The organism is Thomasclavelia sp. (genome assembly GCF_047249845.1).
In the GTDB taxonomy this organism is placed as follows: domain Bacteria; phylum Bacillota_I; class Bacilli_A; order Erysipelotrichales; family Coprobacillaceae; genus Thomasclavelia.
Genome location: NZ_JBKTWO010000001.1, coordinates 1 through 57,671, shown reverse-complemented (window position 1 = coordinate 57,671; position 57,671 = coordinate 1). Strand labels below are relative to the sequence as shown.

Genomic DNA, 57,671 nt, shown 5'->3' with positions numbered 1-57,671 from the left:
TTTAAATTCTCAACTAGCTCAAATCCATCCATTACTGGCATCATGACATCAATAATTCCCAAATCAACATATTCATTTTCAAAAATTTCTAACGCTTCTTCACCATTACTGGCTTCTAACATTTCAAAACCTTCTTTATTTAAATAAAATCCAATCAATTCCCTAATATCCTTTTCATCATCAACTACCAATACTCTTGGTTTCATATAAACACCTCAATTCATTGTAAGATTATAACATAATTTATATTGTAAATATAGTCAAACCCCAAGTAAAAAAGCAGAAAACTATAGTTTTCTGCTAGTTGAATTTAATTGAAGTAATTACCTCACTATCATCCTTACTATTAACAAACTCAATTGTTACATTGTCACCCACTTTAGCTAACGGGAAACGATTACTCAAACTAATATCACCAATAAATACGGTTTCATTACCTTCGATTTTAAAATAATAAGTACTATTTCCATCAATAACAGCTTCATTGATAGCCGTTATTGCGCCAGTTAATTTATGCGTCTTAAAATCACCAGCATCCGTCTTTTTACCATTTGATTCAAGCAAAGCATAATATGCTTGTTCAGCTTGGGCTACACTATCGCCAGTTGCAACTATTTGATAGTTCTCAACACTGACAAAAGCATATTTTTTAACAAGATTAGCATCATCTTTTAAAGATAAGAAATAAGTCGGTTGTCCTCCTGCATTAATCAAAATCGGGAAAGTTGCTTTATACTTGAGATTTTGAACCTGTCCTTCAGCAGAAGACATTGCAGAATACTCCTCAGCTCCTGAAATATTATAATATTTTCCTTCTTTAGTTCGTAAATTGATCATTGCAAACCCTACATTAGAAGCATCTTTAGAAACTGATGTTAAACCTGTATATAAATACACATCATCATTAATAGCAACATAGTTATAACCATCAGTTGGACGTAATACTCCCTTTTGAGAAAGTAACGTATTAATATAACCATTTGTAAATTTTCCATAATTTTCCAACTGGCCTAAAACCAATTCTGCCGGATATGCCCGATCCACCCATTCAGGAACTTTTTTAATATCATAATACTGATGATCACCATTAATTGCATTTACAAGCACTGCACCAGTTATATCTTTACCACCAAAAATTCCAATCTTATAATCATAAACAGGAGCAATCCAGTATGGTGTTCCTTTTTCATCAACCTCAAAAGCAAGGGTATCAAACATCAAAGCTGGATAATTAGCCCGTAAATGACGTTCAATCTTTCTTCCAAAATGTTCTGATTTAGAATATTTCATTCCTTCTTTCAATTTAACAACTTCTGATTCTTGAGTTACCATATTCACTCGAATATATGCAGGTAGTCCATCCCCACGATTAGTAAACCATTTAATCAAATCACTATATTCAAGAGGTGTTACTCGATAAGGATTATCATTATAATTGATTTGTTCATATGATTCATCAACCTCAAATTGAGAAACATAGTCAACCATTTGCCCCATCTTACGATCCCCTAGTTTAATTGCGCTGTCACGATCAACAACTGGAATAGACTGATATGAAATAGTTTTATTATCCTCAAAGAAATCAGCTTTTTTGTCTAATGTTAACTGTTTTTGATAACTTTTAGCATTAAATATTGTTGAACTAGCAAAAGTTCCTCCAACTACATAAATAACTAATCCACCTGTAATAATCAAACTGTATTTCATAACTTTATTAAAACCACGGCAAAAAGAAAAATATAACAAATTAAAAATAATTAATAAAAAACAAACATATATAATAAATTGCGGGGCTCTAATATTTAATGGTATCAATAATGCATATTCACTGATTAAAGCAATAACTAAAGTAATTACGAAAGCTTTGATAAAAGCTCCTTTCCCTGATTTATTAACTACATTGTTTTGATGACTGTGCGAGGCAAATCCTTCAATAAAATTTGCAAATATTTCATTAATTTTATTCATTTATAAGCTCCTTTAGATCTTCGATTAATTTTGGCAGCATCTCAATATCATCTAATTTTGCTCCACTTGCTAGAGCATGTCCGCCACCATTATACTTTTGTGCAAGCTTATTAACTTCTATATCACGTGATCGAATACTGATACGCCAATTATTATCAGCAGTATTTTCAGTTACTGCTAACCATATTTTATATTCTTCAATACCTGAAAGAATATTGACAAAATCAGATCCTCGTTCTCTACTTATTCCTAAACTTTTTAAATCTTTATCCTTTAAAACATAGTAAGCAATACCACCATCAAATTTATAATTATTTAAAATAAACTTATTAACTTCAAGATCCTTGGCTTTTTTTAGATAAATACGATTATATATTTCAACTATATCAATTCCTGTCTTTAACAAAACACTTGCAACTTCAAATGTTCTAGCATCCGTACTTTTAAACAAAAATCTAGAAGTATCACCAATAATTCCTAAATATAAAGCTGCCGCTCCATCCCTAGATATTTTTAAAACAGAATTATCTTTAAAAAGCTGAGCAACTAATTGACTTGCAGAACTAGCTGTACTATCTTCATAATTTAAATCCCCATAACTATCTACAACTATATGATGATCTATTTTAATAATTTCTTTACATTTTATATAGCTGTCATCATCAATTCTTTCTCTATTAGCGGTATCTAAAACTATCCCTAATATCTCATTGTTATAATCAACTGCATCATCATTAAAGTCTACTGTATATTTTTCTACTAATTCTGAGCTAAAATCACCACAAACATAAACTTTTTTATTAGGATATGTTGTTTTTATCATATCATAAATACCAAGCTGACTACCAAAAGCATCAAAATCAGGATTAACATGACGATAAATTGCAATATAGTCATATGATTCAATTTTTGCAATAATATTTTGATCCATTTTCTCACTCCTTATAATACAATCAACTATAACATATTTTATTGTAAATATAAATAAAAATGACATAAAGAAAAAGCTATTGAAATAAATATTCAATAACTTTTTAATTCTTTATAATCCTAGTACCCTTATTGTATCACGAGCAATCATAACCTCTTCATTAGTTGGAATGACATAAACATCAACCTTAGAATACTGATGTGAAATCAGCCGGTTTTCTTTACTTCTCATCTCATTAGCTTCTTCATTTAAGAAAACTCCTAATGCTCTAGAAACATTATCGATTATTAAACGACGTAGATAAGATGCATTTTCACCAACACCTGCAGTAAAGGCAATTGCATCAACCCCACCCATTTCAACAAAGTAACTTCCAATAAATTTAGACACGATCCGTGCATATAATAATCCAGTTAATAACGCTCGATCATCTCCAGTTTTAAATAAAGCATTTTCAATATCACGTGAATCTGAAGAAATACCAGAAATACCTAACATTCCAGATTTTTTATTGTAAATATCTAATATTTCATCAGGGCTTTTATTTAGCTTTTTACATAAATAAGGCATTATTGAAGGATCTACATCACCACAACGTGTTCCCATCATCACTCCTGCCAGTGGTGTAAAGCCCATTGAAGTATCAATACACACTCCATCTTGAACAGCTGAAATACTTGCTCCATTTCCTAAGTGACAAACAATGATTCTAGAATGTTTAGGGTTCCCTAACATTTCCCTTGCAACTTGTGAAACATATTTATGGCTTGTTCCATGAGCTCCGTATTTACGTACTTTTAAATCCGTATAATATTCTAATGGTAAAGGATATAAATATCTTTCTCGATCTAATGTTTGATGAAAAGCAGTATCAAAAACAAACACATGCTCTACCCCAGGTAATGCTTTTTTAAAAGCATTATAACCAATGATATGTGCAGGGTTATGTAGTGGTGCTAATTCTGATAACTCTTCAACTTTAGCAACAACTTCTTCATCTGCTTTAACCGAATCATTAAAATATTCTCCACCATGAACAATTCGATGTCCACAAGCTTCAATCTCGCTTAGACTGTTTACTACTTTATGATCGATCAAAGCATCTAATAACAACTGTACTGCTATACTATGGTCATTGATTGGACATTGTTTAGTAAACTTTTCACCATTATATTTCATTTCAAAGTTACCTTGTTCTAAACCAATTCTTTCTACTAGTCCAGAAGTAATAACTTCTTCACTTGGCATATTGATTAACTGGAATTTCAATGAAGAACTTCCTGCATTTATAGCCATTACTTTTACCATCTATAATTCCTCCTTAGTTCTGTCATATATTAATTGTACCTAAAATATTGATTAAACTCAACATTTTTTGAAAGCACTTCCAACTTTTATTGCTTTTTTTATGTTTTATCCTTTAAAATTTTTATTTATTGACAATTTAAAACCCTAGTCGAGCTAGGGTCTTAAAATAATTATTTTGATTGATTGTAATTAGATGAACTCATTTGAGATTGTCCCATAGCTACTAATCTTTTAGTGATTTCGCCACCTACAGAACCATTCGCACGAGATGTTGCATCAGGACCTAAATTAACGCCAAATTCATTTGCAATTTCGTATTTCATTTGATCAATTGCATTTTGAGCTCCAGGAACAACTAATTTGTTTCTGCTAGAGTTATTTTGTGACATATAGTTTCACCTCCTGACACATATATTTTGTGTTATAAATTTTAAATTATACATCTTAGTAAAAAATATTTAAAAAATTTTTTTGAATCACTCTTAATAATTAAAACCCTAGATTTTCTAGGGTTTTATCATCTATTTAGATTGATTATAACGACTTGATGAAGTCATTTGTTTTTGTCCCATCTCAACTAATCTTTTTGTAATTTCGCCACCGACAGAACCGTTTTCACGAGCAGTTGTATCAGGACCTAAATTAACGCCAAATTCGTTTGCAATTTCGTATTTCATTTGGTCAATTGCATTTTGAGCTCCAGGGACAACTAATTTGTTTCTACTAGAGTTATTTTGTGACATATAGTTTCACCTCCTGACACATATATCTTGTGTCAAAGTTAAAAACTTATACATCTTTTTTTAAAAAATTTCAATATTTTGCTTATAAGTATTATTTACTACAATTTCCTCATCATTTTCAATACATTCTTCAATCAATTTTTCAAAATCAAATTCTTTTTCAAAAGATTCAGCTTTATAACTTTTAGGTTTTGTCGCAGGTGCTTTAGGCGTGAAAATTGTACAACAGTCTTCATGAGGACGAATTGAAATCTCATAAGTATCAATTTTATTTGCAATATCAATAATTTCTAACTTATCTAAACATAAAACTGGTCTCAATACTGGAATTTTAACAACCTCATTAATTACCTGCATACTATTTAAAGTTTGTGAAGCAACTTGACCGATACTTTCACCATTAACTAAAGCTAAACAATTATTTTTATTAGCTATTTTTTCACTAATACGATACATCATTCGTCGCATTACTGTCATCGCATAACTTTCATCACAATGATCATAAACCGCCAATTGCAATTTAGTAAAATTAATAACGTGTACCTTAATTTGTCCATGCGTATAATGTCGTAATTTATCAACTAGATCAAAAACTTTTTCACGTGCTAATTCATTGGTATATGGTGGTGCAGCAAAATGAATACATTCAAGATCAACACCACGTTTTAAGGTCAAATAACCAGCTACTGGTGAATCAATTCCTCCTGACATCATTAATAAAGCTTTTCCTCCAACCCCAACAGGATAACCACCAGCTCCTTTAATAATATTATCCATAACATAAATTGCATCATATCGAATTTCAACAGTTGCTAAAATTGCAGGTTTATGAACATCAACCTTTAAATTTTTTGTTGTGTGATGAAAAACATATCCTGCAATTTCTCGATTTATATCTTGAGAAGAACCTGGAAAATTTTTATCTGATCGCTTAGTATTAATTTTAAAAGTATTTCCTTCATTGCTTTCAATTATTTGCAAAACTGCTTGTTTGACTAATTCAAGATCTTTTTCCAGCTTATAAGCTACCGAAAAAGAATAAATACCAAAAACTGTTTTTAATTTATCACTTACTTCTTGATGATTAGTACCATTCAAAATAATATACATCCGATCATGTTGTAAATCATAATTTAATTGTTTAAAATCACTTAAAATTTCTTTTGTGTTTTTTAAAAGACGATTTGTAAATAATTTACGATTTTTTCCCTTTGTTGTAAGCTCGCCAAAGCGAACTAATATATAATTTGCTTCCATTTTCTACCTCTGCTTTTTTAATTTTACCAAACTTTCTTCTAAATAGTAACAAAACTGATCAATATCCTCTTTACTAGTATGCTCGCCAAAGCTGATTCTAAGCGCACTTGATGCAATCGCATCATCTAAATGCAATTGTGCCATAACTCGTGAAATATTGCTTGTTTTAGAAGAGCAGGCACTACGCGTTGAAAGATAAATTTCTTTAGTTTCTAAATCATGTAAAATAACCTCTGGTTTATAACCGGGACACGAGAAATTTAAAATCGTTGCAATACAGCAAGTCTCATCACTATTGATTACTATTCCTGGAATTTGTTTTAAACAATTCCTTGTATACTCATTTATCTTCTTTATATGCTGTACTTTATCATCAAAATTTTCTAATGCCAAACGTAAAGTTTTTGCAAAAACAATATTAGTACAAGCATTTGACGTTCCTCCTCGTAACCCAAATTCTTGTTGACCTCCATTTATTAAAGGTACTAATGTAGTTGAGCGTCGCTTAAATAATAAGCCACTGCCCTTTAATCCATAAATTTTATGAGCTGAAAAAGATGCAAGATCAACATCATTTAAATCAATTGGCAATTTTCCCAAAGCTTGAACCATATCAAAATGTAACTTTATCTTATCATGCTTTTTAACAATCTTTTTAATATCTTCAATAGGATTAACAACACCAATTTCATTATTTACATACATGATAGATACTAAGATAGTATCATCCCTAATACTATCCTGCAGCTCTTGTAAAGATATACAACCTCTTTGATCAACTTTTAAATAAGTAACTTCAAAGCCAAATACTTTTTCTAATTCTTTACAACTTTCATGAACTGAGGAATGCTCAATTGCTGTAGTAATGATATGTTTACCTCGATTTTGATATTGAAAGGCAGTTCCTTTAATCGCTAAATTATTTGCTTCACTACCACAACTAGTAAAAACCAATTCATCTTCTTTAACTTTAAATGTTTCACTTAATAATTTTCGTGAATGCTCCATCAAGCGATTAACTTCAATACCTTTATCATATGCTGAATCAGCGTTATAAAAATAATTTTCTAATAAATTTCGGTATGTCGTTAAAACCTCTGAATTTAACGGCGTTGTTGCTACATAATCTAAATATATCATAATAACCCCCTATTTTACTATATGCAATTAAAACACAAAGTCCTACACTGACTTTGTGTTTTTATTAATCAACATCTCATATGAACCAGGATTTATTTTTTCAATAATATCAACAGCAGTAGAAAGTGCTTTAGTATATTCACCATTTCTAAACAATAATTCAGCTTTAGTCAATTCCGTATTAACTTCTAAAAAAGAACTACGAAAACGATTCCCATAAATAATTGCTTCTTCTACCATCTCTGCTGTGACAATTAAATTATGAACATTATCATACAATTTATATATCACATCACGTGCTGCATCAACTTGAACTGATAATCTTTCTAAATCAATTGGCCGACGACGAATAAATTTTAAGATTTCATCTGCTTTTTGATATGAATCATCAATATAATCTTTATACGATTCATTGATCATTGGTAAATGTTTGTTTTTTATCTCAGATTTTATTTCTAATAAAACAATATTTATATTATCTAATTCATCTAAAGCCCTTTTTTCTTGAAGGCGTAATGAATTTTCTAATTCATTATACTTGGTCAAAGCATCATCAAACGGTTGACAGCGAGTTACTAATTCACTAAACTGTTCAATTAAAACACTATATGAGAAATCCTTTGATTCTATAATAGTAGTTAATTTTGATAAATCATCCACAATTAACTTAAATTTTTTATAATCATCATTGATTGTAATATCATAATCAGTAAGTAAATAATTTTGTTGCAATTCATCAAAAGAACTAACAGTACGTTTTAACCCTTCATCTAAGCGTTCAATATGACGATAACAATTATTACGCGCTTCTTCATATTGATTATAAGCAGTCTGCTCTTTTTCCAAATCAGCTCCTAAAGTATTTAGATCTTCGGTCATTACTTCAATAGAAGCACCTACATTTTCTAACATTAAGTCTTTGATTGCTTGAATCGTATTTTCTAAATCAGTAGAAATTTTATTATAACGCACTGAAGCATTTAATTTTTCAATTGAAAAATCTTTTTCTTTCATCACTTCTAAAATCTCATATAATTCTTCTAAACGTTTAGGTATATATTTACGAACAATCGAAATATATGTAGGTAAATCCCGAAGATTAGCAGCTAATAAATCTACATCCTTTTCAATTTTAGAAGCAAATGCTTCAGCTTCATCAAAACGTTGATTATTCATCATATCTTCTAATGAAACGAAACGACTGTCAATATCATTAAAAATAGCAGGAATTGCTGGAACAAAATCCTCAATTTTAAATCGTACAGCAGCAAAATTATCACTAGCAGCTCGATATTTTTCTTTAATCTTAATAATTGCTACCCGCTGAACATTTTCAATTTCTGTAATAACCTCAATCTTCTTTAATAAATCTTGGGCTCTTTTTTCATAGTCACTAATCTCATCTCTTAATTTCACTAATTTACTATGAACCCCAGATAATTTCCGATAAAAAAGTTGTTCATCTATTTCATTGATCAATGGAGCAATATCATTATTTTGATATACATTTAATTCATTAAACTCAGCTTCATATATTTCATATTTTTCAAGTACTTCAGGCATGTTTTTACCAATTCCTTTTACTCTTCCTAAACGGTATTGGATTGGCAAAGTTTTTATCGCATTCATTTGATTTTCAAGCTCTACTATTTCTTTACGGTACATTTTTAATTTAACAACACGATAAACAATTATACATATAATAACTATTAGTACACTTACACATGCAATAATAACATTTTGACTACCAAACTTTTCTAATATATTATCTAAAAATTTCATTTGCACATCCCTCTTTATATACAGCTTACCTATAGTAGTATACCACAACATACTAGTCATGTCTAAATAGAATCTAATAATTTTTACAATACTTTACATTATTTTCATCTATCTTAATATATAGATATAAGGAGGAATTTATTAATGAATAAAAAAATATTAGCACCACTTCGTTCATACAATACCAGACGGGTTTTATATATTTATAATGAGTATCTCGAAATGTTCAAAAAAGCTCATCTGGATATAATCACGATTGGCTCAGTAAGTAAAGATACTCAACAATTTCTTGTTGATAATTGTGATGGTCTATTACTTACTGGGGGATTTGATGTTGATCCAATTTATTATCAAGAAAAAATACACCCTAAAACTAAAAAAGAACTATTTGAATTAGAAGAGTTAGAATTTTCTTTAATCAAAATGTTTAGCAAGCAAAACAAACCGATTCTAGGCATTTGTCGAGGCATACAAACAATTAATATAGCTTTTGGAGGAACACTAATACAAGATCTTGAATCAGATTTTCACATGCAAAAAGAAATGACTGGTTACCATCATCTAGTAAAAACCACAAATAATTCTTTATTAAAAAAATATTTAGGAACAGAATTTATGACTAATTCTTTTCATCATCAAGCAATCGATCAATTAGCTAATGATTTTATTATTAGTGCTAAAACTAAAGATAATGTTATTGAGGGGATTGAAAAAAATAATATTATTGCTGTACAGTGGCATCCAGAAAAAAATAATGATAAAATACAACAAAGGCTTTTAAATTTATTTAAAGATTTGTTGGAGGAAAGATAAATGAAAAGAATTGGATTTATTGGTGTTGGGGTAATGGGTAGAGGAATGGTTTTAAATCTAAGTAAAGCCAATTACGATATTTCTATTTATACCCGTAGTAAAGATAAGATTAGAGATCTTTTAAATGAAAAAATCAAATGGTGTGATAATATTGAACAATGTTGTAAAGATAAAGATATAATTATGACCATGGTAGGTTTTCCTAAGGATGTCGAAGAAGTTTATTTTGGTGAAAAAGGAATCATTAATAGTGCTCAACCAAATACAGTTTTAATTGATTTTACAACTTCAAACCCACTTTTAGCAAATAAGATCTATGAGCAAGCTAAAATAAAAAACTTATTTAGTTTAGATTGTCCGGTTTCTGGCGGAGATATTGGAGCTGCTAATGGAACTCTTTCAATCATGGCAGGTGGCGATAGAGAAATCTATGAGCAGGTAAAACCTATTTTAGAAATTTTAGGTACTAACATTAATTATGTTGGTTCATCAGGTTATGGACAACATACAAAAATGGCTAACCAAATTGCTTTGGCTGGAGCATTAGCAGGAGTATGTGAAGCTATCACTTATGCAAAAAGCGTTAACCTTGATCCTCAAACAATGCTTCAATGTATTTCTAGTGGCGCTGCTGGATCATGGCAAATGAACAATAATGGTCCTAAAATGTTATCTAATGATTTTGAACCAGGATTTTATATCAAACATTATATCAAAGACATGAAAATAGCCAAGGATGTAAATGATGCTAACAACCTTGACCTTGAAATCTTAAATACTGTTTTGAAAATGTTTGAAACTATACAATCTAATGGAGACGGTAACTTAGGAACTCAAGCAATAATTAAATATTACCAAAGATAGTTTTAGCTATCTTTTTGTTTATCTAAAAGATTATTTCTATTAGCAATAAACATTGCTCCAACCATTAAAACCATTGCCATCATCTTACTAAAGTCAAATGGTTCTTGCAATAATAATGAGCCTATATATGTAAACACAGGATTTAATCCTAATAAAAAACTAGTTTTAACACTTCCAATTTCATGTACAGCTCTAAAATAAATCAACTGAATTATTGCAAATCCAATTCCTGAAAATAGAATAAACAATATCCATAACATAATTGAAATATCTCCAAAATTATTTGATTGTGGAAATAAAATAGATATTATTAATAGTTGAATAAAACCATAACTTAAATATTCTAATGTAAAAGTTAAATTATCTTCTTTTTTACAATCATGTTGAATCAGCAGATTACCATAACTATAAAAGATTATCCCCCCAACTAACATCAAATGTCCTAAAGAAAGCTGTTGAACTTTAAAGTTTATCGAAATCAAAAAAGCTATACAAGCAACGCTCATTGCAATTAACTGATTTTTACTTACTTTATTTTTATATAAAACCCAAGCTAAAAGGATTGTAATTAATGGTGCTAATGAATTAATTATTGCATTAGAACTACCACTAATTAAATTTAATCCTTCAAATGTTAAAATAAAATTTATTGTTATAGAAAATATTGCTACTTTCAATCCCAGGAAATCACGTCTTCTTTTAAACTTTACTTTCTTATATCTCATCACAAATAAAATTGCTAATATTGAAAGAAAGACCTTTATTGTCGCTAAATAATATGTTGATACATATTCTAGCATATATCTCATAACTAATACATTACTCCCCCATAAAAAACTTGCGAAAATCAACCAGCCATACATCATATCACCAGTTTTATTATTACCAGTAAAATAACTTTAAAACTAAAAAAGCTGATACATATAATGAAGTGCACCCCATAATTTGTTTATCCAAATTATGGAGGTGCACTTCAAATTAGTTTTATCTGTTTTTTGATCATACTTGTCATATCCCATATGTTCATCAAATTTAGAGTTCAACACATCTTGTAATGTTTTACTTAATAAGTCTTTTAATGCATTAGTTATATCAGTAGATGATGTAACACTATACTCATCAATTTTATATTTAACTATATCTTTTTTACCCATAATAAAAATCCTCCTTTGGTAGTTAATTTAATTCTACCATTGGAGGTTTAGTTTACACAAAATTATTTACACTCTCCTTAATCAGTCAAGTATGTTAATACTTACTGTGTCCAACTTTATGGGTTCACTTCAAAACTATGTACTGCTTTTTTCATGAAAATAATTTATTTAAGACTCTATTACTCTTTTAATTATTAATTAACTGCTATATTAATAACAGCTTCAATAGCTGGTGGTGGTCCACACAAATATCTTTCCTCCATATTAACAACGATACGTATTTTAGCTGTAGTTGTACCTATACCTTTAGGAATAAAATTATCATCCTTGAATTCAACTATATTTTTATTTTCTATCTCTACTTTATACTTAACATCATTAAATAACTTGGAAAGACAATCATTTATTGTTTCTTCGTCATAATCTCCAGTTGATGTACTATCCTCTTTAGCTTCTACATTCCACACTAAATCTTTTATATTCATAGGATGATTTTTCTTTAATTCTAAATTCTCTATTTCTCCAATTATAGTATAATCATGAAGAATACATTGTCTACAATCTTCCTTTTCTTCTAAATCATTATATGCATCAAATTTATTAATAAAAATCATAGATATACCAACACAAATAAAAACACCTAATATTATAATCAATTTTTTATTTTTCAATTTCTTCACCTCCCTTTGTATTTTTTATAATCATAAAGAGATTCTTTTTAAATATTTAAAATTATTTAATATTATAAAAACAACCTATTTATATCAATTTGAGTCTTTATGATTCCTTTTAATTAACTGTTATATTAATAATCTCTTCAATAAATGGTGGCGGCCCACATTTATATCTTTCTTTCATATCAACAATAATACGTATTTTAGCTGCAGTTGCACCTTTATTTTTAGGAATAAAATTATTATTATTAAATTCAATTATATCTTGGTTTTCAATTTCCACTTCATATTTAACATCACTAAATAATTTAGAAAGACACTCATCTATTGTATCTTTATCATATTCACTATCTGATATACTATCTTCATTCACTTCTACATCCCAAACCAAACCTTTTACATTCATGGAATGTTTTTTCTTTAATTTTAGATTTTCTATTTTCCCAATAATTTTATAACGATTAAGGATACAATGCCTACAATTTTCTCTTTCCTCTAGATTATTAGATACTCCTGGTATATTTAAGGTATTAGAGCCATTAATTCTATCAAGAAAAACAATAGTTATACAAATACAAATAATAATCCCTAACATTATAACCATTTTTTTATTTTTCATTTTTTACCTCCCTTTGCATTTTTTATAATCATAAAGGGATTCATTTTAAATATTTCAGCAAACATTTAAAACTTCTTATTATTATATAATCAATCTCTTAAACCTAACAAATTAAAATCATCTTCTATTTAAATCATATCAAAAAACACTCATATAAACAACAAAAATTAAATTTTTTTATTATTATTCATTTTTATACAATTAATATTTTTACAACTAGAGAACTAAAATAACTTAACTATCATAGTACTAAATAAATTATAAAAAATTTCTTTCTATCCATCTTATGTTGTTATTAAACTTTCTGTTTAGGCTTTAAATAATGCTTTACCCCACTATTTCAATACATCTTATGTTGTTATTAAACACAAAACCAACTAAAACAAAAATAATTTTTTACACATTTCAATACATCTTATGTTGTTATTAAACGAAAAATATATTTTAATTATTATGTTAGCGAATATAAATTTCAATACATCTTATGTTGTTATTAAACGGAAACAAGTTCCCCGTTTTTAATTTTTTTACGTAACATTTCAATACATCTTATGTTGTTATTAAACTCAATTGGCGGTACTCGAATTCCTAATTCATATAAATTTCAATACATCTTATGTTGTTATTAAACCATATTTAAATCCATTTGATATGGATATAGGATATGAATTTCAATACATCTTATGTTGTTATTAAACGTACTCTTTGTCTAGCTTGTCCAATACTTATATCAATTTCAATACATCTTATGTTGTTATTAAACCATTGAAATGAGAAACAAGTATTTGAAATTTAAAGTATTTCAATACATCTTATGTTGTTATTAAACCATCACAATTAATATAAAAATTATTAGAATGATTAATTTCAATACATCTTATGTTGTTATTAAACTCTTTACGAAGAATTATGTAAACTTTTCAAAAAAGAATTTCAATACATCTTATGTTGTTATTAAACTTGAAGAAACTGCAAAAATTCCTTTTGGTTACTACGAATTTCAATACATCTTATGTTGTTATTAAACATCGAAGCTGGCAGGGTAACATTGACAGAGGATAATTTCAATACATCTTATGTTGTTATTAAACTGAATGAAAGAGATAAATTAAGAGATAATGCGATAAAATTTCAATACATCTTATGTTGTTATTAAACTGAATGAAAGAGATAAATTAAGAGATAATGCGATAAAATTTCAATACATCTTATGTTGTTATTAAACTAATCACTATCGCTCGTTATAGAGAACTCCAATTTTATTTCAATACATCTTATGTTGTTATTAAACTGCGAGTGTTGCAGATACAAGTGTACTTTTAGAACCATTTCAATACATCTTATGTTGTTATTAAACTGATAGTATTGGTATTTGTGCCGAGGGAAGCTATAATTTCAATACATCTTATGTTGTTATTAAACCCATTTTGCTTTGATGCTGGTGTAGGTTGAGGGGATTTCAATACATCTTATGTTGTTATTAAACTGAAAGTGATGAAGGAAATGAAGGCTCAGCTGAAGAATTTCAATACATCTTATGTTGTTATTAAACATTGTCGATTTAGGAATACCAGTCATTTTAGATAGTATTTCAATACATCTTATGTTGTTATTAAACCCTAGTAAATAAGCCACTTTTCATATTCTATTATACCTCAAAACCTTTATATATCAACACTTTTATGTTTTTTTACCAGGCGATTTTACTTTTTTATAATTACCAGTCAAAATCTTTTGAACCCTTACTCTCCCAATGGTTTTAAAGGTTTAATCATAAATTATGTCTGGTAAAAACTATATAATAATACTTTATTGCTATATAATTTTAAAAATTTATAATTATATATGTGTTATAATATGTTGCTTATCTTTATTTAACTGTTCAATCAATTTATTAACACTTTCAAATTTTCTTTCTTCTCTTATTTTCTTTATAAATGCAATAGTAATTATTTTACCATAAACATCCTCATCAAAATTAAATATATTGACTTCTAATGAAGCTTTAGATAAAGTTTTAAAAGTTGGATTAAAACCAAGATTTGCCATTCCTAAATAAACCTTATCATCAATATATACTTTTGCACCATAAACTCCGTTTTGAGGTAATACATAATCTTTAGCATCAATATTAGCTGTTGGAAATCCAATCTTATGACCGTTTTGGCGTCCATATATAACTTCACCACTTACACTATATGGACGATTTAATAATTTTGTAACAGTTTCTACATCTCCATTATTCAATAATTCCCTAAGATAACTAGATGATATTTTATGATGTTCATATTCTAATTTTTCAATCACTGTTACTTGGTAATCATCATTACTATTTGCAATTAAAATATTATTGTCACCTAATCCCCGATTTCCAAAATGAAAATCAAAACCACATACCACATGTTTGATTTTAGGTTCTATAATGTATTCTTCAATAAATTTTTTAGGTTCTAATTTCGCTAAAGTATTATTAAATCGCAACACGAAAAGATAATCAAAATCATATCTCTTTAATAATTTAATCTTATCCTCTAAACTCATCAAATACTTAAATGGTTGATGAGTTAAAAAAGATTTTGGTTGAACATCAAAAGTCAACAATCCCTTTTTTAAACTATTCTTTTCAGCAACACTTATAACTTCTCTAACCAATTTTAAATGTCCCAAATGAAAACCATCAAAAAATCCTAATGCTACACAACTTGGTTCCAAAACCAGATTATTTTGTTCATTTAAATATATGATTTCCATTACCATAATCCTCTTATATTCTTCAAGTACCCTTCACCATCAGGTCCATACATCGCTAAAACTTTTCTATTCTTATTTACGATAACAACTTGTTCATTAATATCAGCTTTGATCTTTTTCCCATGATAAACAATATTTTCATCTTCAACTTCTAACCACTGATAATCACTTAAAGCAGTTTCTAAATCTAAATATTTAAATTGTCCATCAGCTATTTGTTCCAATGTATAACACTCACTTAAAGAAAACTTACCTGATTTTGTTCTGACTAACTCCTGCATATGACCAGGATACCCCAATGTTGTAGCAATATCAAAACACAATGAGCGAATGTACGTTCCTTTAGAACATCCAACTTTAAACTTGATCAAATTATTTTTAATTTCTAAAACATCTATATAATTAATATTAACTGTTCTAGCTGGTATCTCCACAGTTTCTCCAGCTCGAGCATACTCATATAACTTTTTCCCATTAACTTTAATAGCTGAATACATCGGAGGTTTTTGAACCTGTACACCTATAAAGCTTTTTATACAATTAATTATTTTATCACTATCAATTGACTGATATTCTTTAACTTCTAAGACCATTCCACTAGCATCATATGTATCTGTACTAGTTCCTAAATTTAATGTTGCGATATACTCTTTATTCTCGCTTGTTAAAAATTGAAGAACTTTTGTTGCCTTATTAACACATACTACTAATACACCTGTGGCATCAGGATCTAACGTTCCACAATGACCAACTTTTTTTGTATGTAAGATTTTTCGTAATTTATTAACCACATCGTGGCTTGTCATTCCTTTAGGTTTATTTACCAATATAATTCCATCCATTTTTTATCACCGTTTACCATTTTACAGAGGATTTCAATAAAATGCAAATATCTTTGCATATATTGATAAATTTGATAAAATAGAATACGGTGATTAAAATGACAATGAAAAAAGTTTTAGGCTGTATTCGAAAAGCCGATGAAGAATTTGATTTAATTCAAGATGGTGATAAAGTCTGCGTTGGTGTCTCAGGTGGGAAAGACTCAACTTTGCTTTTATACTGCTTATCACTATATAAAAAATTTGCTCGAGTAAAGTTTGATGTAATTGGTGTTCATATTGAAATGGGATTTCCTAATATGGATTTTAGTGAAGTAGATGCTTTTTGTAAAAAGAATAATATTGAATTATATCATGAACCTAGTGATGTTTATGAAATTCTTAAGCTAAATAAAACAGATGATGGTAGATTACAATGTTCACTTTGTTCAAAATTTAAAAAAGCATTAGTAATTGATGGCGCAAAAAAATATGGTTGCAATAAAGTTGCTTTTGCTCATCATGGTGATGATGCTGTTGAAACATTATTTATGAATATGGTGTATGGTGGTAAAATTGCAACTTTTACTCCTAAAATGTATCTAACTAGAACAGAAATGAATTTTATCCGTCCCTTTGTTTATGCTTATGAATCAGATATAGTTTCAGCAGTAAAAGAGGCTAATGTTCCTATTGTAATCTCTACCTGTCCTGCTGATAAACATACTAAACGTGAAGAATTCAAACACTTATTAAATGATTTATATCAAAAATATCCACAAGCTAAAAGTAATCTTCTGACTAGTTTGACTAATGAAAAAAATACGATGCTCTGGAAAAAAACACCCAAAGAAAAATAAATTCACAAATGTGAATAAATTGTGAAAAAAGTGGACGTTTGTCCACTTTTAAACATGTTTAATAACAAAATAATTTTTCTTACCTCGACGAATTACTGTTGCTTCACTACCAAAAGCATTTGATTTACTTACTATAAACTCAACATCTTTAATTCGCTCCCCATTAATTAGAATAGAACCACCATTAACAAACTCTCTTGCTTCACGTTTACTTTTAGCACCACCACAAGTAATCAAAGCATCTAAAATATTTAAATCTTCTTTTACCTCTACACTAGGAACTCCTTCAAAGCAAACTTTAACCTGGTCTAATGTTAAAGATTGAATTTGTCCTGAAAATAACATTTTCGAAATATTCACAGCCTCATCATAAGCCTCTCTACCATGCAAGAATGTAATTACTTCACGAGCTAATGCCTGATGAGCTTCTCGTAAATGTGGCTGCGTTTTATTTTTTTCTTCTAATTCCATGATTTCTTCAGGAGTTAAGAAAGTTAAGAATTTTAAATAATCAATTACTTTATCATCTTCAGAATTAATAAAGAACTGATACATCTCATATGGAGATGTTTTTTCTTTATCTAGCCAAATAGCTTTACCATTAGTTTTACCAAATTTTGTACCGTCACTCTTTGTTAATAAAGGCATTGTAAATCCATAAGCTTCTTTACCATCTTTTTTACGAATCAATTCAATACCAGCAGTAATATTTCCCCATTGATCTTGACCTGCCACTTGCATTACACAATTTTTATTGTTATATAACCATTCAAAATCCATCGCCTGCATGATCATATAAGAAAATTCTGTATACGTAATTCCTGCATCTAAACGACGTTTAACAATATCTTTATTTAACATATAATTAATATTAAAATACTTACCATAATCTCTTAAAAAATCAATAAAGTTTAAATCTTTTGACCAATCATAGTTATTTACTACTTCAAACCCAAATAAATCTTGAGCTTGTTTTTTTAAACAAGCAAAGTTATGATCCACTGTTTCTTTAGTAATCATTGGTCGTTCTGTATCAGGCTTAGGATCTCCAATTAACCCTGTTGCACCACCAACCAATAAAATAGGATTATGACCTGCCTCCTTTAATCGTTTTGATATCAAAAACGATGAGAAATGTCCAATATGTAAACTATCACCAGTTGGGTCTGTACCAATATAAAAAGTCATCCCTCCATTATTTAACTTTTCTTCTAAATCAGGTGAACTAACATCCTTAATTAATCCACGCCATACTAATTCATCATAAATTTTCATCTCTTATCCTCCATCTATAAAATAAAAAGAGATTCCATCCTAAAAGGACGAAATCTCGCGGTACCACCTTTATTCATGCTCACACATGCGCTCAAAATCAATAACGGAATTACCCGTCTAGACTTTGCATCTAGAAACTCCAGAGTGTATTCATCAGTAGTACATCCTTGTTTTCACCAGCCACAAGGTCTCTTAAATGCCTATTTTGATTACTATTTTCTTTCAACGTCGTAATAGAATTATATGATATATTTTTTAATAAGTCAACATGCCAGCAATTAACTTTATCTTAATTGCCATAAAACTGCATTTCTCCAATTGTACGGGCATTATATTTTACTATTCTAATAGAACTTGTATACACTGCCTCATTTAAATCAAGATATATCCACTTTCCATTTCCAACTAATTCCTGATCTAACAAAAGTTCACCATTTTCATTATTGTACAATTCAATTTTGCCTGTTTTTTCTCCATACCCAAGATAAATTCCTACTGTCTTGAGTAAGGGACAGTTTTTGAATCTTAAAACAGCATCATAAGGAAATACGGTATCTGTATTCCATATATTACTAAAACTAGTCTTAAAAGAAGTTCCCTGTTTTAATGCAGTAAGAGAATCTTTGGGTGTGTTTTCTGATTCATCAAATAAATTAGTAAATGCTTCTTGAATCCCTTTATGATTCTTAGGAGCAGCTAAACTCAACTGTCCTAAATCAATTTCTGATACAGCTACTTTGATACCTTTTTTTAATTGTGAACAACCGACTTCTCCTTTAACTGGTTTTACATCTTCACCAACCTTACTATTGGCGAGTCGTCCATAAAAAACCATCTCTGTTAATTCTGCTGTATTATATTTTACTATCCTAATTTTATTTGTGAAAATCTTTTCATTAGTTACTGGATTGACTTTCCAACAATTAAATGAATCTAGATTAGAACTATAAATCAATTTTCCACTATCATAATCATAAATCTCTATTTTACCAGTATTATATGTATCATACATACCAATGTATGTAATATCATAATAATCATCAAATGTAACTATTGCATCATAAGGATAACTTTGTTGCGAAGACACAGCTATTTTCCCAAAAATAGTTTCCGGTTTTTCTTTAAATTTCAACCATGGTGTTACTGGTGATGATTCAGGTTCATCAAACAAATTATAAAATTGATTTAACATATAATTATCTTGAGATGGTCTTTGTCCAGCTGATATATTGACAATTTCACTATTATCAAAAGTTACTGTTTCTCGAGAACCATTAAGATCGCCTAAACGTAATTCTTGAACCATAATTTTTTCTTGAGGATAAAACTCTGCCTCTACATCTTCTCCACTAGTTTTTACAAAAGTTACTGTTTCTGATACATCTACTGAAACTATTCCATTTTCAATAACAGCAGAATTTTTCTTACCTTCTTTATACCCATAAAACGGAGTAACAAATGAAGCCTTCTTGCAATCCCCTACCATCAAAGGATATTCTTTAAGTTTGCTTCCATCAGCAGTTGGTGACCAAAGAGCATAAATAACTTCCGAAGTATTTCTATCCTTATATTTATAAATATATATATCAGCAGATTCATAATAATCAACTAAATCTGCATTTTTAAGGGTATCGGTGGCCATACTGATGTAATACCATGACTCCTTTTTGTCCCAATCTCCCTTTCCTGTGGTTAAACCAGAATTTGCATAAACACCAGACCATTCATCTCGTAACATGAACATAGAAAGACGATCAAGGCCTTCTCGTTCCCCTACAAGAAAAGCCCGCAAAAGTCGATCTGCTCTTCCTTTTGCATATGCAGGATTATTATGATTGTCAACTCCTTCTTGAGTTAAATCTTTTGCAAACACATCAAACTCTGAACACCAAATATCCACCCCAGGTGTATTTTTATTTCTCCAATCTACAATAGTACGAATATTATTTCTAAATCTAGAATTTTCTGGTGCTTCTTCATCAGTAATATAATCATGGTAATTAATGAAATCAGCTGCAAATTTACCATCTTGTCGATTAAAATCAAACCATTCTTTCATTAAAGTAAGATAGGCAGTAGCATTTTCACCAGAGGATGCTAAACCACCCATTGCCAACTTAAAATTTGGATCCGCACTTTTGACACCTCCATTAGGAATAACGCCTTCATGTCCATCATAATCTGCACTTAACATTGCAGCATATTCATAAGGGGTAAAATAACTGTCCTTTGTCTCCCATGTTTTATCCTGTTCGTTCCATGATTCTACCCCATTTAAAATATTTAAACCTGCCTTGATCATCTCATTTTTATTTACATTAAGAGTGGAATAATCAAGATTAGAATTACTACCATAGCGAGCAGCAAAATTATACATCGCATTACTATGAAGAGCATAAGATACAGGATCATTTGTATCAGCGTTTTCTTCTACAGGAATTGTATTTTTAATTGTTTTCCAATCCTCATTTTCATTTTGAAACGCTTCAGAAGTCATTTGGAGACAAGGGATTACATCTATTTTCATATCTTTGAGAGTTTTATAATAAATATCTTTATCAACCACATTTGTAAAACTATGTGTTCCATCTTGATGGGTCATCCAAGACCAGTTATAATATTCCCTAATATTTCCAAGTGCCAAAAGTGCTGTATAGGGATCATCACAAAAAGCATTAGCGCCTATTTTTTGACCAGATGTTAAATTTGAAGATTGAAACACTTCTTTTTCAGGTCCGGTTTTTTGTATGTCTTTATTTGTTAGTTCACTTACTTTATAACCATAAATTCCTAATTCATTAATCCCGCTATCTGTACTATTACATGTAACTCGTAAATAACGAGTTGGTTGAGGGGTTTCAAAATGTTCCACTCGATATTTCATATAATAATTAGTAGGTAAAGACCCAAGCTGTTTCCATGTTGAAGGATCTCCCTGCCAAATTTTTACTGTGGGTGAACCATTAGCATCCATATACCCAATATCAGTGATCATATAATAACCACCCAAATCAATATGCATATTTGCCCCACCATATTCTGATTTTGCATGAGGATACCATGTTTTACCTTCTATTTTATTATTACTAGTTACTGGTGTCTGTGGTAGCAGTTCTTGATCATCAAACAAAATTTCTGCATCACGTGTGTAATCATATCTAAGAAATGCAATTGATTCATCATAAATTGTCATTTCATTAACATCTAGTAAAGTTGATTCAGTTTTTTTATAAATTAGGTTTTTTCCTCCTGCAAACACTTCTACTGTATTTAAAATAAAACAAAAAGCAGTACATATCGCTATTATTCTCAAAGTTTTTTTCATAAAACTCCTCCCTCTTTCTTTATTATAGATGCCTTTAAAGATTTGATTAAATTTAATTAACTGCACTAACTAATTTATCCAGCATAGTAAAAAAATGAATAGAAAATATCTATTCATTAGTAGAATCTCGTTTAATAAACATATGTTGTACAGCAATTTCTTTAGAATCAATTTTTTCTTCATGTAAAAACTTTGTTAATAAACGCACTGCAAGTGCTCCCATATCATAAACAGGTACATTCATTGAAGATAATGTTGGTTTACACATTATTGAATAGCTAGTATTCAACATACCCACAACTTCCATTTCTCCAGGAATACTGATTCCATTTTCCTGAGCTGCATTAATCACTGCTACCCCATCTTTATCATACCCACAAAACACCAAATCATGTCGATGTTTTTTAAAATATTCAACAAAATTAGGGTAAGTATTTTCATAATGGCTTGAGCTAGTTAAAATCTGATTAGTTGTAAAAACTTTATCATATTTTTTATATGTATCTTTGATACCCTCAATAATTTCATCACTTTTGATTAAATTTTGCTTTGGCAAAATATAGACAATATCATCTTTTCCATTTGCTAAATATTTATCAACAATTTCTTCAGCAGCTTTTTTAACATCAATATATATAGAACCTATATTTTCACCAGAAATCTTTTTACCAATAACTACAATTGGTAAATTATATTTAACAATTGAATCGATAGTTTCATCAATATTATCATTATTAAATAAGATAACTCCATCTACTCGTGATTTAACTAAACGCTCGGTAACATCAACAACCGTATTTTCATCACCAATATCATCAGTAGTATACATATTAATATTATAATCTAAGTGTCTACCAGTATCTCCAATACCACCGATCATATCCTTTACATGAGCAAATAATGATTGCGGGAATACTATTGCAATAGTAGTAGTTTTGCTTGTTGCTAGTCCTCTAGCAATATCATTTGGTTTGAAATCTAAGCGTTCAATAACATCCAAGACTTTTTGTTTGGTTTTTTCTCGAACAACATTTGAACCATTAATCACCCGAGAAACTGTTGCAAGAGAAACACCTGCTTCTCTTGCAACATCATAAATAGTAACTTTCTTCATTAATCTTTTAAATCTTCAATGATGACATCTAGCTCATCTTCAATATCATCCATTGCATCATCTAGTTCTTTTATTGCATCAAAATCTTTGTCTTGAATTTTTGTCTTAATTTCATTTAGCTTATTTGTTAAATCGCTGCTAACTTTAGCAACTGATGCTTTAAAGTTTGCATATTCATCACTTGATTTAACAGAGCTAGCTAATTGTTCTAATTTTACTTTTACCTCTGCTAATTTAGTACCTGTTGATTCTTTAAATTCCTCAACATCAAATTCATCAATTGAAAGTTTAATTTCTTCAATCGTATTATTAATCAAATCCTCAAAATCTTCTTTAGTCATATTTTGAGCCTTATCATATAACTCTTGAGATTTTTCCTTAAGATCTTCTCTTAATTCACTACCTTTTTTAGGAGCTAATAACATCCCAATTACTGTACCAATACCAATACCAGCTATAAATTTTCCAATTTTCATAACACTTTCACCTTTCTAAAATTTTTTTCTAAACAAACTAATAATAGCACTAATCGGATTAAACTTAGGTCGATTCGGATCGAAGAAACGAGCAATTGATTCAATCGGTGCATTTAAAAGATCCAATTTATAAGTTATATCATCCATGATTTTTTCTGCCTTATCAATTGTACTTTGAGCCATTTCTACTGTGTTACCAACTTGTTTTACTGTTGTCGAACTACGAAGCAAAAGAATTCCTAAACAAACTAATGCAAAAGCTCCTGACAAAATTAAAACACAGTAACAAACGTCTATAGCAGTCATAACTTTACCTCGACTTTCTAAAAAATATTATACCACAATTTTTAATACTTATATAGATTTTTTTATCGTGATAACTTTTTCTTCAAGTTTATATATATCTTTACTAGACATAAACAAGAAAACTACATCATCATATTTGGCTAACTCTTCAGCTGCTTCTTGATCTTCTCCAATAACTTTTGCTCTCGGTAAATTTTTAGCGATATCATATATATCAATATCGATACCGTCTTCTTTTGCAGCATTTTCAGGGAAAGGACAAAAATATGGATAATCAGCTAAATCCATTGCTTGGGCAAATTGAACTGCAAATCGAGCTCCCCGAGAAAAACGATCTGGTTTAAATATTGCTACGATCTTTTTGCTAGGATATTTGACCCTAGTTGCCTCTATTACATATTTAATTGCAGTAGGATGATGCGCATAATCATCAACGTAAACATTATTACCTACTTCAGTAACACTATAACGGCGTTTCGTACCTTCAAAAGTTGCCAATCTATTTTGAATATATTCACTACTCATGTTTTCTAAATAACCAAGTGTAATAATAGCCAGTGAATTATATAACATATGCATACCAAAGAATGGCAAATTGAAATGTCCAAATAATTCATTATGAATATAAACATCAAAAGAAAAACCTAAATTATTTTCTATTATATTTACCGCCCTAACGTCATTATAGTCATTTAGACCAAATCTCATAACTCTTTTTTTAAAATTAATTTTTTTAATATTTTGATCATCGCCCCAAACAATAACTGTATCTTTTACTTGATTTGCAAATTTTTCAAATGACTCAATATATCTTTCTAATGTTTTAAAATAATCAACATGATCTAATTCAATATTATTAATAATAGCATATTTTGGATAATAATATAAAAAATGATCCTGAAATTCACATGATTCTGCAATAAAGTACTTACTATCTTTAACCGCATGACCAGTACCATCACCAATTAAAACTGATGTTTTATCAAAACCTTCAAACAAATGATAAGCCATCCCTGTTGTTGTAGTTTTACCATGAGTACCTGCTATACTGATAGAAATAAATTTTTCCATAAATTGACCTAAAAACTCAAAATACCGATAACATTTAACATTTGGATTAGCTAATGCAGCTTTAACTTCCACATGTTCATCATTAAAAGCATTACCAATAATCACAGTATAACCATCTTTAATATTATTAGCATCAAAAGAATAAATCGGAATATTTCTTTTTCTTAATTCTTCCTCTATAAAAATATATTTATCTATATCACTACCACATACTTCATTCCCAAGTTCATAAAGAATTTCCGCTAACGGTGCCATTCCTGAACCCTTAATACCTATAAAATAATACATTTTTGTCACCTCACTCCACCATTTTAGCACAAATTAAGATAAAAGTATTTAACGTATTCTAAAAAGTATAATTTTTTATCGACAATTAAAATGATTAAGATTTATTCTCTTAATCATTAAATTACTTTTAGATCTTTTGAATAACTGTTTAATACTTTACATCCCTCTTTAGTAACCATTACTAAATCTTCAATCCGTACCCCAAACTTACCTGGTAAATAAATTCCTGGCTCAATTGAAAAAATCATGCCTTCTTCAACTTCTAAATCAAAATTTACAGAAACATCACCATATTCATGAACATCTTTTCCAATAAAATGACCTAAACGATGATTAAACTCCTTACCATATCCTGCTTTAGTAATTAAATCACGGGCAGTTTTATCTATATCACACAATTTAACTCCAGGCTTTATTATTGCTTCTGCAGCTTCATTAGCTGATTTTACTAATTCATAAACCTTTCTTGCTTCCTCACTAACTTCTTGATAAAAAACTGTTCTAGTCATATCTGAACAATAACCTTTATATTTACACCCCATATCAATAATTATGCTGTCTCCCGGTTTCAAGTGACTATTATCATTTTCATGATGAGGATTAGCCCCATTAGCACCATAGGCAATGATTGCATCAAAACTATTACCATCACCACCTAATTTATTATAAATTTCACCTAACTTGTCTGCTACTTCAAGTTCTGATAATCCTAAAGATACTTGATGGATAACTTCATGAATCGCTTTATCATTGATCAAACTAGCTTCTATCATTAAAGCCTGCTCTATTTCATCCTTGATCATTCGAACATGATCAATACACTTTGAGCCATTAACAAATCTAACATCAGGGATTTTTTCCATTAAACTAAGTAAAAAATTTGCACGCCAATGTTTATCAACACCAATTACCTTTGGATTATTAAGATTATCAACTATTGATTGTACAGCATCATCTGTGTCACTATGCCAAACAATATCAATTCCTAAATCATTTTCAACAAAAAATAATTTATTAAAAAATAATTTATGATGACCATTTACAGCCAACATTAATACATACATTCTTTCACCAGGATTATTGACATAATTAATCAGATAATCTATTGATGAAGGTTCACTAATCAATAAATAATCTAGACCAGCTTCCTTCATATTACTTACAACGGCATCAATTCTATTCTTGTTCATCATCAATCACCGCGATTCCTAATTCTTCTAACTGTGCATTATCAACATTACTTGGGGCTTTAGACATTGGGCACACTGCGCTAGCATTTTTAGGGAAAGCAATAACTTCGCGGATATTTTCACTTCCTGTAAGCAGCATCGCTAGACGATCAAGACCTAATGCAAATCCTCCATGTGGTGGTGTACCATATTGAAAAGCTTCAACAAACCAGCCAAATTGACTATCAATTCTTTCTTGAGTAAATCCTAACGCTTTAAAAGCCCGTTCTTGTAAGTCTTGTTCATAAATTCTTTGTGATCCTCCACCTAATTCAAAACCATTTAAAACAATATCATATGCATCAGCTAAACAATTAGCTGGATCATTTTCAATTTTATCAATATCACTATCTTTAGGACGAGTAAATGGGTGATGTACTGCATAATAACGTTCTGTTTCATCATCATATTCAAACATTGGGAAATCAACAATCCATAAAAATGCAAACTCATCATTATTAAATAATTTTAGCTCTTTTCCCAAATGATTACGTAACGCTGCTAAAGCATCACAAACAACACTATATTTAACATCACTAACAAATAATAACAAATCATTATCACCAGCATCCATAGCAGTTAATAAACGTGTCATTTGTTCATCGTTAAAAAATTTAGCAATTGGTCCTTCACCTTTTCCATTCTTAACTTTTAACCAGGCTAGTCCCTTAGCCTTATATGTTTTAACTACATCTGTTAACTTATCAATCGCTTTACGAGAAAAATTATCCGCCTCTCCTTTAACATTGATTCCTTTAACATGTCCATTAGCCTCTAATGCACTTTTAAAAACCATAAATTCAACATCTTTTACTGTTTCATTTAAATTTACTAACTCTAATCCAAAACGAATATCCGGTTTATCAATTCCGTATTTTTCCATTGCTTCATGCCAAGTCATACGTGGCAACGGTAATTGAAGGTTAATTCCTTTAACATCTTTCATTACTTGAGCTAATAATTCTTCTCCCATAGTAATGATTTCATCAGTTGTCATAAAACTCATTTCAACATCAACTTGCGTAAATTCTGGCTGGCGATCTAAACGAAGATCCTCATCTCTAAAACACCGAGCAATCTGATAATAACGTTCAAATCCCGAAACCATCAATAATTGTTTAAATAATTGCGGTGATTGAGGTAAAGCATAAAAAGAACCATTATGAACTCTGGAAGGAACTAAAAAATCTCTTGCTCCTTCAGGCGTTGAGCGATTTAAATAAGGAGTTTCTACATCAATAAAATCATGATTATCCAAAAAATTACGAATACTGCTAGTAATTTTATGACGTGTTATAATTTTATTTTGCATTACTGGTCTTCTTAAATCTAAATAACGATATTGCATTCTAGCATCTTCACTGGCATCAGTGTCATCACTCGTATAAATAGGCGTAACTTTAGCAGTATTAATAATATTAATATGCATAGCTTCAATCTCTATATCCCCTGTTGGCATATTAGGATTTTTAGAGCTGCGTTCAATTACTTTACCAGCTACATGTAACACATACTCATTTTTAATTTCTCTACCTATAGCTTCCATTTCTTCATTTAAAACAATCTGGGTAATTCCAAAACGATCTCTTAAATCAATAAAAATTAAAGATCCTAGATTTCTTTTTTTAGCTACCCATCCTTTTAATTCAACAAATTTATTAACATCACTAATTCTTAATTCGCCATTATTATGAGTTCTATTCATGAACATGTCCCTCCATATGATTTTCAATATAAGCTACAATATTTTCAATTGGTACTATATCCTGTGTTTTTGAATGAGTACATTTGATATTTACTACTTCATCAGCTACTTCCTGATCACCAATGATCATTGCAAAATGACTATCCATTCGATCAACCGTTTTAAATTGAGCTTTTAAAGAGCGCCCTTGATAATCCATATCGACACTAAAACCATTAGCACGAAGCATCGCTGTAATCTGAACCGCTAAATCTTTAGCTTGATCACCCAAAGGCATTACATATACATCCAATCCATCAGCTTCTTCTAAATCATCATCCATTGCAATTAACAAGCGTTCCATTCCAAAGGCAAATCCAACACCAGGAGCTTCTGGTCCACCTAATTCTTGAACTAAACCATTGTAGCGACCACCACCACCAACTGTTGAACCAGCTCCTAAACGTGGATCATCAGAAATAACTTCAAATACAGTATGACAATAATAGTCTAATCCACGAACTAAATTTGTATCGACTACATATTCAATTTCCAAATCATCTAATAGTTCACATACTTTAGTAAAATGTTGTTTTGCTGCTTCACTTAAATAATCGATTGTTTTTGGTGCCTTAGCCATAGCTGGATGATCATGATCAATTTTACAATCCAAAATTCTTAACGGATTAATTTCATAACGACTTTTACAATCACCACACAACTCATCTAAATATGGCTCAAAATGAGCTTTTAGAGCATTACGATAAGCATCACGACTTTCATTATCACCAAGTGTATTAATATGTAACTTAACCCCTTTTAATCCTAGCGCTTCAACAAGAGTAACTGCCATAGTCATACATTCAACATCTAAATATGGTGATTCATAACCAATCATTTCTACCCCGAATTGGTGAAACTGACGTTGCCGCCCATTTTGAGGACGTTCATATCTAAACATTGGTCCAATATAATATAATTTACTAATTTTATCAGGATTAGAAAACATCTTATTTTCTACATACGCTCTAGCCACACCCGCTGTTCCTTCAGGGCGTAAAGTTATTGAACGACCTTTCTTATCTGCAAAAGTATACATTTCTTTACTAACTACATCAGTTGTATCACCAACTGCACGACAAAATAATTCTGTATGTTCAAATATTGGTGTTCGCACCTCTTTAACATTATAATTAGCACAAATAGTCCTAATTAATTGTTCTAACGTTTGCCATTTAGCACTTTGCTCAGGCAAAATATCCACTGTTCCTCGAGCAGCTTTATACATCATCTTCATTTCCTCCTTAATAATATAAAAACGTCCTTAAAATAAGGACGTTAATTAACGCGGTACCACCTTAATTCGTGTTAAACAACACGCTCTCTTGTCTTAACGCGACATACGTTTACTTCTACTTACTTCAAAGTAACTCCTCCCAAGTGTCCCACAACCTTCTTTTAAATACTTTCACCACCCGTATTCTCTCTAAAAAAAGATATAATTGTTTAAGCTTGTTCTCTGGATTAAAAATATTATATATAATATTTTTTTTAAAAGCAAGAATATTTACTGATAATTAATATCATTATCCTTTTTAATAAAATAACAATTCTAAATCAACCAATATTACTTGCTATAGATCTACTAAATATTATAGTCATTATCGTTGATTATAATCCAATCATAAACAACATTTTACTCATTAACTGCGAAGAATTCATCATAAATCAATCAGATTCTAATTCTTTTTCACTTAATTTAAAAATATTAATTATCTAATGAATAATTCTTTTAACCTCAAATATTCCTTGTATCTTATTAATATTATCAATTGCCTGTTGCAATCGCGAAGCATCTTCTACTGAAATCTTGAGTTTAATAATTGCTTTCATATCAATAACATCTGCATGAATATTTAAAATATTAATCTTCATTTGTCCTAAAGACGTAACTACATCATTTAGTAAATTAGTTCGATCTAAACCAATTATTTCCAGATCAGCCTGAAACTTCATAGTTGAAATTGAAGCAAAATCCCAGTAAACATCTATTAATCTAGATTTCACTTCAGGCATTTGAATATTAGGACAATCTTTACGATGAACTTTAATTCCTTGACCTTGTGAAACAAAGCCTTGAATATCATCACCAGGAATCGGATTACAACATTTAGATAACTGGATCTTTAAACCATCTATTCCTTTAACAACAACGCCTGAATTACTTCTTATTGATTGTTGTTTTTCATTAACCTGATTATTTCTTTGCAGCATTTTAGAAATACTATCAAAAAAACCACTCTTTTTAGGAACAACTCGATCAATCAAAGTCATTGCCGGCAAACTCTTTTTACCAATAAAATAAAGAATATCATCAAATGAACGAGCACCAAATGACCCTAAAAAAGTTTTATAAGTATCTGGATCTAAATATTTTTTCTCATCTAACTGTCGTTTTCTAAGTTCCTCTCTTAAAACCTTACGTCCATCTTCAATTGCATCTTTCTTAGTTTCTGCCTCTCTAGATGCGATGAATTGTCGGATTTTATTACGAGCACCAGCCGTACGAACAAATTTCAACCAATCCTCACTGGGCCCTTGCGATTGCTTATTTGTCTTGATTTCAACTACATCACCAGTATTTAACTTTGTATCTATTGGCACCATAACATTGTTAACTAAAGCACCAACAGCTTTATGACCCACTTCAGTATGAATTCGGTATGCAAAATCAATTGGAGTTGAACCATTTGGTAATTCAACAATTTTCCCTTGTGGGGTTAAAACATAAACATTAGCTTCAAAAATATCCCTTCTTAATGAATCATAATATTCTTTTGCATCACCATCTTTAATATCATCACTTAAAGAAATAAACTCTCTTAGCCACTGTAATTTTTCACCAATTTCCTGTTGTTCCTTTTTAGAAGAATAACCTTTGTTTTCTTTATAACGCCAATGAGCAGCTATCCCTAATTCTGCTAATTCATCCATCTCTTCAGTACGGATTTGAATTTCAAAAGTATTTCCATCCTCACCGATTACAGAAGTATGCAAAGATTGATACATATTCGGTTTTGGCATAGCAATATAATCTTTAAATCTTCCAGGAATTGGACGGTAATGATCATGAATTAAACCCAAAACACCATAACAATCCATCTTATCTTTAGTAATGATCCTTAAAGCATATAAATCATATAGCTCATCAAAACGTTTCTTTTTAACAAACATTTTTTTGTAAATACTATAAATTGATTTAGCCCTTCCTAAAATTCGATACTCATATTTATTTTCATCAAGCATATTTTTAACAGATTCCATCATTTTAGCAACAGATTCTTTTCTTTCTTCCTGTTTAACTGCTAAAAGATTAGAAATATCTTTAAAGGCTACAGGATCTAAATATGATAAACTTAAATCTTCTAATTCAGTTTTAATATCATTGATCCCTAAACGATGAGCAATTGGTGTATATACTTCTAAAGTTTCTCTAGCAATTCTTTTTTGTTTATGAGGAGGCATAAATTGTAATGTTCTCATATTATGAAGACGATCGGCAAACTTTATTAATATAACTCGAATATCCTTTGCCATGGCAATATAGATCTTTCGATGATTTTCAGCATAAACATCTGATTCATCTTTAAAGGGCATTTTACCAATTTTCGTAACCCCTTCAACTAATGTTGTAATTTCCTCTCCAAAACGTTCAACCATTTCTTCACGACTGACATGACAATCTTCCATTACATCATGAAGCAACCCTGCTGTAATCGTAGCTGGTCCAGTTTGTAAAGTTGCTAAAATATAAGCTACCCAAATCAAATGATTAGTATATGGTTCACCGCTTTTTCGTTTTTGATCCTTATGTTTTTCCATAATATAATCATAAGCCTGATTTATTAAAGTAAGACTTTCTTGACTAGTAATATATTTATTACATACTTCTAAAACATCTTTTATTGAAACACTATCCCCTGCACCTTTGTATTCCATCATAAAAACACCTCCCTTATTATTAAAAAAGAGCCATGCTCTTTTTTAATATTTTAATATTGAATAAACATTATAACCTTCTAGTTTATCTCTTCCTTTTAATTCTTCTAATTCAATTAAAAAAGCAATTCCAATTACTTTTCCACCTAATTTTTCTACTAACTTAACAGTTGCTTCAACAGTCCCCCCTGTTGCCAGTAGGTCATCAACAATAATTACATTTTGTCCTTGTTCAATACTATCAGCATGAATATGAACCTCATTAGTTCCATATTCTAATGCATATGTTTCACATACTGTTTTCCTAGGTAATTTACCAGGTTTTCTAACTGGTACAAATCCCGCATTAATGTTATAAGCTACAGGACAGCCAAATAAAAAACCTCGTGCTTCTGGCCCTGCGACAATATCAACTTTTGCATCCAGACTATTAGCCCAGTCAACAAATTGATCAATTGTTTCTCTAAAAGCATCTCGATCTTTCATCAATGGCGTTACATCTCTAAATATGACCCCTTCTTCAGGAAAATCTTTTATGCTAGCTACAAATTTTGTTAAATCCATTTTATACACTACTTCTCCTTTACAATCATGCCTTATGATATTCAATTATACCATTTTTATGCATTAAATAAAACTATTTAATTGTTTCGATAATTAGATTAACTGATTCAATATTATTATAGACATTAATACTAAATTTACCAATAGCATTTATCTTTTTAACATCTTTATATTTTTCAAACATATCACCATGATTAAAAAACAATGCCTGCCCCCTTGTATTAGCTAAATCAAGATCAAAACGAAGGTGTTTACCATTCGATAATAAAATTACTTTCTTTACTGGTAGGTCTTTTGCATAAAAATATGCTTCTTCATTACCATTACCTAGTGGTTCTAATTGTTCTAATTGTTTTACACTAGTTAAACAAATTTCATCACTTAATACTTCTAATACATCAATTAAAGGTGGCCGATAATTTTCTAACTGTTCATCTAAATAAACAGTTAATTTTTGTTTAAGCTTTTCAACATTATCAAACTTAACACTAAATCCTCCTGCTAGAGCATGTCCTCCATAACTATCTAAAATATCTTCAACCTGTTTAAAAATATTATTTAATGATAATCCTTCAATTCCTCTAGCACTACCCTTATAAATATTTTTATCTATATCTAAACTCATCACAAAACTTGGTCGATTATATTGACGAGTATACTTACCCGCTACCAGACCAATTAAGCCTTCATGAATTTCATTTTGATAACTATATAAAAATTGTTCATTCCCGTCAAGTGCAGTTAAAACATTCTGATATTGTTTATTTGTCATTTCTTGTCTTTTTGTATTAATTTCAACTGCTTTGGAACTAACTGCTTTTAATATTCCAATTGACGCATCTTGACGAAAATACTTAACCAAATGATTGGGATTAACTAATTCACTAAGTCTTCCAAATGAATTAACTTTAGGTGCAATAGTAAAACCAATACTTGTAACACTATATTTTTGATTATTACCAATTAATAATTCTAATTGAGTAAATTTATTTTCTTTCATAAACTCTAAAGCTCGTTTAACTAAAGCACGATTTTCATCAAGTAGTGGCATCATATCAGAAATAGTAGTAATTGCTGCTAAACAAAACAAATATTTATCATGTCTTTTTAGTAAAGCACTAGCCAATTTATAAGCTACAAACCCTCCCGATATCTCCTTATAAGGATAATCAGGGGAAATTTTAGTATGAATGATTGAAAATGCCTCCGGAAGCTCCTCGTCACAGGTATGGTGATCAGTAATAATTACATCCACCCCTAGTTCATTGGCCCGTTCAACTGCATCATATGCTTTTATTCCATTATCAACTGTAATAATTAAAGTATAACCTTTACTTGCCATCTGTTCAACTCGCTGACAGTTCAAACCATAACCATCTTCTAAACGACTTGGAATGTGATACCCAACTTCAACTCCCAATTGTCTAAAGGCATCTACTAAAATTGAAGTTGCTAGTATTCCATCACAATCATAATCACCATAAATACAAATCTTTTCTTTATTTTCAATTGCCTCCTGAATTCTTTCTAACGTTATTTCAGCTTCTGAAAATAATGAAAAGTCATGATAAATCAAACGATTAGATAATATTAATTCAATTTGAGATTGTGAATAATTCTTATAAGCAAAAATCTTTGCTAAAAGTGAATTTATATTATATTCCTGCATATAGTGTTTGTAGTCCAAATCATTTATAATCTGCCATTCCATAAATACTCCTTTCAAATAAAAATAGTTGCTTTAGCAACTATTTTGAAATTAAATCTGTAAAATCATTTATACTCAAACGCGATGCTTCTTTTACAACTTGTAAACTTAAATAGTCAAATATTTCAGAAAAATCAAGGCTCATGATATCATCGATTATTTCACACATAGGAATTGCATCTTTTTGCCGCCATTTGCGTTCAAATAAATAATCCTTTATTTGCTGTTCAGTAATATTATGAATATTTTGTTGTTTAAAGTCACGGGCTTTTAATTTAATTAAAAAATTAAGGTCACGTTTATTAAATTTAAAATCGTCAATCGATTCCACATTCAGCCCTCCATTTCAAAGTCACTTACATATTATATGACAAATTTCGTCAGAAAGGAAGTGCTTTATGAAAAGAAAACTAATAAATTCTTTTATCATTCTTTCCGCCAGTTCTGCCATTGCTAAATTATTCAGTATCCTTAATCGAATGATTTTAGCACGTCAATTAAGCAGCGAAGCAATGGCCTTATATATACTAGTTATGCCTACGGTTTCCTTATGTATCACCTTAGGACAACTTGGTATTCCCTCAGCAGTTTTTAGGTTAGTTGCAAACCCAAAATATAATAATAAAAAGATTGTTATATCCGCTTTTACCATCTGCCTTTTTACTTGTGTCATTGTAATGAGTACTTTATTATTTGCTTCAAAATTTATTAGTCATGATTTATTAAAAAATGAAGGCGCTTTTTATCCTTTATTATCCTTAGCGCTATTTATTCCCCTAGTTGGAATCAGTGGTATTATTAAAAACTATTTTCTCGCACGACAAAATGTTTTTCTTGTAGCTAAAGCAGGATTCGTTGAGGAAATAGCTCGTTTAGCTTTTAGTTATTTTATGATTAGAAAATTTTCTTTTTTAGCTGATACTTATTTAGTAAGTTTTGCAACTTTAGCTATGTCTGTTGGTGAGTTAAGTTCAATTATTTATTTATCCACCCGTTTAAAAGATCATAAAATTACCTCTTTTAGTAAACAGAGTATCATTAATAATCTCCAAATAAAAGATATGTTGAATATTGCTATGCCTTTAACTGGTTCTAGATTATATCATTGTGTTGTTTCATTTCTTGAACCAATCACATTGGTATTTGTTTTAACTAAATTCAATTTAAGTGAAAGTACTATTCACCAGCAATATGCAATTATTAGCGGCTATGTAATCTCCTTATTAGTTACTCCTACTTTTTTTAATAATGTTGTCTATCGCCTATTTTTACCTGTTATAACAGATGATGTAGTTTATAAAAAAATATCTGCTGCAAGAAAACATATGTTTTTAGCTTTACTAGGTAGTTTTTTAATTAGTGTTCCTTTTACCCTTATCTTTTATTTTATCCCTGAATTCTGCTTAAAGATCTTATATAATACAACTAGTGGTGCAAATTATCTTAAATATATGGCAATCCCTTTTACCATCTTTTACTTACAAACTCCTCTTAGTGCTCTTTTACAAGCATTAAATAGAAATAAATTAATGTTTATCATTAGTATTATTGAATGTACTACAGAAATAATTTTAGTTTATACATTAAGTCATTATCTAGGTGTCTTTAGTATTGCTGTTAGCTTATTAGCTGGATTATTAATTACTTTAGTTATTAGCGCAGGTGCCTGTTATAAATATTTATTCTATACAAATAATTGATAAAACCCTCTAAAATGAGGGTTTATCTAAGCTTAAATCTTTTATCTTCAATAAACTTCTTTCGAGATGGATTTCCTTCAACTCGATATACTTTTTTTTGTTTTAAATCATAAATTACTGACCAAACAGTATCTTTACCAGTTTTTCGATCATATTGACAAAGAAAACCATATTTTCCTGATAATAAATCAATTACATCATCAAAAGAATTGATTTGTTCATTTGATACTGCTTTTGCTATTGTTTGATAACGTAATTCTCCATTCCAATCATCAATTTCATAGTTATTATATTTTTCCATTTTCTTTGTATGAAATAAATTTGTTGCCCAAACTGTCTTACTATTACTAACAATTTCAGTTTTTTCAGCATTACACTCAATCAGAGCATTATTGCCATTTATATCTGCTAAAATAAAAGTTTGACTTGATGCAATTGGCAAGATCTTAATCAATCCAATAACTTCATTAACTGTCTTACATTTTTCTAAAAATAATCGTAACATCATTCCAGCATTCAACCCAGGTTTTTTTTTAGCTGGATAAACAGATGTTAGTCCAACTGCTAAACCATACTCATTTATTCCATCTTCAATTTCTACACATGCTGTTGTATTGCCATTAAAAGAATAAGAACCATTGCTAAATTGATAAATACAATTAGTGTATAGTTTTTCAATTTCTGTCAAAAAATCACTATTGCGTCCTAATAATATCTCTTTCTGGTTTCTTAATACAAAACAGGAACAATGCACTTCTGGAACAATACAGTACATACTAAAAAGAACTGAACAAATAGATTCAAATGAACATCGTTGACCATCTGCTATTCCTTGTATTTCTTCAACAACTTCAGGAAAAAATTCTTGATAATATGGTAAACACTGTAATGCAAATTCATTTCGTTCCTGTGTTAATTCAAATGGGACATTATCTAAAAATAAATGATTATTTTTAAATAACATTTTCCCCCATTTATACCCAATTTGGTAATGGGTTCCTTTAAATCTTGAATGATACATAATTTTTCGCTCCTTTTTTAAAGAGCTACCGGTAACTCATAAATCAAGCATAAATCAATAAAATTTTATTGTCAATTGATTAATTTAATTAAAAAAATTCTTTTATTTTACTAATAGATAACTAATTAATAGATTAAAAATTTTCATTGATTAATATCTGTATATTCAATCATCTTAATACAAAAAACGCAAGCACGAGCTTACGTTTATATATTCAGAAATTTTTTAATCCCCTCAAATACCTCATCACTTATAATATGTTCAATCTTACAAGCATCATCTTCAGCTATTTCCCTACTAACTTTTGCAGTATTCATTAAAAAATGGGTTAAGATCTTATGTTTTTCATAAATTGAGTTTGCTTTATTTTTTCCTTTACTCGTTAAATCAATATGACCTTTATCATCTACAGTAATATAACCTTCTGTCTTTAAAATCCCAATCCCTCGACTAACACTAGGTTTACTAAAGCCAAGTTGTTTTGCAACATCAATTGAACGAACAAATTCATTTTTATTTTTTAATACTAATATAGTTTCTAAATACATTTCTCCTGACTCTTGCATAAATAACGTCCTCCGTTATTAGTATATCAATAAAATAAAAAAAATAAAACCAGAAGATTCTGGTTTTATTAAATGAACATAAGGAAATAGTGCTATAACGGCTAAATTAATATAAAGATATTTTGGATGTGAATTCCTAATTTGTTCACTTTTATAAATAAATCATTAAATTTGAAGGTTATTTATGATTTATTTGCTACTGATTTGTTATGTATATACGAAGGACAAAACATAACAATAAAGTATAATCTGATAAACTATTTATTAAGATGTTACTTACTCTAAATTATTTTAAAACGGGAATTTAGTATATCTACATGTCAAGAAAAAGGTAAGTTTTGATATATACTAAAGTTTAATTAATATTTGGTAAGATTTGATATAACTATAGTGTAGGTATTAAGATATTAACAGTCAAACTTATTATTTGATTAATTCTTTTATTTTTGTAACATCTTCATTAGTTCCAGCATTTTCTACTTTATAAAGACAAGGAACATTGTATTGTTCAGCAATAACATCACCAGCTTTACAGTATGCTTCTCCATACCCTTGATCGCCACTAACAATGACACCTTTGATATTTTCACCATTACTATCTAGAAATGCTTCTACCTCTGCAGGTACATCTCCATAACCGTCATTATAAGTAATTAAGATATATGGTTCTGTAATAATTTCATTACCTGAACTGATTTCTAAAGCATCAACATCTAATTGATCAATAATACTTTGTACATTTCCTGTTCTTGAGGCATATACTACTTTCATACTTTTCTCCTTTTCTTAGTTAGCCTTAACTAACTGGTTATATGTTAGCACAAACTAACCTACTATGCAATATTTTTATAATATTTTTTAAAATTATTTATTTAATTGATAAAATCCAGATAGCCCAGAATATTTACTTTGTTTACCTAAACGATCTTCAATTCTAATTAATTGATTATATTTAGCAATGCGATCTGTTCTAGAAGCAGAACCTGTTTTGATTTGACCAGCGTTAGTAGCTACAGCAATATCTGCAATAGTCGTATCTTCTGTTTCACCAGAACGATGTGAGATTACTGCTGTATAATTTGCTTTTTGTGCCATTTCAATTGCTTCTAATGTTTCTGTTAAAGTTCCGATTTGATTTACTTTAATTAAAATTGAATTGGCAACATTTTGTTCAATTCCTTGTTTTAAACGTTTTGTATTAGTAACAAAGAAATCGTCACCAACTAATTGTACTTTATCACCTAATTTTTCAGTTAAGTATTTCCATCCTTGCCAATCATCTTGATCTAAGCCATCTTCAATTGAAATAATTGGATACTTTGTACATAATTCATCATAAAAATCAACTAACTCTTTAGAAGTAAATGACTTGTTATTTTCTCCTGGTAATACATATTTACCATCCTGATAAAATTCACTGCTTGCAACATCCATTGCTAATTTAATATCTTCACCTGGTTTATACCCAGCTTTTTCTACTGCTTCTAAAATAGTTTTAATAGCTTCTTCATTAGAAGCTAAATTTGGAGCAAACCCTCCTTCATCCCCAACTGCTGTATTTAATCCTTTTCCTTTTAAAACAGCCTTTAAAGCATGAAATACTTCTGCACCCATTCTAATAGCTTCTTTAAATGTTGGCGCACTAACTGGCATAATCATAAATTCCTGAAAATCCACATTGTTATCTGCATGAGCCCCGCCATTAATGATATTCATCATTGGAGTTGGTAAAACATAACTATTTGCTCCACCAATATAGCGATATAAAGGTAAATCCAGACTAGAAGCAGCACATTTAGCTACTGCTAAAGACACTCCCAAAATTGCATTTGCACCTAACTTACTTTTATTTGGTGTTCCATCTAATGCAATCATCGCTTCATCAATTTCCCTTTGATTCGTTACTTCTTTACCAATTAATTCTTTTGCAATAATTTCATTAACATTTTTTACTGCTTTTATTGTTCCTAAGCCTAAATAACGATTTTTATCACCATCACGTAACTCAACTGCTTCATGGACTCCTGTAGAAGCACCACTTGGTACGATTGCACTAGCAAAAACTCCACATTCTGTAATCACTTCCACCTCTACAGTAGGATTACCACGTGAATCTAGCACCTCACGAGCATATACATTTTTAATTTTACTCATCTATTTTCCTCCTTTGTGATTCTTTAATCTAGGATGACTAATCCTGATTAGAAAGAATCATTCATTCACACAAAGTTAGCTATAACTAACCATATACAAATTAGCACAAACTAACTACATATGCAAGCAAAAAGCAAATAAAATAATTTAATAAATCAATTATTAATTGTCCTTTTCTACAACAAAACTATCTGTAATAAATTACCATATCTATAAAAACACCATACCTAAAATTCATTTTTTTAATTAAATATTTTGTCGAATTTATTGGATAATCGTTGATGTTTCATTGACTTTAATCTTGCTTTATTCTATACTTTACTCAGGTGATTTTAGTTCGCCTTAAATAGTGTGACTAGCTATTTATAATCGAAAACACGAAGGGAGTTAGAAAAAATGATTTATTCACACGAAGTAGAACAAATGTGTAGTGTCGCTCAAGGTGCTTCACATGGATGTGCTCCAATTCCTGAAGAAGGAAAATGGGTATATTCTAAAGAAATTAAAGATATCTCTGGTTTAACTCATGGTATCGGTTGGTGTGCTCCTCAACAAGGTGCTTGTAAATTAACATTAAACGTTAAAGAAGGTATCATTGAAGAAGCATTAATTGAAACTATCGGATGTTCAGGGATGACTCACTCTGCAGCGATGGCTTCAGAAGCATTAGTAGGAAAAACTTTATTAGAAGGTTTAAATACTGACTTAGTTTGCGATGCAATCAATACTGCAATGAGAGAATTATTCTTACAAATCGTTTATGGACGTACTCAATCTGCATTCTCTGAAGGTGGTTTACCTGTTGGAGCTGGATTAGAAGACTTAGGAAAAGGTTTAAGAAGTATGACTGGTACTTCTTATTCAACAAAAGCTAAAGGTCCTCGTTATCTTGAATTAACTGAAGGTTATATTAATAGAATCGCTTTAGATGCTAATAATGAAATTATTGGTTATGAATTTGTTAACTTAGGTAGAATGATGGATATGGTTAAAGCTGGAAAAGATGCTAATGAAGCAATGAAAGAAGCTACTGGAACTTATGGTAGATTCGATGATGCTGCTAAGTACATCGATCCAAGAAAGGAATAATAGGAGGGTACGAAAATGGCATTATTTGAAAGTTATGAAAGAAGAATTGATCAAATTAACGCTGCACTAGCTAAATTTGATATCAAATCAATCGAAGAAGCTAAAGCTATCTGCGATGAAAAAGGAATTGATGTTTACGAAATCGTAAAATCAACTCAACCAATCTGTTTTGAAAATGCTTGTTGGGCATACACTGTCGGTGCTGCAATGGCAATCAAAAATGGAGATGTTAAAGCTGTAGACGCTGCAAAAACAATCGGTGTTGGTTTACAATCATTCTGTATTCCAGGATCAGTTGCTGATGACCGTAAAGTAGGTTTAGGACATGGTAACTTAGGTTCTATGTTATTAGATGAAGGTACTGAATGTTTTGCTTTCTTAGCTGGACATGAATCTTTCGCTGCTGCTGAAGGTGCAATCAAAATTGCTGAAAAAGCTAATAAAGTTAGAACTAAACCATTAAGAGTTATCTTAAACGGTTTAGGAAAAGATGCTGCAAAAATCATCTCAAGAATTAACGGATTCACTTACGTGGAAACTCAATTCGATTATTTTACAGGTGAAGTAAAAGTATTATCTACAACAGCTTACTCTGATGGTCCTCGTGCTAAAGTTAACTGCTATGGTGCTGATGACGTTAGAGAAGGTGTTGCTATCATGCATAAAGAAGGTGTAGATGTATCAATTACTGGTAACTCTACTAACCCTACTCGTTTCCAACATCCAGTTGCTGGAACATATAAAAAAGAATGTATTGAACAAGGTAAAAAATATTTCTCAGTTGCTTCAGGTGGAGGAACTGGACGTACTTTACACCCTGATAATATGGCAGCTGGTCCTGCTTCTTATGGTATGACTGATACTATGGGACGTATGCATTCAGATGCTCAATTTGCTGGTTCTTCATCAGTTCCTGCTCATGTAGAAATGATGGGGTTAATTGGTATGGGTAATAACCCAATGGTTGGTGCTACAGTAGCTGTAGCAGTAGCGATTGAAGAAGCTTGTAAATAATTACAGTTTTACACTAAAACAAGAAAAGTCTTGATTTAATCAGGGCTTTTTTAATTTTTAAGACTTTTTATTTTTGTATTTTTCCTAATGAAACTTGCTGGAACTTTGTGGAATGTCGACAGACTTTTTCGGTTGCACACACGTTGCGCACACGTTGCACACATACGTTGCACACCTCATAACTCGCTGATACTAACACTTTAGCAAATCTGTTGGTGCATTGTTGGTGCGTTTTTATTTTTACTGTATTGAATCAGTTGCACACACGTTGCACACAAATCAGCTACTTTTTTAAATGATTTGAGCTTTGGAAACCTAATAAGATTTGTTAACACTTAAATAGACTTAGAAATTTATTTAGGAAAATGCCAACCGTTTCTATCGAAGAAGCTTGTAAATAATTACTTTTTTATTTTCAAAACAAAGTTTGGTGTTCCTTTTAAACTATAAAAGTTTTTCAGTTACATTCATATATAGTTATCTTTATTAACAAAAAGCAATCTTCATTAAACAATTATTTATTTAGTATTATCAATAAACCCAATAATATTAACTATTTTATTAAATCTTTTACTAATTTCTTCGCCTACAGTACATAATCTTTCTAAAATAGTTAATAAATCCATTGCTGAATCCTTTACTAAAAGTGAGTTAGAAATAAAAGCATATACTTTGTTTGTAGCATTTTGCACAATGTCTTCCAGATGCTCATTATCCGCCTCTAATATATGATCTTCCAAATAATCATCAATAAAATTATTATCTTTAACGATTAAATCATAAAAATCATTCCAATACATTCCAATATATATTAGAAAAATTTTCTTTTAAATTTATAATTTCCGCATATATTTCTTCAAAGAATTCAACATCTGGTTCCTCACAATTACAAGTAATCAAATCGATAATTTGATTAGGCAAATCTGAAAAATTATTTATTATTTTTAAAGAATTTTTCATTATTTGATGTGATATTCTTAGTTCATTAGAATTATAGTAAAAATATTCCTTGCCTCTTGCCCCAGCTAAATCATAAAAACATTGATAAATAATCAGTAATTTGTTTACTAATTTATCTTGTGACGAAATAATTAAAATATTTTACATATAATTAAATATTGTATTTTCAAGATATGATAAAAAATCAGTAACCCTACTAATAAATCCAACTTCAAAATTATTGGCACTTTCATCCGAGAAATTTGATAAACCCATATAACCAATAATATTAGAATCTATCTATACCCACTACAAAAAAATTATTATTACTATTTAATTGGGTCATAAATTAATAAATCTTTCTGGTTAGAAATTTAAGTCATTAATTTCCTCAATAAATATATTATTATATTTTTTATTGGTTTCATAACAATCAATCGTCCTTATCAATAGTATAAGCATTTATTCCAACAAATATAAATAACAAATCTATTATTCTTAATAAATATCAGGTATTTTTACTACCTTTATTTAATGCATTTCAAAATCCAATTTCCATTGATCTAATTTTTCTTCAAGATTTTTTATTGTAGATAAATCATTAATATGATCTTTAAAAATCATGTACTTCTTCATAAGCTAATATTTTTGCATCCCGACACACTGTGCATGCTTCAATAAAATCTATTCTTTGCCTACAAAATCTATACAATATCTCTATCTTTCTCGTAATTAATTAAGAATTTTATTCTATTATTAGATTATGAAGATATCAATAAATCAACTTATAAACTATATACTTTTGATGTATAAGTATTAAATTTTAGTCTATTTCAATTATTAGTTTATAAACTTCTTTCATGTATTTCAATCAAAAATATTTTCAAATACTTTTACAATTTTTAATCCATTAATCATCATTTTGATTAAGATAATCTAGGATTTCAAATTCTTAACTAATAAATCAAGATCATCATCTTCATTAACTCGATAATAATCACATGTATATTCTTTATGACATACCTCAATAAATATAAGCTACATATTTCCATAAGCATCACTATGAAATATGTAGCATTTTTACGCAAAATTGAGTTAACTATATGATCTCTTTCTATTATTATATTTACTATATAAACAAATTACTTTTACTAAATTTTAATTTTAAAAGCATAATTTAAAAAAAGCTGTTTATGCTAATAAAAGGAGGTGAGATTATGAGTAAAAATATAGATATGGGTGAAATGACCTCAAAAGAAATTGGAGATTTGATGTCAAAAACCCCTATTGAACGTGGCAAAGAACTTGCCAAAAAAATATATCCTAATGTAGATTATGGTGATTTACCTTCAGATACCTTAATTAATTTAGGAAAAGAAGCCCTTTCAAACGATGGTATCATAGTAAATAATAAAGACTAACTATTTATATCATTTATTAAAAATAAGCTTACTAAATATAATTTTTAGTGAGTTTTTTATTTTCTAGATAATATTTTTATGTCGACAGTAGTTTTATCGAATGTTATAGTATTAATATATTAAAAGGAAGAACATATATGATAGGATTAGGAACAATTATTAACACATGTGGTGTTTTAATCGGAGGAGTATGTGGGCTATTATTTGGCTCAAAAATAAAACAGCGTTATCAAGATACCTTAATGAATGCAACCGGCATTTGTGTTTTATTTTTAGGAATTATCGGAGCTCTAGAAAAAATATTCACTATTAATAATGAAACTTTAGTAAGCGGTAATACTATGATGATTATAAGCAGTTTAGCAATTGGATCGTTAATAGGAGAGTTTTTAAATATTGAGGCTCATTTTGAGAATTTTGGAGAATGGTTGAAAAGAATAACAAAAAATACTAGCGATAATGCCTTTGTTGATGGTTTTGTGACAACCACACTAACAATTTGTATTGGGGCTATGGCAATTGTAGGAGCATTGCAAGATGGGTTAATTGGTGATACTTCAACTTTAGAAGCTAAAGCTGTATTGGATGCAATCATTGTTTTGGTTATGGCTGCGTCTAAAGGAAAAGGATGTATTTTTGCTGCTATATCACTTTTCATTTTCCAAGGAAGTATAACACTTTTTTCTAGTTTTATTGAACCTGTTATGACACCATTAGCATTTGATAATCTTTCAATAGTTGGTTCTATATTAATATTTTGTGTTGGTATCAATCTGATTTGGGAAAAGAAAATTAAAATTGCTAACCTGTTACCAGCTATTGTTATTTCGGTTATATGTGCATATATTATATAAATCTCAATTCTTTTACACCATTTATAGATGCAATTTTTTAATTGTAAGTTCATAATAATTGTCATGTAAGTATAAAAGTATATATGTTAATGGTAAAGAAAAACGTTTCTTGCCACAACTACCTGGATTAACATATAAAGTTTTTCCTTTATTATAACAAGCTAATTGATGAGAATGCCCATAAATATAAAAATCAACATCTTTTTTTTCACCTAATTCATGAACCATATAAAAAGTATAAGTACCAATTTGAAAATATATTTCTTCATTTAAATCTAAATAATCGTTATTGCCTTTCACTACAAATACTTTTGATATTGATTTTAGTTTATTCAATATTTTTTCATCAATAATATCTCCACCATGTATAATATAATCACAAGTATGAAGTTCATTGATTATTTCTTCTCTCAAACTATTATGTGTATCAGAAATTATTCCTACTTTAATCATTGATATAACATCCCTTCTATACAATTTATATAAATCAACATAATTATTATTCTCCAATTATTTCATTCTTTTATATTTTATCCTAAAAATATTATAATATCTTTTACACTAATTAAACAATCATATAAAATTATATTAAAAACATAAGATATTTAACAGATAATAAATTGAATATCTGATATATTAATATATTCATGAAAAATTGTCTTAAAATAAAAAAAGAAGTAGTTTAATATTGCATTATTATAAAAAACCGATTACAATATATTTGAAAACGTTTACTTTTTTGCTTGGGAGTAAATGTTTTTATTATGAAAGCTAACTATAATAAAGTTATTTAATTAACTTAAAATTCATAGTAAGTTTTTGTAGTTAACCGCTGAGAACTTTGAAAAGTGAATTTATGTACATAAAAATATCTTATATTTATTCTAAATACATATTTTGCATTAATTATAAGCTTTTATTTAAAACACTAATATCAAAGATATTAATGTTTTAGGATACAAACTAATGCTTCTTTTTTCTACATCATGTAACTGCTCCTCAACTAATTTTGTAGTAAAAATAAATACTAACCATATAAAATAACAAATATTTATACGATTAGAATTTCTGAAGTTTATTAGTACTTGTATCAGCTATATAACTTAATACATTACTATAATAGTTTTTTAAATGATATAAATATTAAAATACTTCATTTTAAATACAATTTATAAATGATCATTATAACAAATTAATTAACTATTTTATATAACACAAGCAGTCATAAGAGTATTATTTTTAGTTTTGTATATTTCAACTACTTAATATAAATATGCTAAATCAAAGTAATAGATAATCTAATGAAAAAGATAAATTTATAGTAGTCGTTGATTTTTAAATCTTTTCTGAACAATTAATACTCTGGATATAAATCAATTGTACATAAAACTTTTCAATTCAAAAACAAATGTAAAGAAAGGAAAAGGTATATTACCAATGACTATTAAATAGATCATTTATAATATACCAGAAGGAAAACATGAAAAAAACAATGAACAAATTATTAAAATTTGTACTTGTTTTAGTTATGGCTTTTGCACAGTTACAACTTGTTTCCATTAATGCTGCTGAAAGTGATAACTTAGCACTCAACAAACCTGTTGAATATTCAGGAGTAGAAGGTGGAAAACCAGATGGAAGTAACTGGAAATACCCTCAATTTGTTGGGGAAAAAGCTGTTGATGGTGATACAAGTACTCGTTGGTCTGCTGATAAAACAGATAGCCAGTGGTTAATTGTCGATCTAGGTAAAGAATACAACTTAGATAAAATTAAAATTGATTTTCATGCTGAATCACCAGAGTATGAAATTCAAATTGCTAGAGAAGATAAACAATTTGAAGCAATTGCTTCTGTAACTGATGGAAGCCAAGGCAATACAGTTACAAAAACATTTGATGCCTTAGGGCAAAGTGCACGATATGTAAAATATCAACAAAATAAAATGTGGAAACATTCAAGTAATGGTCAATATTATGGAAGTAGTATAATTGATTTAAGTGTGACTGAAAAAGTAGCGATTGATACAAAAGATGATACAATTAGAATTGGATCATTCAATATTGCTGCTAATAAAAAACCTGATGTTAATGCATTACGTGCATTAACAGAAGAATATAAATTAGAAGTCGTAGGTTTACAAGAAGTGGATGTTTTTACAGGTCGTAATAACTATGATATGTTAACAACATTTGCTGGTGAAACATATCCATCTACATATTTTTCAAAAGCCATCGATCATGATGGTGGTGAATATGGAATTGGTACTGCTTCAAAATATTTATTAGAAGAAAGTAAAACAGTACAAGTTGATTCTACCAGAGCAGATGAACAACGTGTATATCAACGTTCTCTACTTACAAAAGGTGGACGAACTATTGCTTTCTATAATACTCATTTAAGCTGGGAATCATGGTCTATTCGTAGCAAACAATTTGAAGAATTAAAAACTGCTCTTCAAAATGAAACTGCTGAATATATTATTGTAACTGGGGATTTTAACGCTGATCAACAACATTCAGAATTTAATACATTTTTAGAAGAAGTTGATATGGTTAATGGATATCAAGGTAAATGGCATGATACTTTTAATGGTGTAGATGCAACTATGAAAGTTAATAGTGTTGATAATATCCTTCTTTCTAGAAACTTAGAAATTGAAGATATAACAATGGTAGAAACAAATTTATCTGATCATAATCTATTAACTGCAGAATTAAAGTTTTTAGATGAAAAAAGAGTATCTAACGAATGGTTACGAGCAACTCTAGAAGAAGCAGAAAGTTATGACTCAAAAGCATATACAAAAGAAAGCTTTGCAGCATTACAAAGTGTTATTACTAAAGCAAAAGAAGTATTTGAAGCAGATGTCACTCAAGCAGAAGTGAATAAAACTGTACAAAATCTAAAAGATGCTATAGCGTCTTTAGAAGTTTATAATTTAGCATTAAATGCTAAAGTTACTGTTTCTGGAACAGAAGTTAACGATGGACGCTTTACAGGTCCAATGGCAGTTGATGGAATTATCTCTAAAGATTCTCGCTGGTCTGCTGAAAAGATTGATGAACAGTGGCTTTTAGTTGATTTAGGTGATGTATATGATATTAGTGAAGTGATGATCTACTTTGAATCAGAATGTCCTGACTATGAAGTACAAGTATCAATAGATGGTGAAACATTTACAACTGTTTATAAAGATGAAGATGCTAGTCAAGGAGATACTGTTACAAAACAAATCTCATTTGAAAAACAGCCTGCTCGTTATGTAAAGTATGTCCAACATCAAAGATGGCAGCACACTAACGGAAATAAATACAGTACAAGTATTTATGAATTTGAAGTTTATCGAGAATTTAACATTGAAACAGTTAAGATCAATAATGTAAATGATGTGATTTCTATTGGTGAAACATTCAAATTAAATACAACAATTACACCAGATAATGCCAAACATAAACCATTAATTTATACAAGTAGTAATGATCAGGTTATTAGTATTAACGAAAATGGTTTAGTGACAGCTTTATCTGAAGGAACTGCAACATTAACAGTTGCATCTAAAGATAATCCTGATATTAAAGATGAAGTAACAATTAGAGTTGTTAATGGTGATATTAAAGTATTAGAATTCCGTTTTGATGCTTCTGAAATCACTTTAACACCTCGAGATGTTCGTTTCCTTGAATATACAGTTTACCCTACCAATGCAGTCAACCCTGATTTAGAAGTCAAATGGTCAAGCAGTAATGAAAATGTTGCAACTGTAGATCAAAACGGTAAAGTAACTTGCCAGGGTATTGGCGAAACTGTTATCACAGTAACAAGCGTAGAAGATGAAAATGTAAAAGGACAAATAACAATTAAAGTTACTAACCCTAACTATAACAGCCAATACGATTTAATGCATGATCGCTGGTTACGTCGTGTAATTGGTGAAGATCTTGATTTAAATGATAAAAATATTGCTGCATATGTCAATAATATTGATAAAGAAGGTCAAGAATTATGGGCAACATTAAATAAAAATGCAGATCGTACAACTCTATGGACTAAATTAGAAAGTGATACAGTTTCTGCTGATTACACAACACAAATTACTAAAATCAAAAAATTAGCTTTAGCATTTGGCGTTGAGGGAACATCATTATATCAAAACCCTGAATTATTAAATGATATCTTAAACGCAATCGAATTTATGGTCATTAATAAAAAATATAATGGTTCTTATTCAACTGGAAACTGGTGGGATTGGCAAATTGGATGTACACAACCATTAGTAGATATTTTAATGATTGTTTCTGACTTTAGTGATGATCCTATTATTGCAACAGCAATCAAAAGTATTGAAGGATATGCAAAAAAACCATCTATCCAATGGCCAAGTTATACAGCCACAGGAGCAAATCGTACAGATATCGGACTTTCAGTATTAGGAAGTGCAATACTTGCTAAAAGTGATGAAAGAATGAATCTAGTAAAAAATGAAGTTCCTGATGTTATGAAATTAGTAACTTCAGGTGATGGATTATATAAAGATGGTTCTGTTATTCAACATACAAAACATGCTTATACAGGAAGTTATGGAAATGAATTATTAAAAGGTGTTGGTAAAATAACATCTATTATTTCTGGAACTGATTTTGAAATTGTTGATCCACGTATTCAAAATGTTTACGAAACAGTATTAAATGGTTATATTCCTTTAATGCATAAAGGACAAATGATGTCAATGGTTAATGGTCGTAGTATTTCAAGAGCCCCAGGCACAAATCCATTTACAACTGAATTTGCTGCTGGTTCTGAAACAATTTCTAATATCATGCTTTTAGCAGATGGTGCAGGAGACAAATACGAATCATTATTTAAACAAGCAGTAAAATATTGGCTAGAACAAAGTCAAGATTATTATGATTTCTTTACTAATGCAAGAGATTTTGATGCCCTATTAGGTGCAAAAGAAATTATGGACAATGATAAAATCAAAGCAGTTTCATATACTGGTATGAAAGTATATGGATCTATGGATCGTGTTGTTCAAGCTAACAAAGATTATACAGCTGGATTAAGCATGTATTCTTCACGTATTTATAATTATGAATTTGGAAATACAGAAAACAAAAAAGGATGGCATACAGGTTCTGGAGTATTATATATTTACAACAATGATTTAGAACAATATGGTGAGGGATATTGGCCAACAGTAGACCCATATCGTTTACCCGGAACAACAGTTGATACAAGAAAATTAGCTGATGGTGCTGGTTATAACAAACTTTCTCCACAATCTTGGGTTGGTGGTACAACTAATGGTGAAAACGGTACTGCTGCAATGTATTATAATGCATCTAATTTAGGATTAGGAATGGATTTAAAAGCAGAAAAATCTTGGTTCTTCTTAGATGGAAAAATTGTTAATCTTGGTGCCAATATTACTGGAACATCAACTGCTTCTATTGAAACAACAATCGAAAATAGAATGATGACAAGTGAAGCTAATAAGATTTCTATCAATGGTCAAGTTTGGGATAAAGATAAAGAAAGTTTAACTTTATCTAATGGTGATTATGTTCATTTTACTGGTACAGGTGAAGGAAATGATCTAGGTTATTACTTCATTCAAGATGCCAATGTAGATATCACAAAAGAAACAAGAACTGGCAGATATGAAGATATTAACAGTTATTTTGTTAATGATGAAACTTATGAAAAAACATACTTCAAAATGGGTATAAATCATGGGAAAACAGCTGATGGTGATAGCTATCAATATATTATTTTACCAGGCGTTAGCGAAAAAGAATTGGCAGAGTTTGCTGCAAATAATACAATTCAAGTTGTCCAAAATGATGCAGATGTTCAAGCAATTAAAGAAACAAGCAGCGGAATCTTTGCAATGAATGTTTGGTCAATGGACCCTGTCACTGTTAATGGAATTACTGTTGAAGGAACAGATGCTAGTGCTGGAAATTCAGCATCAGTATTTACTCAAATAAAAGATGGTGTCATGACAATCAATGTAAGCGACCCAAAACAAAAAAATGTTCCATTAAAAATCACTTTAGAGCATGGATATGTAAATGTATTAGATAAAGATGATACTGTAACTGTTAACGAAGATGGAAGCTTTACAATCAATACAGCAAAAAGTGCTGGTGCAACTCATACAATTGTTGTGAAATTAAATGTTCAAAATAAAACAGCATTACAAGCAGCAGTAGATACTGCAAATGCAGTAAGTCAAGAGACACTAGATAAATTAATCCCTGTAGTAGTAACAGAATTCAAAGCTGCATTACAAGAAGCTAACGAAATCCTAGCTAATCCTAATGCTGATCAAGCAACAGTTGATGCTTCATTTAACCGTCTATCAAGAGTAATTCATATGCTTGAATTCTTTAAAGGTGATAAAACTGAATTAAAAGCGTTAATTGATTCTACAGCTGAATATGAAAAAGAAAACTATACTGCTGAATCATGGTCTGTATTTAGTGAAGCACTAAATGAAGCAAATATAGTATTCAATGATGAAAATGCATTAGAATATGAAGTAGTAGATGCATTAAATAATCTAAAAGATGCTATTGCTAATCTAGAAGTAGTAAAAGTGGTAGATAAATCATTACTACAAGCATTATATGAAAAAGCAGCTGGATTAGATAAGACTAAGTATACTGAAGCAACAATTGCTAATCTTGATGAAGCAATGTTAAAAGCAAAAACAGTATTAGACAATGAAAAAGCAACACAGCAAGAAGTAGATAATGCATATATAGAATTATTAAAAGCATACTTAGACTTAAGATTAATTCCAAATAAAGATTTATTAAAAGATTTAATCAATCAAGCAAATAGATTAAATAAAGCAAGCTATACAGTAGAAACATGGAAAGAATTTGCAAATATACTAAACGAAGCAAATAAAGTACTAAATGATCCAAAAGCAAGTGAAGAAGAAATAAAAAATGCTGAAAACGCCTTAACAAAAGCAATGGATAAATTAGTATTGAAATCAGGAGATACTGGAGTAACAGGATCAGTAAATACTGGTGATGATACAAATATAGCAGTTTTATCAATTTCTATAATGATGTTAAGCGCTAGTGTATATTTTCTTTCAAAAAAAATGAAAATTAGAGCTAAATAATTTTGTATAACTTGTGATAAACAAGTTTTGGATTATAACTCTATAAGATTAAAACGATAAGATGTTTAAATATCTTATCGTTTTTAATATAATAAAATGCAATTACTAATATGAAATTTTATTGATTTACTAATTTATGATTACTAAAACTTGTATCCTAGATTCTGTAATATATAAATATAAAAAAACAGGCAATCCTGTTTTTTACAATGACATACTTTTTTTATTAAATACCAATAATCCTAGAATAAAACAAATAATCGCTACAACGCTTAACACTCCCAACATTATATAACCTTGACTATTACCTGAAATTAGTTTAGAAGGATCAAATAAAGTTAATAAGGTTGCATATTTAAGACCCTCCATACTCCCTTGCATATTAGATAACATCTGAATCATAATAAAAATAATCGGAATACCTGAACCAAATAATGTAGCTAAACGATATTCATTAAAAATACAAGAGCACATATAACATATTCCTGATAGTGTAAGTTGTAAAATTAACATACCAATATTGATAGTTATATATGCGCTAATATCTAATTCACCAGGAAACATTATTTCACTTGAAATAATTCCTAATATCGTACAATAACTGATTAAAACCAACATATTTGTAATAATCACAGTCATTTGTGTAAACCATACCGATCTACGCTCAACTCCACTACTAAGCAAATAACTCATGACACCATTATCTACTTTTTTAACCATTAATCGCAATGATAATAAAATCCCAAAAATTAATGGAAAAACAATCATAATTAATCCATATAAATATGTGGAGAGGAAATCAATTAAATTCGTTGGAGTCCCATTCATCCCTACCATGGCCATTATTTCAGGCATGCTTTTAGCAAAAGTTTCTAAGGCTGTTCCTAACTTAGGATCATACATTGCTAACATAATAGTTGTATACATAGTTAAAATTAAACAAAATATAATTAAGATCTTATAATTTGATCTCCATTCTAATTTAAACAGAGCATTGTTAAACATGGTGATTTCCTCCATAGAATTGCATAAAAATTTCTTCTAGACTTTGATGAGCTATATCTAAACTAATAATATCATATTTTTCTAAACTACTTATTAGCTCATTAATTTCATTTTTTATAATTACTTCAACAACATTACCTTTCGTTTTTCTAAAAGAAAAATTTTCATTTTTAAATTTATTAACATCATCAGGATATTTAAATGTTACAATATAAATTTTCTGTTTTGATTTTTGTAAAGTATTAATGTCATCAATACTAACCATTTTCCCTTGTCTAATAATCCCTACTCGATCACAGGTTTTTTCTACTTCTTCAAACATATGTGACGACATCAAAATTGTTTTACCACGCTTCTTTTCTTCAAGTATTAAATCCACAAATGCACTTTGCATCAAAGGATCAAGCCCACTAGTTGGTTCATCTAAAATCAAAACATCGGGATCATGCATAAACGCCACAACTAATCCTATTTTTTGTTTCATTCCCTTAGACATTTTTTTAATCTTTCCACGAGGATCAAGATCAAATCTTTCAATTAATTCTTCAGCCCGACCAAGATCTTTCATACCTCTATATTCAGCCATAAATTTAATAAACTGCATTCCTGTAACATCTTCCATTAAATTTATTTCTCCAGGAATATATCCAATATTCTTTTGAATTTTTGCAATCTTTTTACTACAATCTAGACCTTCGATTAAACAAGTATTAACTGGAGGAATAATAAACCCTAAAAGATGTCGAATCGTAGTAGTCTTTCCAGCACCATTAGGTCCTAAAAAACCAAATACTTCACCTTTTTCAATTTTAAACCTAACATTAAATATACCTTTATTATTTCCATAATCTTTAGTTAAACCCTTAATTTCAACTACACTCATAAATATTCCTCCCGATAGAAATTTTCTTTAATCAAATCTAAATATCTAAAATACTCATTTTGAACTTCTTCTATATCTATATTCTCCAAATCTTTATATGCCTCCATATACCCTTGAGACATCCAATAAATAATTTTCCAAACCTCTTCTGGATCTATATTTTCCTTAAATTTACTTGTATCACATCGACTAATTAAATCATACGACGCCATTACCTCATTATATAATTGTTCGTAATTAGAACCAACTAGTTCTTTACGACTTAGATAGTACCGTAATGAAAATCCATAAATATAAGGATATTTAGATATCATTTCCATCTTTGATAAGACAGCTAATTTAATTGCTTCAAAAAAATCTTTTCCATCAATTATATCTTTTTTTTCAAACATAGTTATCACTAAATCAGCACTATATTCAGCTAAATATTTATATAATTCTAATTTATTATGAAAATAGTAAAATAATAACCCCTTAGATATTCCTGCTTTTGCTGCAATATCATCAGTTAACGCATGCTTATAATCATTTTTACTAAAAACTTCTAATCCTGCATTAATAATCATTAAACGTTTCTCTTCACTTAGTTCAAAGAATTTTTGATTCATTTTATCACTCCTTTGACTGACTTGATTAGTTAAATTATAACAAATTGACTCATTTCAACAACCCCCTATCCTCATATTTTGCTTTTAATATTGTACTCTTTAACAAGTCTTACGAATACAAAGAAATAATAACCCTTATCATAAAATAACCTTTAATTAAAAATACAAAATCATTATCAGCTATATATCTTTATAGTTAGCCAATTCTTTTGAAACATCTAATAAGTTTGTTTCTAAATTATTATAAAATATTAAAAAAATAAATAGAGAATCATCTCTATTATTTTTTTCTATTAACAATCTCATAACTCTCATCTAATAGTTCTATTACACTACTTAATTCAATTGTGCTATCAAGTAAAATGCTTATCCAATATTTTTTATTCATATGATAAGCTGGAAAATAATGTTTAAAATCAATTAAATCTTTAATTTTCTCAGGAGTATTTTTAACATTCAAGACATCTATTTTCCCTTCTTTTTCAATTTTTAAATATTTATAAGGAATCTTCATAATTAAACCAAACCATTTATCAGTCTGTGTTTTTAAAGTAACAGATGTAGGATCTTTTTTCCAAGGATATTCAGGTATAGTACTATATTTCTTTTGTAAATATATCAGTAGTTCCTCTCTTATATTAATAAAATTAAAACAATTTTTTATAACATCTTTAATTAACCATTCTACCTCTTTTTTAATTCTTACATTATAACCACCAATAGCACTTTTAATATAAAATGGTAAATATTCTTCATCATTAGCATCAAATACTCTAACATCAAATATATCATTTGTAATAATAAATTTTACATAAAAATTATAATTTTCTAAATTTTTTTTAAATAATATTTTCCTGTTATTTTAGTAAAACCATAATCACTCAAAGCACTCTCATTAATATAATAATTATCAAATATATTTTCAATTTTCATTACTAAAACTCTCCATAATCTATTTAAAAACAAAAAATTTTTAAAATATTTCTCTATACATTGCTTATATCTTATCATAATCATTAAAATATCAGCAATAAATAATTTGGATATTATATATTATAATTTTAATTTCTATAAACTAAAAAAATAAGAATCAGTAAAATATATTAACTGACTCCTACCTTTCTATGCTAAATAAAATTATTTTATTTTTCAAAATGCACTGCAACTTCCTGTAACCCTTCAATAATATTCAAGTGTTGTGGACAAACTTTTTCACATTGACCACAACTTATACACTCACTTGCTTTACCAAATGTTTTAGTTAAATTATCATAATATTCACCCTGAGGTGTCCACCCCTTTTCTTCAACCTCCTGTAAATCTGCATTATATAAAGAAAAGTATTTCGGAATATTAATATTCATAGGACAACCATCAATGCAATATGAACAAGCTGTACAAGGAATCCTAATAGTTGAATTAATAGCAGTAACAGCTTGTTCAATCAGTTTGTATTCTTCATCATTTAATATTTTAAGATTATCCATATAACTAGTATTATCTAACAACTGTTCCATATTAGACATTCCACTTAATACCATCATGACATTATCTAAGCTAGCTGTAAAACGTATTGCCCATGATGAAATAGACATTTGTGGGGCATAATCTTTAAATTTTTTTTCTATCTCTTTTGGAACATTTGCTAATGTTCCGCCTTTTACAGGTTCCATTACAATAACTGGTTTATGATGTTTAGTTGCTATTTCATAACATTTACGGGATTGTACTCCTTCACTATTCCAATCTAAATAATTGATTTGTAACTGTACTATTTCAAATTCAGGATGTTCTGTTAAAACCTTATCTAGTAACTCTGGTCCATCATGAAAAGAAAAACCTATTGTTTTTACTAATCCCTGTTTTTTCTTTTCTATTATCCAATTAAAACAATCCAATTTCTCATATGTCTCAATACTATGAGTATTGATATCATGTAATAGATAATAGTCAAAAAATTCTACTCCTGTTTTCTTTAACTGTTCATTAAAAATACGATCACGATCTTCTTTGGTTTCAATAAAACCAGCATGAAGCTTTGTGGTTAGTGTAAAACTATCACGAGGATGACGTTCTACCAAAGCCTCTCTAGTAGCATTTTCACTTGCAAAGCCGCAGTACATCCAAGCTGTATCAAAATAAGTGAAACCTCTTTCTAAAAAAGTATCTACCATCTTTTTTGTTTGTTCAATATCGATTTTTGCTGGATCATCAGGATCCAATGAAGGTAATCGCATTAACCCAAAACCTAATTTTTTATTATTCATATCTGCCCTTCCTTTCATAATAATTATAATACTTAAAGTATACTCCAAGGCAAGTTTTTTTGAATTATTTATTAAAAAATTATTATTTATAACAATCTCTTCTAAATAAATATCTAACATTTATAATTACACTTCCATTCTAGATAAACATAATATACTTTTTATCTAAATATTAATTTATTTAATATATTAGATATAGTTTTTTTCTATAATAAAGCTATATTTTTAAATATTTTACATATATATGTGCTCTACCTATAATATTTTTATATTATAAGTTAA

Annotated in this window: 49 protein-coding genes, 1 CRISPR repeat array and 2 other annotated features (1 of these 52 running past the window's edge); of the genes, 9 read left to right on the top strand and 40 right to left on the bottom strand. The window is 29.3% G+C overall.

Going from position 1 to position 57,671, the window contains the following annotated elements:
* The 9 genes from ACLR9T_RS00245 to ACLR9T_RS00205 form a co-directional block, all read right to left on the bottom strand.
* Positions 1 to 206: the start of a response regulator transcription factor gene (locus ACLR9T_RS00245; RefSeq protein WP_413107522.1), read on the bottom strand. It extends 466 nt beyond the left edge of the window; the window shows 206 of its 672 coding nt (coding positions 1–206); its start codon is at positions 204 to 206; the stop codon falls past the left edge of the window.
* A 94-nt stretch (positions 207 to 300) separates the two neighbouring features.
* Positions 301 to 1,968, bottom strand: coding sequence for a CvpA family protein (locus ACLR9T_RS00240; RefSeq protein ID WP_413107521.1), 1,668 nt, complete (start codon positions 1,966 to 1,968; stop codon positions 301 to 303).
* Positions 1,961 to 2,899 (bottom strand): DHH family phosphoesterase, encoded by a 939-nt coding sequence (locus ACLR9T_RS00235; RefSeq protein ID WP_413107520.1) that lies wholly within the window; start codon positions 2,897 to 2,899, stop codon positions 1,961 to 1,963. The genes ACLR9T_RS00240 and ACLR9T_RS00235 overlap by 8 nt, the downstream gene beginning before the upstream one ends.
* Before the next feature lie 111 nt (positions 2,900 to 3,010).
* On the bottom strand, positions 3,011 to 4,207 hold the full coding sequence (locus ACLR9T_RS00230) for an acetate/propionate family kinase (RefSeq protein WP_413107519.1): 1,197 nt from the start codon (positions 4,205 to 4,207) through the stop codon (positions 3,011 to 3,013).
* A gap of 170 nt (positions 4,208 to 4,377) precedes the next feature.
* Positions 4,378 to 4,596: an alpha/beta-type small acid-soluble spore protein gene (locus ACLR9T_RS00225; protein ID WP_092351663.1), complete on the bottom strand. Its 219-nt coding sequence runs from the start codon at positions 4,594 to 4,596 to the stop codon at positions 4,378 to 4,380.
* Positions 4,597 to 4,728: 132 nt separating this feature from the next.
* Positions 4,729 to 4,950: an alpha/beta-type small acid-soluble spore protein gene (locus ACLR9T_RS00220; RefSeq protein WP_092351669.1), complete on the bottom strand. Its 222-nt coding sequence runs from the start codon at positions 4,948 to 4,950 to the stop codon at positions 4,729 to 4,731.
* A gap of 60 nt (positions 4,951 to 5,010) precedes the next feature.
* On the bottom strand, positions 5,011 to 6,207 hold the full coding sequence (gene thiI / locus ACLR9T_RS00215; protein WP_413107518.1) for a tRNA uracil 4-sulfurtransferase ThiI: 1,197 nt from the start codon (positions 6,205 to 6,207) through the stop codon (positions 5,011 to 5,013).
* Positions 6,208 to 6,210: 3 nt separating this feature from the next.
* Entirely contained in the window at positions 6,211 to 7,347 is a 1,137-nt protein-coding gene (locus ACLR9T_RS00210; protein WP_413107517.1) for a cysteine desulfurase family protein, read from the bottom strand.
* Positions 7,348 to 7,389: 42 nt separating this feature from the next.
* On the bottom strand, positions 7,390 to 9,129 hold the full coding sequence (locus ACLR9T_RS00205) for a septation ring formation regulator EzrA (protein WP_413107516.1): 1,740 nt from the start codon (positions 9,127 to 9,129) through the stop codon (positions 7,390 to 7,392).
* Positions 9,130 to 9,273: 144 nt separating this feature from the next.
* Between ACLR9T_RS00205 and ACLR9T_RS00200 the strand changes: the two genes are divergently transcribed.
* Together ACLR9T_RS00200 and ACLR9T_RS00195 are read left to right on the top strand one after the other, a co-directional pair.
* Positions 9,274 to 9,942, top strand: coding sequence for a gamma-glutamyl-gamma-aminobutyrate hydrolase family protein (locus tag ACLR9T_RS00200; protein WP_413107515.1), 669 nt, complete (start codon positions 9,274 to 9,276; stop codon positions 9,940 to 9,942).
* The gene (locus ACLR9T_RS00195; RefSeq protein ID WP_413107514.1) at positions 9,943 to 10,806 is read left to right on the top strand and encodes an NAD(P)-dependent oxidoreductase; all 864 of its coding nucleotides are present in this window, start codon (positions 9,943 to 9,945) and stop codon (positions 10,804 to 10,806) included. It begins immediately after the preceding gene.
* Positions 10,807 to 10,808: 2 nt separating this feature from the next.
* Here the strand turns inward: ACLR9T_RS00195 and ACLR9T_RS00190 are convergent, their stop codons facing one another.
* From ACLR9T_RS00190 to truB, 6 genes are all read right to left on the bottom strand, one after another.
* Positions 10,809 to 11,669: a DMT family transporter gene (locus ACLR9T_RS00190; protein ID WP_413107513.1), complete on the bottom strand. Its 861-nt coding sequence runs from the start codon at positions 11,667 to 11,669 to the stop codon at positions 10,809 to 10,811.
* Positions 11,670 to 11,711: 42 nt separating this feature from the next.
* Positions 11,712 to 11,960 (bottom strand): hypothetical protein, encoded by a 249-nt coding sequence (locus tag ACLR9T_RS00185; protein ID WP_413107512.1) that lies wholly within the window; start codon positions 11,958 to 11,960, stop codon positions 11,712 to 11,714.
* 194 nt (positions 11,961 to 12,154) lie between these two features.
* Positions 12,155 to 12,631, bottom strand: coding sequence for a hypothetical protein (locus tag ACLR9T_RS00180; RefSeq protein ID WP_413107511.1), 477 nt, complete (start codon positions 12,629 to 12,631; stop codon positions 12,155 to 12,157).
* Between the two features lie 118 nt (positions 12,632 to 12,749).
* Entirely contained in the window at positions 12,750 to 13,253 is a 504-nt protein-coding gene (locus tag ACLR9T_RS00175; protein ID WP_413107510.1) for a hypothetical protein, read from the bottom strand.
* Positions 13,254 to 13,524: 271 nt separating this feature from the next.
* A CRISPR array of direct repeats spans positions 13,525 to 14,871; the repeat unit is 30 nt; unit sequence ATTTCAATACATCTTATGTTGTTATTAAAC.
* A gap of 221 nt (positions 14,872 to 15,092) precedes the next feature.
* Positions 15,093 to 16,004 (bottom strand): bifunctional riboflavin kinase/FAD synthetase, encoded by a 912-nt coding sequence (locus ACLR9T_RS00170; protein ID WP_413107509.1) that lies wholly within the window; start codon positions 16,002 to 16,004, stop codon positions 15,093 to 15,095.
* Positions 16,004 to 16,846 carry a tRNA pseudouridine(55) synthase TruB gene (gene truB, locus ACLR9T_RS00165; RefSeq protein ID WP_413107508.1) on the bottom strand — a complete coding sequence of 281 codons (843 nt, stop codon included), beginning with the start codon at positions 16,844 to 16,846 and terminating at the stop codon, positions 16,004 to 16,006. The genes ACLR9T_RS00170 and truB overlap by 1 nt, the downstream gene beginning before the upstream one ends.
* Before the next feature lie 98 nt (positions 16,847 to 16,944).
* Here truB and ACLR9T_RS00160 point away from each other — a divergent pair, with 98 nt between their 5' ends.
* Entirely contained in the window at positions 16,945 to 17,685 is a 741-nt protein-coding gene (locus tag ACLR9T_RS00160) for an ATP-binding protein (protein ID WP_413107507.1), read from the top strand.
* A gap of 48 nt (positions 17,686 to 17,733) precedes the next feature.
* Here ACLR9T_RS00160 and tyrS read toward each other — a convergent pair whose 3' ends face one another.
* The 13 genes from tyrS to ACLR9T_RS00095 all read right to left on the bottom strand — a co-directional run bounded on the left by tyrS (position 17,734) and on the right by ACLR9T_RS00095 (position 35,055).
* On the bottom strand, positions 17,734 to 18,960 hold the full coding sequence (gene tyrS, locus ACLR9T_RS00155; RefSeq protein WP_413107506.1) for a tyrosine--tRNA ligase: 1,227 nt from the start codon (positions 18,958 to 18,960) through the stop codon (positions 17,734 to 17,736).
* A gap of 40 nt (positions 18,961 to 19,000) precedes the next feature.
* Positions 19,001 to 19,195: a binding site (T-box leader), on the bottom strand.
* A gap of 54 nt (positions 19,196 to 19,249) precedes the next feature.
* The gene (locus ACLR9T_RS00150) at positions 19,250 to 22,285 is read right to left on the bottom strand and encodes a hypothetical protein (protein ID WP_413107505.1); all 3,036 of its coding nucleotides are present in this window, start codon (positions 22,283 to 22,285) and stop codon (positions 19,250 to 19,252) included.
* Positions 22,286 to 22,394: 109 nt separating this feature from the next.
* Positions 22,395 to 23,399: a LacI family DNA-binding transcriptional regulator gene (locus tag ACLR9T_RS00145; RefSeq protein ID WP_413107504.1), complete on the bottom strand. Its 1,005-nt coding sequence runs from the start codon at positions 23,397 to 23,399 to the stop codon at positions 22,395 to 22,397.
* The gene (locus ACLR9T_RS00140) at positions 23,399 to 23,875 is read right to left on the bottom strand and encodes a YtxH domain-containing protein (protein WP_413107503.1); all 477 of its coding nucleotides are present in this window, start codon (positions 23,873 to 23,875) and stop codon (positions 23,399 to 23,401) included. The genes ACLR9T_RS00145 and ACLR9T_RS00140 overlap by 1 nt, the downstream gene beginning before the upstream one ends.
* Before the next feature lie 15 nt (positions 23,876 to 23,890).
* Positions 23,891 to 24,181, bottom strand: coding sequence for a hypothetical protein (locus ACLR9T_RS00135; protein WP_413107502.1), 291 nt, complete (start codon positions 24,179 to 24,181; stop codon positions 23,891 to 23,893).
* A gap of 48 nt (positions 24,182 to 24,229) precedes the next feature.
* Complete coding sequence (locus ACLR9T_RS00130; RefSeq protein WP_413107501.1) at positions 24,230 to 25,540, bottom strand: UDP-N-acetylmuramate--L-alanine ligase; 1,311 nt, start codon at positions 25,538 to 25,540, stop codon at positions 24,230 to 24,232.
* 116 nt (positions 25,541 to 25,656) lie between these two features.
* A complete protein-coding gene (locus ACLR9T_RS00125) occupies positions 25,657 to 26,730 on the bottom strand; it encodes a M24 family metallopeptidase (RefSeq protein WP_413107500.1) in 1,074 nt (357 codons plus the stop codon).
* Positions 26,717 to 28,474, bottom strand: coding sequence for an aspartate--tRNA ligase (gene aspS / locus ACLR9T_RS00120; RefSeq protein WP_413107499.1), 1,758 nt, complete (start codon positions 28,472 to 28,474; stop codon positions 26,717 to 26,719). Before aspS ends, ACLR9T_RS00125 begins: the two co-directional genes overlap by 14 nt.
* Positions 28,467 to 29,744, bottom strand: coding sequence for a histidine--tRNA ligase (gene hisS / locus ACLR9T_RS00115; RefSeq protein ID WP_413107498.1), 1,278 nt, complete (start codon positions 29,742 to 29,744; stop codon positions 28,467 to 28,469). Before hisS ends, aspS begins: the two co-directional genes overlap by 8 nt.
* Before the next feature lie 37 nt (positions 29,745 to 29,781).
* Positions 29,782 to 29,982 (bottom strand) — a binding site (T-box leader).
* Positions 29,983 to 30,229: 247 nt separating this feature from the next.
* Entirely contained in the window at positions 30,230 to 32,455 is a 2,226-nt protein-coding gene (locus tag ACLR9T_RS00110; protein WP_413107497.1) for a RelA/SpoT family protein, read from the bottom strand.
* Positions 32,456 to 32,497: 42 nt separating this feature from the next.
* Positions 32,498 to 33,016, bottom strand: coding sequence for an adenine phosphoribosyltransferase (locus ACLR9T_RS00105; RefSeq protein ID WP_413107496.1), 519 nt, complete (start codon positions 33,014 to 33,016; stop codon positions 32,498 to 32,500).
* A gap of 73 nt (positions 33,017 to 33,089) precedes the next feature.
* Positions 33,090 to 34,727 carry a single-stranded-DNA-specific exonuclease RecJ gene (recJ, locus tag ACLR9T_RS00100; RefSeq protein ID WP_413107495.1) on the bottom strand — a complete coding sequence of 546 codons (1,638 nt, stop codon included), beginning with the start codon at positions 34,725 to 34,727 and terminating at the stop codon, positions 33,090 to 33,092.
* Positions 34,728 to 34,764: 37 nt separating this feature from the next.
* Positions 34,765 to 35,055: a post-transcriptional regulator gene (locus tag ACLR9T_RS00095; RefSeq protein WP_413107494.1), complete on the bottom strand. Its 291-nt coding sequence runs from the start codon at positions 35,053 to 35,055 to the stop codon at positions 34,765 to 34,767.
* A 67-nt stretch (positions 35,056 to 35,122) separates the two neighbouring features.
* On the opposite strand from ACLR9T_RS00095, the gene ACLR9T_RS00090 reads away from it, so the two are divergent.
* A complete protein-coding gene (locus tag ACLR9T_RS00090) occupies positions 35,123 to 36,424 on the top strand; it encodes an oligosaccharide flippase family protein (protein ID WP_413107493.1) in 1,302 nt (433 codons plus the stop codon).
* Between the two features lie 22 nt (positions 36,425 to 36,446).
* On the opposite strand, the gene ACLR9T_RS00085 is transcribed toward ACLR9T_RS00090, so the two are convergent.
* The 4 genes from ACLR9T_RS00085 to eno form a co-directional block, all read right to left on the bottom strand.
* Positions 36,447 to 37,445, bottom strand: coding sequence for a C45 family autoproteolytic acyltransferase/hydolase (locus tag ACLR9T_RS00085; protein WP_413107492.1), 999 nt, complete (start codon positions 37,443 to 37,445; stop codon positions 36,447 to 36,449).
* A 206-nt stretch (positions 37,446 to 37,651) separates the two neighbouring features.
* Positions 37,652 to 38,011: a metal-dependent transcriptional regulator gene (locus ACLR9T_RS00080; RefSeq protein WP_413107491.1), complete on the bottom strand. Its 360-nt coding sequence runs from the start codon at positions 38,009 to 38,011 to the stop codon at positions 37,652 to 37,654.
* Positions 38,012 to 38,434: 423 nt separating this feature from the next.
* Positions 38,435 to 38,782, bottom strand: coding sequence for a class Ib ribonucleoside-diphosphate reductase assembly flavoprotein NrdI (gene nrdI / locus ACLR9T_RS00075; RefSeq protein WP_413107490.1), 348 nt, complete (start codon positions 38,780 to 38,782; stop codon positions 38,435 to 38,437).
* A gap of 93 nt (positions 38,783 to 38,875) precedes the next feature.
* A complete protein-coding gene (eno, locus tag ACLR9T_RS00070; RefSeq protein ID WP_413107489.1) occupies positions 38,876 to 40,165 on the bottom strand; it encodes a phosphopyruvate hydratase in 1,290 nt (429 codons plus the stop codon).
* A gap of 396 nt (positions 40,166 to 40,561) precedes the next feature.
* On the opposite strand from eno, the gene ACLR9T_RS00065 reads away from it, so the two are divergent.
* Positions 40,562 to 41,254, top strand: coding sequence for an iron-sulfur cluster assembly scaffold protein (locus ACLR9T_RS00065; RefSeq protein WP_003537578.1), 693 nt, complete (start codon positions 40,562 to 40,564; stop codon positions 41,252 to 41,254).
* A 15-nt stretch (positions 41,255 to 41,269) separates the two neighbouring features.
* Positions 41,270 to 42,268: a GGGtGRT protein gene (locus tag ACLR9T_RS00060; protein ID WP_003537576.1), complete on the top strand. Its 999-nt coding sequence runs from the start codon at positions 41,270 to 41,272 to the stop codon at positions 42,266 to 42,268.
* 518 nt (positions 42,269 to 42,786) lie between these two features.
* Here the strand turns inward: ACLR9T_RS00060 and ACLR9T_RS00055 are convergent.
* The gene (locus ACLR9T_RS00055; protein WP_413107488.1) at positions 42,787 to 43,068 is read right to left on the bottom strand and encodes a hypothetical protein; all 282 of its coding nucleotides are present in this window, start codon (positions 43,066 to 43,068) and stop codon (positions 42,787 to 42,789) included.
* Positions 43,055 to 43,228 carry a hypothetical protein gene (locus ACLR9T_RS00050; protein WP_413107487.1) on the bottom strand — a complete coding sequence of 58 codons (174 nt, stop codon included), beginning with the start codon at positions 43,226 to 43,228 and terminating at the stop codon, positions 43,055 to 43,057. The genes ACLR9T_RS00055 and ACLR9T_RS00050 overlap by 14 nt, the downstream gene beginning before the upstream one ends.
* 1,196 nt (positions 43,229 to 44,424) lie before the next feature.
* On the opposite strand from ACLR9T_RS00050, the gene ACLR9T_RS00045 reads away from it, so the two are divergent.
* On the top strand, positions 44,425 to 44,628 hold the full coding sequence (locus ACLR9T_RS00045; protein WP_413107486.1) for a hypothetical protein: 204 nt from the start codon (positions 44,425 to 44,427) through the stop codon (positions 44,626 to 44,628).
* Between the two features lie 137 nt (positions 44,629 to 44,765).
* Complete coding sequence (locus ACLR9T_RS00040) at positions 44,766 to 45,482, top strand: DUF554 domain-containing protein (protein ID WP_413107485.1); 717 nt, start codon at positions 44,766 to 44,768, stop codon at positions 45,480 to 45,482.
* A gap of 21 nt (positions 45,483 to 45,503) precedes the next feature.
* On the opposite strand, the gene ACLR9T_RS00035 is transcribed toward ACLR9T_RS00040, so the two are convergent.
* The gene (locus ACLR9T_RS00035; protein ID WP_413107484.1) at positions 45,504 to 45,935 is read right to left on the bottom strand and encodes a metallophosphoesterase family protein; all 432 of its coding nucleotides are present in this window, start codon (positions 45,933 to 45,935) and stop codon (positions 45,504 to 45,506) included.
* Between the two features lie 1,027 nt (positions 45,936 to 46,962).
* Here ACLR9T_RS00035 and ACLR9T_RS00030 point away from each other — a divergent pair.
* Positions 46,963 to 52,626, top strand: coding sequence for a polysaccharide lyase family 8 super-sandwich domain-containing protein (locus ACLR9T_RS00030; protein WP_413107483.1), 5,664 nt, complete (start codon positions 46,963 to 46,965; stop codon positions 52,624 to 52,626).
* Positions 52,627 to 52,830: 204 nt separating this feature from the next.
* Here the strand turns inward: ACLR9T_RS00030 and ACLR9T_RS00025 are convergent, their stop codons facing one another.
* The 5 genes from ACLR9T_RS00025 to ACLR9T_RS00005 all read right to left on the bottom strand — a co-directional run bounded on the left by ACLR9T_RS00025 (position 52,831) and on the right by ACLR9T_RS00005 (position 57,389).
* Entirely contained in the window at positions 52,831 to 53,631 is an 801-nt protein-coding gene (locus ACLR9T_RS00025; protein WP_413107482.1) for a hypothetical protein, read from the bottom strand.
* On the bottom strand, positions 53,624 to 54,514 hold the full coding sequence (locus ACLR9T_RS00020; protein WP_413107481.1) for an ABC transporter ATP-binding protein: 891 nt from the start codon (positions 54,512 to 54,514) through the stop codon (positions 53,624 to 53,626). Before ACLR9T_RS00020 ends, ACLR9T_RS00025 begins: the two co-directional genes overlap by 8 nt.
* Complete coding sequence (locus ACLR9T_RS00015; protein ID WP_413107480.1) at positions 54,511 to 55,122, bottom strand: TetR/AcrR family transcriptional regulator; 612 nt, start codon at positions 55,120 to 55,122, stop codon at positions 54,511 to 54,513. The genes ACLR9T_RS00020 and ACLR9T_RS00015 overlap by 4 nt, the downstream gene beginning before the upstream one ends.
* A gap of 280 nt (positions 55,123 to 55,402) precedes the next feature.
* A complete protein-coding gene (locus ACLR9T_RS00010) occupies positions 55,403 to 55,714 on the bottom strand; it encodes an MmcQ/YjbR family DNA-binding protein (protein ID WP_413107574.1) in 312 nt (103 codons plus the stop codon).
* A gap of 550 nt (positions 55,715 to 56,264) precedes the next feature.
* Complete coding sequence (locus ACLR9T_RS00005) at positions 56,265 to 57,389, bottom strand: aldo/keto reductase (protein WP_413107479.1); 1,125 nt, start codon at positions 57,387 to 57,389, stop codon at positions 56,265 to 56,267.
* Positions 57,390 to 57,671: the final 282 nt, after the last annotated feature.

Coding starts and splice junctions, on each gene's coding strand:
- truB (WP_413107508.1), bottom strand. CDS start 16,846: ATGGATGGAATTATATTGGTAAATAAACCTAAAGGAATGACAAGCCAC.
- ACLR9T_RS00135 (WP_413107502.1), bottom strand. CDS start 24,181: ATGACTGCTATAGACGTTTGTTACTGTGTTTTAATTTTGTCAGGAGCT.
- hisS (WP_413107498.1), bottom strand. CDS start 29,744: ATGATGTATAAAGCTGCTCGAGGAACAGTGGATATTTTGCCTGAGCAA.
- ACLR9T_RS00080 (WP_413107491.1), bottom strand. CDS start 38,011: ATGCAAGAGTCAGGAGAAATGTATTTAGAAACTATATTAGTATTAAAA.
- nrdI (WP_413107490.1), bottom strand. CDS start 38,782: ATGAAAGTAGTATATGCCTCAAGAACAGGAAATGTACAAAGTATTATT.
- ACLR9T_RS00240 (WP_413107521.1), bottom strand. CDS start 1,968: ATGAATAAAATTAATGAAATATTTGCAAATTTTATTGAAGGATTTGCC.
- ACLR9T_RS00175 (WP_413107510.1), bottom strand. CDS start 13,253: ATGAAAAATAAAAAAATGGTTATAATGTTAGGGATTATTATTTGTATT.
- ACLR9T_RS00020 (WP_413107481.1), bottom strand. CDS start 54,514: ATGAGTGTAGTTGAAATTAAGGGTTTAACTAAAGATTATGGAAATAAT.
- ACLR9T_RS00050 (WP_413107487.1), bottom strand. CDS start 43,228: ATGAAAAATTCTTTAAAAATAATAAATAATTTTTCAGATTTGCCTAAT.
- ACLR9T_RS00015 (WP_413107480.1), bottom strand. CDS start 55,122: ATGAATCAAAAATTCTTTGAACTAAGTGAAGAGAAACGTTTAATGATT.
- ACLR9T_RS00150 (WP_413107505.1), bottom strand. CDS start 22,285: ATGAAAAAAACTTTGAGAATAATAGCGATATGTACTGCTTTTTGTTTT.
- ACLR9T_RS00035 (WP_413107484.1), bottom strand. CDS start 45,935: ATGATTAAAGTAGGAATAATTTCTGATACACATAATAGTTTGAGAGAA.
- ACLR9T_RS00125 (WP_413107500.1), bottom strand. CDS start 26,730: ATGAACAAGAATAGAATTGATGCCGTTGTAAGTAATATGAAGGAAGCT.
- recJ (WP_413107495.1), bottom strand. CDS start 34,727: ATGGAATGGCAGATTATAAATGATTTGGACTACAAACACTATATGCAG.
- aspS (WP_413107499.1), bottom strand. CDS start 28,474: ATGAATAGAACTCATAATAATGGCGAATTAAGAATTAGTGATGTTAAT.
- tyrS (WP_413107506.1), bottom strand. CDS start 18,960: ATGAAAATTTATGATGAATTAGTATGGCGTGGATTAATTAAGGATGTT.
- ACLR9T_RS00065 (WP_003537578.1), top strand. CDS start 40,562: ATGATTTATTCACACGAAGTAGAACAAATGTGTAGTGTCGCTCAAGGT.
- ACLR9T_RS00005 (WP_413107479.1), bottom strand. CDS start 57,389: ATGAATAATAAAAAATTAGGTTTTGGGTTAATGCGATTACCTTCATTG.
- ACLR9T_RS00110 (WP_413107497.1), bottom strand. CDS start 32,455: ATGATGGAATACAAAGGTGCAGGGGATAGTGTTTCAATAAAAGATGTT.
- ACLR9T_RS00045 (WP_413107486.1), top strand. CDS start 44,425: ATGAGTAAAAATATAGATATGGGTGAAATGACCTCAAAAGAAATTGGA.
- eno (WP_413107489.1), bottom strand. CDS start 40,165: ATGAGTAAAATTAAAAATGTATATGCTCGTGAGGTGCTAGATTCACGT.
- thiI (WP_413107518.1), bottom strand. CDS start 6,207: ATGGAAGCAAATTATATATTAGTTCGCTTTGGCGAGCTTACAACAAAG.
- ACLR9T_RS00025 (WP_413107482.1), bottom strand. CDS start 53,631: ATGTTTAACAATGCTCTGTTTAAATTAGAATGGAGATCAAATTATAAG.
- ACLR9T_RS00090 (WP_413107493.1), top strand. CDS start 35,123: ATGAAAAGAAAACTAATAAATTCTTTTATCATTCTTTCCGCCAGTTCT.
- ACLR9T_RS00140 (WP_413107503.1), bottom strand. CDS start 23,875: ATGAAAATTGGAAAATTTATAGCTGGTATTGGTATTGGTACAGTAATT.
- ACLR9T_RS00040 (WP_413107485.1), top strand. CDS start 44,766: ATGATAGGATTAGGAACAATTATTAACACATGTGGTGTTTTAATCGGA.
- ACLR9T_RS00160 (WP_413107507.1), top strand. CDS start 16,945: ATGACAATGAAAAAAGTTTTAGGCTGTATTCGAAAAGCCGATGAAGAA.
- ACLR9T_RS00225 (WP_092351663.1), bottom strand. CDS start 4,596: ATGTCACAAAATAACTCTAGCAGAAACAAATTAGTTGTTCCTGGAGCT.
- ACLR9T_RS00230 (WP_413107519.1), bottom strand. CDS start 4,207: ATGGTAAAAGTAATGGCTATAAATGCAGGAAGTTCTTCATTGAAATTC.
- ACLR9T_RS00200 (WP_413107515.1), top strand. CDS start 9,274: ATGAATAAAAAAATATTAGCACCACTTCGTTCATACAATACCAGACGG.
- ACLR9T_RS00170 (WP_413107509.1), bottom strand. CDS start 16,004: ATGGAAATCATATATTTAAATGAACAAAATAATCTGGTTTTGGAACCA.
- ACLR9T_RS00220 (WP_092351669.1), bottom strand. CDS start 4,950: ATGTCACAAAATAACTCTAGTAGAAACAAATTAGTTGTCCCTGGAGCT.
- ACLR9T_RS00130 (WP_413107501.1), bottom strand. CDS start 25,540: ATGTATTATTTTATAGGTATTAAGGGTTCAGGAATGGCACCGTTAGCG.
- ACLR9T_RS00205 (WP_413107516.1), bottom strand. CDS start 9,129: ATGAAATTTTTAGATAATATATTAGAAAAGTTTGGTAGTCAAAATGTT.
- ACLR9T_RS00195 (WP_413107514.1), top strand. CDS start 9,943: ATGAAAAGAATTGGATTTATTGGTGTTGGGGTAATGGGTAGAGGAATG.
- ACLR9T_RS00235 (WP_413107520.1), bottom strand. CDS start 2,899: ATGGATCAAAATATTATTGCAAAAATTGAATCATATGACTATATTGCA.
- ACLR9T_RS00145 (WP_413107504.1), bottom strand. CDS start 23,399: ATGAAGAAAGTTACTATTTATGATGTTGCAAGAGAAGCAGGTGTTTCT.
- ACLR9T_RS00055 (WP_413107488.1), bottom strand. CDS start 43,068: ATGTATTGGAATGATTTTTATGATTTAATCGTTAAAGATAATAATTTT.
- ACLR9T_RS00105 (WP_413107496.1), bottom strand. CDS start 33,016: ATGGATTTAACAAAATTTGTAGCTAGCATAAAAGATTTTCCTGAAGAA.
- ACLR9T_RS00060 (WP_003537576.1), top strand. CDS start 41,270: ATGGCATTATTTGAAAGTTATGAAAGAAGAATTGATCAAATTAACGCT.
- ACLR9T_RS00085 (WP_413107492.1), bottom strand. CDS start 37,445: ATGTATCATTCAAGATTTAAAGGAACCCATTACCAAATTGGGTATAAA.
- ACLR9T_RS00210 (WP_413107517.1), bottom strand. CDS start 7,347: ATGATATATTTAGATTATGTAGCAACAACGCCGTTAAATTCAGAGGTT.
- ACLR9T_RS00030 (WP_413107483.1), top strand. CDS start 46,963: ATGAAAAAAACAATGAACAAATTATTAAAATTTGTACTTGTTTTAGTT.
- ACLR9T_RS00185 (WP_413107512.1), bottom strand. CDS start 11,960: ATGGGTAAAAAAGATATAGTTAAATATAAAATTGATGAGTATAGTGTT.
- ACLR9T_RS00190 (WP_413107513.1), bottom strand. CDS start 11,669: ATGTATGGCTGGTTGATTTTCGCAAGTTTTTTATGGGGGAGTAATGTA.